Origin of the sequence: Methylobacterium sp. WL9 (assembly GCF_008040035.1) — a bacterium.
Lineage (GTDB): Bacteria > Pseudomonadota > Alphaproteobacteria > Rhizobiales > Beijerinckiaceae > Methylobacterium > Methylobacterium thuringiense.
On the sequence record NZ_VRVE01000014.1, the window covers coordinates 1 to 55647 of the forward strand.

The 55647-nt window shown below is 67.7% G+C and carries 59 protein-coding genes and 1 pseudogene (1 of these 60 only partly in view); 30 read left to right on the forward strand and 30 right to left on the reverse strand.

The window, feature by feature from the left end:
• Window positions 1-682, forward strand: a 682-nt coding sequence (locus tag FV217_RS07335; RefSeq protein ID WP_147816508.1) for a substrate binding domain-containing protein, incomplete at its 5' end; no start/stop codon positions are given.
• 33 nt (window positions 683-715) lie between these two features.
• On the opposite strand, the gene FV217_RS23345 is transcribed toward FV217_RS07335, so the two are convergent.
• On the reverse strand, window positions 716-892 hold the full coding sequence (locus FV217_RS23345) for a hypothetical protein (protein WP_246682731.1): 177 nt from the start codon (window positions 890-892) through the stop codon (window positions 716-718).
• 252 nt (window positions 893-1144) lie between these two features.
• Here FV217_RS23345 and FV217_RS07345 point away from each other — a divergent pair.
• Window positions 1145-1905, forward strand: a pseudogene (locus FV217_RS07345) (ATP-binding protein); the annotation flags it as partial.
• Between the two features lie 237 nt (window positions 1906-2142).
• On the opposite strand, the gene FV217_RS07350 reads toward FV217_RS07345, so the two are convergent.
• Together FV217_RS07350 and FV217_RS07355 are read right to left on the reverse strand one after the other, a co-directional pair.
• Entirely contained in the window at window positions 2143-3573 is a 1431-nt protein-coding gene (locus FV217_RS07350; protein ID WP_187272463.1) for a DUF1254 domain-containing protein, read from the reverse strand.
• A gap of 439 nt (window positions 3574-4012) precedes the next feature.
• Window positions 4013-4516, reverse strand: coding sequence for a Fur family transcriptional regulator (locus FV217_RS07355; protein ID WP_147816512.1), 504 nt, complete (start codon window positions 4514-4516; stop codon window positions 4013-4015).
• 250 nt (window positions 4517-4766) lie between these two features.
• On the opposite strand from FV217_RS07355, the gene FV217_RS22760 reads away from it, so the two are divergent.
• From FV217_RS22760 to FV217_RS07365, 3 genes are read left to right on the forward strand one after another with little or no spacing between them, the layout of a single operon-like run.
• Complete coding sequence (locus FV217_RS22760; protein WP_187272464.1) at window positions 4767-4913, forward strand: hypothetical protein; 147 nt, start codon at window positions 4767-4769, stop codon at window positions 4911-4913.
• The gene (locus FV217_RS07360) at window positions 4910-5746 is read left to right on the forward strand and encodes an ABC transporter ATP-binding protein (protein WP_147816514.1); all 837 of its coding nucleotides are present in this window, start codon (window positions 4910-4912) and stop codon (window positions 5744-5746) included. Before FV217_RS22760 ends, FV217_RS07360 begins: the two co-directional genes overlap by 4 nt.
• Window positions 5746-6624 (forward strand): metal ABC transporter permease, encoded by an 879-nt coding sequence (locus FV217_RS07365; protein ID WP_187272465.1) that lies wholly within the window; start codon window positions 5746-5748, stop codon window positions 6622-6624. Before FV217_RS07360 ends, FV217_RS07365 begins: the two co-directional genes overlap by 1 nt.
• A gap of 55 nt (window positions 6625-6679) precedes the next feature.
• Here the strand turns inward: FV217_RS07365 and FV217_RS07370 are convergent, their stop codons facing one another.
• Complete coding sequence (locus FV217_RS07370) at window positions 6680-7285, reverse strand: exopolysaccharide biosynthesis protein (RefSeq protein WP_147816516.1); 606 nt, start codon at window positions 7283-7285, stop codon at window positions 6680-6682.
• Window positions 7286-7606: 321 nt separating this feature from the next.
• On the opposite strand from FV217_RS07370, the gene bcsS reads away from it, so the two are divergent.
• On the forward strand, window positions 7607-8356 hold the full coding sequence (gene bcsS / locus FV217_RS07375) for a cellulose biosynthesis protein BcsS (RefSeq protein WP_238232388.1): 750 nt from the start codon (window positions 7607-7609) through the stop codon (window positions 8354-8356).
• Here bcsS and FV217_RS07380 read toward each other — a convergent pair.
• Entirely contained in the window at window positions 8265-9902 is a 1638-nt protein-coding gene (locus FV217_RS07380; RefSeq protein WP_147816518.1) for a cryptochrome/photolyase family protein, read from the reverse strand. The genes bcsS and FV217_RS07380 overlap by 92 nt on opposite strands.
• Window positions 9903-9907: 5 nt before the next feature.
• Window positions 9908-10642, reverse strand: coding sequence for an SDR family oxidoreductase (locus tag FV217_RS07385; protein ID WP_147816520.1), 735 nt, complete (start codon window positions 10640-10642; stop codon window positions 9908-9910).
• Window positions 10643-10771: 129 nt separating this feature from the next.
• Between FV217_RS07385 and FV217_RS07390 the strand changes: the two genes are divergently transcribed.
• Window positions 10772-11638: a formyltransferase family protein gene (locus tag FV217_RS07390; RefSeq protein WP_147816522.1), complete on the forward strand. Its 867-nt coding sequence runs from the start codon at window positions 10772-10774 to the stop codon at window positions 11636-11638.
• 3 nt (window positions 11639-11641) lie between these two features.
• Window positions 11642-11797, forward strand: coding sequence for a DUF2256 domain-containing protein (locus FV217_RS07395; protein WP_187272466.1), 156 nt, complete (start codon window positions 11642-11644; stop codon window positions 11795-11797).
• Window positions 11798-11925: 128 nt separating this feature from the next.
• On the opposite strand, the gene FV217_RS07400 is transcribed toward FV217_RS07395, so the two are convergent.
• From FV217_RS07400 to FV217_RS07410, 3 genes are read right to left on the reverse strand one after another with little or no spacing between them, the layout of a single operon-like run.
• Window positions 11926-12516: a nucleotidyltransferase family protein gene (locus FV217_RS07400; RefSeq protein ID WP_147816524.1), complete on the reverse strand. Its 591-nt coding sequence runs from the start codon at window positions 12514-12516 to the stop codon at window positions 11926-11928.
• Window positions 12509-13249 carry an XdhC family protein gene (locus FV217_RS07405; protein ID WP_147816526.1) on the reverse strand — a complete coding sequence of 247 codons (741 nt, stop codon included), beginning with the start codon at window positions 13247-13249 and terminating at the stop codon, window positions 12509-12511. Before FV217_RS07405 ends, FV217_RS07400 begins: the two co-directional genes overlap by 8 nt.
• A gap of 10 nt (window positions 13250-13259) precedes the next feature.
• Complete coding sequence (locus FV217_RS07410) at window positions 13260-13583, reverse strand: XdhC family protein (RefSeq protein WP_147816528.1); 324 nt, start codon at window positions 13581-13583, stop codon at window positions 13260-13262.
• 207 nt (window positions 13584-13790) lie between these two features.
• Here FV217_RS07410 and FV217_RS07415 point away from each other — a divergent pair, with 207 nt between their 5' ends.
• Window positions 13791-14918, forward strand: a complete 1128-nt coding sequence (locus FV217_RS07415) for a branched-chain amino acid ABC transporter substrate-binding protein (RefSeq protein ID WP_147816529.1) — start codon at window positions 13791-13793, stop codon at window positions 14916-14918.
• Between the two features lie 235 nt (window positions 14919-15153).
• Window positions 15154-15429 carry a translation initiation factor IF-1 gene (infA, locus tag FV217_RS07420; protein WP_147081632.1) on the forward strand — a complete coding sequence of 92 codons (276 nt, stop codon included), beginning with the start codon at window positions 15154-15156 and terminating at the stop codon, window positions 15427-15429.
• Window positions 15430-15712: 283 nt separating this feature from the next.
• Here infA and parC read toward each other — a convergent pair whose 3' ends face one another.
• The 14 genes from parC to FV217_RS07490 all read right to left on the reverse strand — a co-directional run bounded on the left by parC (window position 15713) and on the right by FV217_RS07490 (window position 28170).
• Entirely contained in the window at window positions 15713-17959 is a 2247-nt protein-coding gene (gene parC, locus FV217_RS07425) for a DNA topoisomerase IV subunit A (protein WP_147816531.1), read from the reverse strand.
• 44 nt (window positions 17960-18003) lie between these two features.
• Window positions 18004-18729 (reverse strand): DNA repair protein RecO, encoded by a 726-nt coding sequence (gene recO / locus FV217_RS07430; protein ID WP_147816533.1) that lies wholly within the window; start codon window positions 18727-18729, stop codon window positions 18004-18006.
• A 51-nt stretch (window positions 18730-18780) separates the two neighbouring features.
• Entirely contained in the window at window positions 18781-18927 is a 147-nt protein-coding gene (locus tag FV217_RS22765; protein ID WP_187272467.1) for a hypothetical protein, read from the reverse strand.
• Between the two features lie 154 nt (window positions 18928-19081).
• On the reverse strand, window positions 19082-20242 hold the full coding sequence (lpxB, locus tag FV217_RS07435) for a lipid-A-disaccharide synthase (protein ID WP_147816535.1): 1161 nt from the start codon (window positions 20240-20242) through the stop codon (window positions 19082-19084).
• The gene (gene lpxI, locus FV217_RS07440; RefSeq protein ID WP_147816537.1) at window positions 20239-21093 is read right to left on the reverse strand and encodes a UDP-2,3-diacylglucosamine diphosphatase LpxI; all 855 of its coding nucleotides are present in this window, start codon (window positions 21091-21093) and stop codon (window positions 20239-20241) included. The genes lpxB and lpxI overlap by 4 nt, the downstream gene beginning before the upstream one ends.
• A gap of 11 nt (window positions 21094-21104) precedes the next feature.
• The gene (gene lpxA / locus FV217_RS07445; RefSeq protein ID WP_147816539.1) at window positions 21105-21917 is read right to left on the reverse strand and encodes an acyl-ACP--UDP-N-acetylglucosamine O-acyltransferase; all 813 of its coding nucleotides are present in this window, start codon (window positions 21915-21917) and stop codon (window positions 21105-21107) included.
• Entirely contained in the window at window positions 21914-22384 is a 471-nt protein-coding gene (fabZ, locus tag FV217_RS07450; protein WP_147816541.1) for a 3-hydroxyacyl-ACP dehydratase FabZ, read from the reverse strand. The genes lpxA and fabZ overlap by 4 nt, the downstream gene beginning before the upstream one ends.
• A 157-nt stretch (window positions 22385-22541) precedes the next feature.
• Entirely contained in the window at window positions 22542-23771 is a 1230-nt protein-coding gene (gene glp / locus FV217_RS07455) for a gephyrin-like molybdotransferase Glp (protein WP_147816543.1), read from the reverse strand.
• The gene (gene moaC, locus FV217_RS07460; protein ID WP_147816545.1) at window positions 23768-24250 is read right to left on the reverse strand and encodes a cyclic pyranopterin monophosphate synthase MoaC; all 483 of its coding nucleotides are present in this window, start codon (window positions 24248-24250) and stop codon (window positions 23768-23770) included. Before moaC ends, glp begins: the two co-directional genes overlap by 4 nt.
• A complete protein-coding gene (gene trpC / locus FV217_RS07465; RefSeq protein ID WP_147816598.1) occupies window positions 24247-25092 on the reverse strand; it encodes an indole-3-glycerol phosphate synthase TrpC in 846 nt (281 codons plus the stop codon). The genes moaC and trpC overlap by 4 nt, the downstream gene beginning before the upstream one ends.
• A 108-nt stretch (window positions 25093-25200) precedes the next feature.
• The gene (trpD, locus tag FV217_RS07470) at window positions 25201-26214 is read right to left on the reverse strand and encodes an anthranilate phosphoribosyltransferase (RefSeq protein ID WP_147816599.1); all 1014 of its coding nucleotides are present in this window, start codon (window positions 26212-26214) and stop codon (window positions 25201-25203) included.
• Window positions 26215-26388: 174 nt separating this feature from the next.
• Window positions 26389-27003 (reverse strand): aminodeoxychorismate/anthranilate synthase component II, encoded by a 615-nt coding sequence (locus tag FV217_RS07480; RefSeq protein ID WP_147816600.1) that lies wholly within the window; start codon window positions 27001-27003, stop codon window positions 26389-26391.
• A gap of 89 nt (window positions 27004-27092) precedes the next feature.
• Window positions 27093-27353 (reverse strand): type II toxin-antitoxin system PemK/MazF family toxin, encoded by a 261-nt coding sequence (locus FV217_RS07485; protein WP_246682732.1) that lies wholly within the window; start codon window positions 27351-27353, stop codon window positions 27093-27095.
• A gap of 34 nt (window positions 27354-27387) precedes the next feature.
• Window positions 27388-28170: a VOC family protein gene (locus FV217_RS07490; protein ID WP_187272468.1), complete on the reverse strand. Its 783-nt coding sequence runs from the start codon at window positions 28168-28170 to the stop codon at window positions 27388-27390.
• Between the two features lie 130 nt (window positions 28171-28300).
• On the opposite strand from FV217_RS07490, the gene FV217_RS07495 reads away from it, so the two are divergent.
• Both FV217_RS07495 and FV217_RS07500 read left to right on the forward strand, forming a co-directional pair.
• The gene (locus FV217_RS07495; protein ID WP_147816549.1) at window positions 28301-28582 is read left to right on the forward strand and encodes a DUF1778 domain-containing protein; all 282 of its coding nucleotides are present in this window, start codon (window positions 28301-28303) and stop codon (window positions 28580-28582) included.
• Window positions 28579-29076, forward strand: coding sequence for a GNAT family N-acetyltransferase (locus tag FV217_RS07500; protein WP_147816551.1), 498 nt, complete (start codon window positions 28579-28581; stop codon window positions 29074-29076). Before FV217_RS07495 ends, FV217_RS07500 begins: the two co-directional genes overlap by 4 nt.
• A gap of 6 nt (window positions 29077-29082) precedes the next feature.
• Here FV217_RS07500 and trpE read toward each other — a convergent pair whose 3' ends face one another.
• Together trpE and FV217_RS07510 are read right to left on the reverse strand one after the other, a co-directional pair.
• On the reverse strand, window positions 29083-30606 hold the full coding sequence (gene trpE / locus FV217_RS07505) for an anthranilate synthase component I (protein ID WP_147816553.1): 1524 nt from the start codon (window positions 30604-30606) through the stop codon (window positions 29083-29085).
• Window positions 30606-32507: a peptidylprolyl isomerase gene (locus FV217_RS07510; protein ID WP_147816555.1), complete on the reverse strand. Its 1902-nt coding sequence runs from the start codon at window positions 32505-32507 to the stop codon at window positions 30606-30608. Before FV217_RS07510 ends, trpE begins: the two co-directional genes overlap by 1 nt.
• A 203-nt stretch (window positions 32508-32710) precedes the next feature.
• Here FV217_RS07510 and tpiA point away from each other — a divergent pair, with 203 nt between their 5' ends.
• From tpiA to FV217_RS07575, 13 genes are all read left to right on the forward strand, one after another.
• Window positions 32711-33475 (forward strand): triose-phosphate isomerase, encoded by a 765-nt coding sequence (gene tpiA, locus FV217_RS07515; RefSeq protein ID WP_147816557.1) that lies wholly within the window; start codon window positions 32711-32713, stop codon window positions 33473-33475.
• A 102-nt stretch (window positions 33476-33577) separates the two neighbouring features.
• Window positions 33578-34120, forward strand: coding sequence for a hypothetical protein (locus FV217_RS07520; protein ID WP_187272469.1), 543 nt, complete (start codon window positions 33578-33580; stop codon window positions 34118-34120).
• A 278-nt stretch (window positions 34121-34398) separates the two neighbouring features.
• Window positions 34399-34878 carry a preprotein translocase subunit SecG gene (gene secG / locus FV217_RS07525; RefSeq protein ID WP_147816561.1) on the forward strand — a complete coding sequence of 160 codons (480 nt, stop codon included), beginning with the start codon at window positions 34399-34401 and terminating at the stop codon, window positions 34876-34878.
• A 228-nt stretch (window positions 34879-35106) separates the two neighbouring features.
• Window positions 35107-36750, forward strand: a complete 1644-nt coding sequence (locus FV217_RS07530) for a CTP synthase (RefSeq protein ID WP_147816563.1) — start codon at window positions 35107-35109, stop codon at window positions 36748-36750.
• 115 nt (window positions 36751-36865) lie between these two features.
• Entirely contained in the window at window positions 36866-37264 is a 399-nt protein-coding gene (locus tag FV217_RS07535; RefSeq protein WP_147816565.1) for a DUF350 domain-containing protein, read from the forward strand.
• A 34-nt stretch (window positions 37265-37298) separates the two neighbouring features.
• Entirely contained in the window at window positions 37299-37934 is a 636-nt protein-coding gene (locus FV217_RS07540; RefSeq protein WP_147816567.1) for a DUF1190 domain-containing protein, read from the forward strand.
• Window positions 37934-39103 carry a glutathionylspermidine synthase family protein gene (locus FV217_RS07545; RefSeq protein ID WP_147816569.1) on the forward strand — a complete coding sequence of 390 codons (1170 nt, stop codon included), beginning with the start codon at window positions 37934-37936 and terminating at the stop codon, window positions 39101-39103. Before FV217_RS07540 ends, FV217_RS07545 begins: the two co-directional genes overlap by 1 nt.
• 61 nt (window positions 39104-39164) lie before the next feature.
• Window positions 39165-39617 (forward strand): DNA polymerase III subunit chi, encoded by a 453-nt coding sequence (locus FV217_RS07550; protein WP_147816571.1) that lies wholly within the window; start codon window positions 39165-39167, stop codon window positions 39615-39617.
• A 209-nt stretch (window positions 39618-39826) separates the two neighbouring features.
• Window positions 39827-41407, forward strand: coding sequence for a peptidase S10 (locus FV217_RS07555; protein WP_246682733.1), 1581 nt, complete (start codon window positions 39827-39829; stop codon window positions 41405-41407).
• A complete protein-coding gene (locus tag FV217_RS07560) occupies window positions 41404-41811 on the forward strand; it encodes a hypothetical protein (RefSeq protein ID WP_147816575.1) in 408 nt (135 codons plus the stop codon). The genes FV217_RS07555 and FV217_RS07560 overlap by 4 nt, the downstream gene beginning before the upstream one ends.
• Window positions 41812-41914: 103 nt before the next feature.
• Window positions 41915-42475: a DUF4142 domain-containing protein gene (locus FV217_RS07565; protein WP_147816577.1), complete on the forward strand. Its 561-nt coding sequence runs from the start codon at window positions 41915-41917 to the stop codon at window positions 42473-42475.
• Window positions 42476-42560: 85 nt separating this feature from the next.
• Window positions 42561-42845 carry a type II toxin-antitoxin system Phd/YefM family antitoxin gene (locus tag FV217_RS07570; RefSeq protein ID WP_147816579.1) on the forward strand — a complete coding sequence of 95 codons (285 nt, stop codon included), beginning with the start codon at window positions 42561-42563 and terminating at the stop codon, window positions 42843-42845.
• On the forward strand, window positions 42842-43282 hold the full coding sequence (locus FV217_RS07575; protein WP_147816581.1) for a type II toxin-antitoxin system VapC family toxin: 441 nt from the start codon (window positions 42842-42844) through the stop codon (window positions 43280-43282). Before FV217_RS07570 ends, FV217_RS07575 begins: the two co-directional genes overlap by 4 nt.
• A gap of 6 nt (window positions 43283-43288) precedes the next feature.
• On the opposite strand, the gene FV217_RS07580 is transcribed toward FV217_RS07575, so the two are convergent.
• From FV217_RS07580 to FV217_RS07595, 4 genes are all read right to left on the reverse strand, one after another.
• Window positions 43289-44491, reverse strand: a complete 1203-nt coding sequence (locus FV217_RS07580) for a pyridoxal phosphate-dependent aminotransferase (protein ID WP_147816583.1) — start codon at window positions 44489-44491, stop codon at window positions 43289-43291.
• A 541-nt stretch (window positions 44492-45032) separates the two neighbouring features.
• On the reverse strand, window positions 45033-46430 hold the full coding sequence (cysN, locus tag FV217_RS07585; protein WP_147816584.1) for a sulfate adenylyltransferase subunit CysN: 1398 nt from the start codon (window positions 46428-46430) through the stop codon (window positions 45033-45035).
• Window positions 46430-47380 (reverse strand): sulfate adenylyltransferase subunit CysD, encoded by a 951-nt coding sequence (gene cysD / locus FV217_RS07590; RefSeq protein ID WP_147816585.1) that lies wholly within the window; start codon window positions 47378-47380, stop codon window positions 46430-46432. The genes cysN and cysD overlap by 1 nt, the downstream gene beginning before the upstream one ends.
• The gene (locus FV217_RS07595; RefSeq protein WP_147816586.1) at window positions 47380-48189 is read right to left on the reverse strand and encodes a phosphoadenylyl-sulfate reductase; all 810 of its coding nucleotides are present in this window, start codon (window positions 48187-48189) and stop codon (window positions 47380-47382) included. The genes cysD and FV217_RS07595 overlap by 1 nt, the downstream gene beginning before the upstream one ends.
• A gap of 274 nt (window positions 48190-48463) precedes the next feature.
• Between FV217_RS07595 and FV217_RS07600 the strand changes: the two genes are divergently transcribed.
• From FV217_RS07600 to FV217_RS07620, 5 genes are all read left to right on the forward strand, one after another.
• Window positions 48464-48967, forward strand: coding sequence for an Lrp/AsnC family transcriptional regulator (locus tag FV217_RS07600; RefSeq protein ID WP_147816587.1), 504 nt, complete (start codon window positions 48464-48466; stop codon window positions 48965-48967).
• Between the two features lie 112 nt (window positions 48968-49079).
• On the forward strand, window positions 49080-50849 hold the full coding sequence (locus tag FV217_RS07605; RefSeq protein WP_147816588.1) for a flavodoxin domain-containing protein: 1770 nt from the start codon (window positions 49080-49082) through the stop codon (window positions 50847-50849).
• A gap of 182 nt (window positions 50850-51031) precedes the next feature.
• Window positions 51032-52867, forward strand: coding sequence for an NADPH-dependent assimilatory sulfite reductase hemoprotein subunit (locus tag FV217_RS07610; RefSeq protein WP_147816589.1), 1836 nt, complete (start codon window positions 51032-51034; stop codon window positions 52865-52867).
• 203 nt (window positions 52868-53070) lie between these two features.
• Entirely contained in the window at window positions 53071-53472 is a 402-nt protein-coding gene (locus FV217_RS07615) for a hypothetical protein (protein ID WP_147816590.1), read from the forward strand.
• A gap of 578 nt (window positions 53473-54050) precedes the next feature.
• Window positions 54051-54680, forward strand: coding sequence for a TetR/AcrR family transcriptional regulator (locus FV217_RS07620; RefSeq protein ID WP_147816591.1), 630 nt, complete (start codon window positions 54051-54053; stop codon window positions 54678-54680).
• 1 nt (window position 54681) lies between these two features.
• Here FV217_RS07620 and FV217_RS07625 read toward each other — a convergent pair whose 3' ends face one another.
• On the reverse strand, window positions 54682-55647 hold the 3' portion of the coding sequence (locus tag FV217_RS07625) for a Ppx/GppA phosphatase family protein (RefSeq protein ID WP_147816602.1). It continues 123 nt past the right edge of the window; the window shows 966 of its 1089 coding nt (coding positions 124-1089); its start codon lies beyond the right edge, outside the window; it ends in the stop codon at window positions 54682-54684.

Sequence of the window (55647 nt, forward strand, 5' to 3'; positions counted from 1 at the left end):
CGCGGAGGCCGAGGCCACCGCCTCGACGGCGGTGCCGCGCGGGCTGGTGCGGCTCGCGGCCCCGATGTCCTTCGGCCTGCTCCACGTGGCGCCGCTGCTGCCGGACCTCCTCGCCCGGCTTCCCGAAATCGCGATCGACCTGCATCTCAGCGACGCCCTGGTCGACCTCGTCGGCGGCGGCTTCGATATCGGCCTGCGCATCGCGGCGCTGGCCGATTCCTCGCTGCGCGCCCGGCGGCTCTGCGCGGTGAGCCGCTCGCTCGTGGCGACGCCGGCCTATCTCGACCGGCACGGGCGCCCGGAGCATCCGCGCGACCTCGCCGGCCAGTGCTGCCTCGGCTACGCCTACCTGCCCACGCCCGACCGCTGGCACTTCACCAGCCCCGACGGCACCGAGGCCGTGGTCGCACCGGCCGGGCCGCTGCGCGCCAACAACGCCGAGGCGCTGGCCCCTGCCCTGAGGGCCGGCCTCGGCCTCGCGGTGCAGCCCGATTTCATGATCTGGGACGACCTGCAGGCCGGCCGGCTCGAACGCGCGCTGCCGGACTGGTCCCTCCCCCCGATCGCCCTCCACCTCGTCACCCCGCCGGGCGAGCCGCGCCCGGCCCGCGTCACAGTGGTGATCGCGTTTCTGGCGGACGCGTTCTCCACGGCGCCGTGGTCGCGGCGGGCGGCGGCGTGACCGCCGCGCTGCTCACTCTCGCCAGGAAAACCGCTAAACGGGGCTATGCACGCCCGCGACCACCTCCGGGATATCGGTGACGGCGCCATCGATGTCGCCGTGGTCGTCACCGACCTGGACGGGGTGGTGACGGACTGGAACGCCACGGCGGAACGGATCTTCGGCGTGCGCCGCGAGGAGATCCTCGGCGAACATATCGAACGCCTGCACCGCCGAGGACCGGGCCGCCGACCGGACCGGCTACGAGATGCGTACGGCTCTCGCGGAGGGGCGGGCGAACGACGAGCGTTGGCACCTCCGGAAGGCCGGATTCCAGTTCTGGGCGTCGGGCGAGATGACGTCCCTGCGCGGCGAGGACGGAGCACCCGAGGGCTTCGTCAAGCTCGTTCGCGATTGCACCCACCAGCATGAGGCCGGCCTGCGCCTCCGGCGACCCAGGAGCGGTTCCAGACGCTGTTGGAGACGATCGAGACCGCGAACTCCCGGTTGGATCGGGCCGCCGCGATCAACACGACACCCCAGACGGCGAGTATCTCTCCCTCTGCGTGAGCGACACCGGCACGGGCATGCCGCCGGAGGTCGTCGCCCGCGTGTTCGAGCCCTTCTTCACGACGAAACCCACCGGCCAAGGCACGGGGCTGGGTTTGTGGATGATCCACGGCTTCGCGCAGCAAGCTGGCGGATAGGTGCGGGTCACCTCGGAGGTCGGCAACGGCACGACCGTGTGCCTGCACCTGCCGCGCCACCACGGCGAGGCCGACGGCGGCGACGTGGCGCTGACGCTCACGGAGGTCGCCCGCGCCGAGCAGGGCGAGACGGTGCTGATCGTCGACGACGAGCCCTCGGTGCGCATGCGCGTCACCGAGGTGCCGGAAGATCTCGGCTACACCGCCATCGAGGCGGCCGACAGCGTGGCGGGACTGAAGGTGATGCAATCGGACCTGCGCATCGACCTGCTGGTGACCGATGTCGGACTGCCGGGCGGCATGAACGGACGACAGATGGCGGAAGCCGCCGGCGTCGGCCGCCCCGGACTCAAGGTTCTGTTCATCACCGGCTACGCCGAGAACGCGATCCTCGGCCACGGGCACCTCGGGCCCGGCATGGAGGTGCTGACGAAGCCCTTCCCGATGGAGGCGCTCGTCTCCCGGATCAAGGATCTTATCACGTCAGGCTGGAGGGCTATCGTGATCCGGCTCTGCACACCGCGGCGCCGCTGGTGAATTTCGTTTCTGACGCATTGCCGTCGGAAACCGGCAGTGATCGCGCTTCTAGCGGACGCCCTGGTCGCGACGGCGTATTTTTCATGAACTCGGCGTGCAACGGATCTGACGATCAAGAGTCGGGCCAGACACCACGTGTACGTCCGTGTGCGGGTCGATGCGGCGATGATGCCAACCTCCGAATCACGCGATGTCGCGCTACATTGATGCAGAAAAGCGTCAGGCGGTTCGTGGATATCAGGTTTTGCGGACCATCGCCGGTGGCTTCCACGATCCCTTGAGCGCAGCATCCTTCGGCCAATAAAGTCGCATGACGACGTAGATGGGGCCATCCGGGGCAGGCAGCCAATTAGGTTCTTGGTCTTTGCCGGGCGAGTTCTTCTGAAGGTGGATCGTCAGAGACCCATCCGCATTTTTCGTCATGCCCGGCAGCATCGGAGAGTTGATAAGATAGCGGTTGATCGAGTTCTCGATGAGCAACTGTGTCTTGCCGTCGTACATGGTCACTGACCAAAACGCGTTCACAGGAGGCAGGTCGCCAGCCTGAAACGTCAACGTGTACTGGTTCGTGCTGGTGTCGGGCTTCCTACCGTCGCTGTCCGTCGCCAGTAGCGGATAGAGGGCCTCGACGGCGTCGTTCCCGTAGATGCCAGCGGCGGCGGCGGCGGCACGAAGCGCAAAATCCCCTCCGTAAGCCTCTCTGTCACCAAAGCCGTTTGTCGCAACGCGCCAGCCGTTCTCCTCGACGCCGAGGTTCCCGATCTTGGCCTTGATCGTCTCCAAGCCGTCCTTCATGCCCAGTCCGAACTCTGCCTTTCGTTCCGGTGGAAGGCTGGCCGCCTCGAAGGGCTTGCCCGCCCCGATGCCGATCCTCGCGAAGCGCTCGCGCATCGGTATCTCTACGGCGGCGGAGCCGACCGGTGGACAGAGCGTCAGGATGAAGTTGAGATAGGCGAAGGGATCCGCATGGGCCGAGGCCTTGTCGATCTTCGGCCAATCGATCGCCGGCGCGGCGGGGGGCGTCGGCTCGTTCAGGAAACGGGACAGGGTCATCGCCCGGTATCCGGCCTGGATCGCCTTCACGTTATCGATGTCCGCTGGGTCGAACATCTGCGTGCGGATAATGGCGAAGGAGAAGTCGGTCTCACTGGAGAACACGGCGCCGATGCCAGCGGGCTTCTCACCCTTCCAGGCGGGGCCGGTGACCATGTTGCAGGCCGCGCGATTGCCGGTGGTCCGGCTCCCCATGTACCCGTAGTTGAACGTGTACATGTCAACGAGTTGCACGGAAAAGTATCGTGCCGCTTCGATTTCGGGATTGCAGACGACGAGGGGCTCGCTTCGCAGATCCATCGCAACAAAGGAGTAAGGCGTGTCGCTGTTAGGTGTGACGATTGCCGTGTCCTGGGGGGTGTAGACCCGCGATGTGTTGTACAGTTGGTTCGGCGGGGCCTTGTATTGTGCTCCCGTCTTGTCGATGAAATATTCGTAGAACACCGCGTAATTCATGACCAGAGGGAAGCCATAGATGAAGGCTTCCTGTGCGATCTTGCTGGTTTCGATGGATGACACGGACTGCTGAGGGATGGCTAGAGTCGTCACCATTATGGCAGCCGCCATGCCCGTGACGCCCAACATGATCCGCGTGCGGTTCCAGGGACGTCTCATCGTTTCATCCTCGGTCAATGACGGCCTTGCGGACGCCTGTGATCAACAGATCACGAGTTAGAGCACGATAATGATCCATCTCCTAAGCGGATTTCGTTCATGGTTCGCACGTTTTAACAGCGCGTCATTCAGTTTTTGCGAGCGAGCAGCATTTGTGGATATTTGAGCGAGCGACCACTCATATCTGTGCATCTACGCCGCATCCGCTTCACGGGCGTTCCGTCCGAAACCGGATGGGCAAGTTCCCACCCAATTCGATCTTAGGTCGCCGCCCACCAAGTAGCCGGGAAGCAGACCTTCCCAGGGCCTGCTCAGGTTCGTAACCGGCTGTCAGCGGCCGGATCCAAAAACCAGATCTCCGCCACTCGGTCGCGAGCGACTGCTACAAACTGAGAGTAGTGAGACTACAGAACGTCTGCCCGCAAAACGATCGCAGCGCTCAATGTCCCGGCGGCCCACCCCGCTCCCGGCACGCCCCGCACTCCCCCTCGACTTCGATGATCCGGCTCGTCGGCGTGAAGCCGGCTTCGGCCACCGCGTGGTGGAGCTGGCTCTCGATGGCCGGAGAGGTCATCTCGTCGATGCCGCCGCAGCTGCGGCAGATCAGGAAGAGCAGGCCGTCGCGTTCGCCGTGGTCGTGGCCGCAGGAGACGAAGGCGTTGCGGCTGGCGATGCGGTGGACGAGGCCGTGCTCCGTGAGGAAATCGAGGGCGCGGTAGACCGAGACGGCAGCGACGCGCTTGCCCGATCCGCTCAGACGCTCGGCGATGTCGTAGGCGCCCATGGGCTTGGCCTGGCCCGCGACGGCGCCGAGCACATCGCGGCGCAGGCGCGTGAACTGGAGGTCGCGCTCGCGGCAGAGCCGCTCGGCGCGGTCGAGCACGCTCTCGTGGTCGGCATGCCCGCAGGGGGCGCCGGATGGCTCGGCGGCGTGGTCGTGCATCGTGGCGATCCTTCGCCTCCCTAAAGCGCTGTCCGACGCAATGGATGCCGGTCCATCGAAAGAAACGGCGTCCCGGCCGACACCCGCGCGCGTCCGGTCCAACGGGCTGCCGATTGAAAGCCGGCACTGTTACAGTGTATCAGCCGCCCCTGAGAGTAGGCGCTCGGCCGTTTTTCGGCAACGACGACCCCGGTCGCCACGACGCCGCTCCCACCGATTCCCTTTGAGACGGCCCTCGACCGGGATGCCCATGACCCGCCGTCCCGACAGCGTTTCCTCCGAGACCGTTCGCGATGCGGCCGGCTCGCTGTTCCGCGCCGGGATCGCCGTGCGGCTCGTCGCGGCGCTCGCGCTCTCGGCCGTGCTCTGGGCCGCGATCCTCTGGGCGAGCGCATGAGCGGCGGCATCCGCATCCGCGGCCTGACGCTCGGCTACGACCGGCACCCGGCGATCCACCATCTCGACGGCACCATCGCGCCCGGCGACCTGCTCGCGCTGGTGGGGCCGAACGGAGCCGGCAAGTCGACGCTGCTGAAGGGGCTCGTCGGCGAAGTGCGGGTACTCGAAGGGCGGATCGAGCGCGGGGCCGCGGCCGGCGCCATCGCCTACCTGCCGCAGGCCGCCGAGATCGACCGCGACTTCCCGCTCTCCGTGCTCGATCTCGTGGCCATGGGCCTGTGGCGGCGGCTCGGCGCCTGGCGCAGTCTTTTTCGGGGACGCGCCGAATGCGAGGCCGCGCTTGCGGCGGTTGGCCTCTCTGGCTTCGAGGACCGGCCGATCGGGACGCTCTCGGGCGGGCAGTTCCAGCGGGCGCTGTTCGCGCGGCTGATCGTGCAGGACGCGCCGGTGATCCTGCTCGACGAGCCATTCACGGGGATCGACGCCCGCACCGTCGGCGACCTGCTCGCGCTGATCCGCGGCTGGCACGGCCAGGGTCGGACCGTCGTCGCGGCACTTCACGATCTCGGGCAGGTCCGCGCGCATTTCTCGAAGACGCTGCTGCTTGCCCGCGAACCGATCGCCTGGGGTCCGACGGCGGTCGTTCTGACCCCGCCGAACCTCGAGCGAGCGCGCCACCTGTCAGAAGCCTGGGACGAGACCGCAGCGATCTGCCGGCGCGACCATGACGATCATGGCCACCACGATCACGCTGCCCATGCCGGCCATGGCGATCATCATGGCCATGATCATCCGGGGCATCACGGCGTGAAACGCGAGGCCGCGGAGTGATGGACGCCCTGATCAGTGGCCTCGTCGGCCCCTACGAATTCGGGTTCATGCGCCGGGCCCTGGTCGGCTGCCTCGCGCTGTCGCTCTCGGCGCCGCCCCTCGGCGTCTTCCTGATGCTGCGCCGCATGAGCCTGATGAGCGAAGCTATGAGCCACGCCATCCTGCCGGGCGCCGCCGCCGGCTTCCTCGTCGCCGGATTGTCGCTGCCCGCCATGACCTTGGGCGGCCTCGTAGCCGGCCTCGCGGTGGCGCTTCTGGCCGGATTCGTGACCCGCTCGACCATGCTCAAGGAGGATGCGAGCCTCGCCGCCTTCTACCTGATCGCGCTGGCCGGCGGGGTCTTCCTGGTGTCGCTCAGGGGCTCGCAGGTCGACCTCCTGCACATCCTGTTCGGCAGCGTGCTGGCGCTGGACGACCCAGCCCTCTGGCTGATGGGCGGCGTCTCGACAGTGACGCTTCTCGCCCTCGCCGTGCTGTATCGCCCCCTGGTGATGGAGTGCGTCGACCCGCTCTATCTCCGCACCGTCAGCCGCGCCGGAGGGCCGGTCCACTACGCCTTCCTCGCCCTCGTGGTGATGAACCTCGTCGGCGGGTTCCAGGCGTTGGGCACGCTGCTCGCGGTCGGCTTGATGCTGCTCCCGGCGATCACCGCCCGCTTCTGGGCGAGCGACCTGTCGGGGCTGATTCCGGTGTCGATGCTGGTCTCGGTGATCGCGAGCGCGATCGGTCTCACGGTCTCATACAACGCCGAGATCCGGCTTCCGACCGGACCTGCGATCGTGCTGGCGGCGGGCGCGCTCTATATCCTGTCGATGCTGGTCGGGCCGCGCGGCGGGTTGCTGCAGCGCCTCGTCCGCCGACGGCATCTCGAAGCCTGATCAGAACAGCCGGCTCTTCGCCCAAGCGCTTGAGAAGCATCGCGGAATTCCGCGCTCAGTTCATCAGATGTGCAAGTCCGGGGATGTAGCCCGACGCCCAGGCGAGCGCGCTCATGATGCTGGCGAACAAGGTGTAGACGAAGCCGATCGAGATCCCGACGCCGATCCCGCCGAAGACCAGCCCGATCAGCACCACAATCCCGTCCCGCTCCACCAGCCCGAGGCCGATCAGCGAGATTGCGAGCCCGAGCGGGATCTGCCCGAAGAACGGCGGCGCAACGATCAGCGCCAGCGACAACGCCAGCAGCGTCACGCCCATGCCCCGCATGCCGAGCGCGGAATCGAACACGCTCATGCGTGGCTGCGACCAGCGTTCCAGCCGCTGCAGCAGGGGCACCGCCCGCGTTACCGCTTTCTCGACGGTCGCGCGCGCGATCGAGGCATTGAGGATTTTTTTCGGAAGCCAGGGGGCTGCCATGCCGGCCGTGATCTGCACTGCGACGAGCAGTAGCAGCAGCCCACAGACCAGTGGGATCGGCGGCGGCATCGGCAGGCAATTGGGTAGGCCGAGCAGAACCACGAGCAGCGCGAAGGCACGGTCCTGCAGCACGGCAACGATGTCGCCGACCGAGAGCCGTTCCCCCTCCTGGCTCGCGAGCACGGTGAGGACGTCAGAAGTTCGTGCGCCGGAGGACAAAAGGGCTCGGCCCTGAGCTTTGCGTTTCCGGCGGGGCTCTAGCCTACCCCGGCGATTCCGCCAAGCGAGCGGGGTCGAACCGAGCCTGGCCAAGGAGTCCGCCTGTGCGGGCGGTCTCCAGGTTGCAAAAACTTACAAATTCTCAATTTCAAGTTTTCTTCAAGCCAGAATGTGCCATTAATGCAGCTGAATTTCAATCAATACTGACATTCACAGCTTTATACGGGTGCTAGTCTGTTTTTCACATCGCGATCGATTATCGTCCTTGCCGGGAGCGATGCGCACGTGTGGAACGACCCTATCCGTCGAACGCGGGGAAGACGAGGCTATGTCGCCGTACTCGGCGGCCTGAGCCTGTTTTCCTTTGCGGCGCCGAGTGCTGCCAAGGACGAGGCCGTCAACGCCGTCCTGTTCGGCAGCATGGATACCGGGACCTCACTCTTCACCAGCGGTGGCTTCAAGGCTGCGCCCGATCGGGTCGACCGCGAGGGTTTTGCGGTGCTGGCCGTCGTCGGCGCGGGTGCGCGGCGAGAGCAGGCACCGGCTGCAGTCAACGGGACACTTCCGACGCTGGTACGCATCACGGGTCTCGCAGCGCTGCTCGGCGGCTATCAGTTCTTCTTCGATTGGGGCGTGCTCGGCCTCTTCGCCGGGCCGGAGGGATCGGTGGAAACCCTGGTGGGGAACGGGAGCTTCGGTGCCATCGAGACGCGGTTCGGTGCACGGCTCCAAGGCGAGGTCTGGGCCCGGCCGAGCGAGAATACGCTCACCACGGTCACGCTCGTCATGGGCTCGGCACGCTGGGATGCCTATGGCCGCGTCTCTGCCGGTTATCGTGTCCTCGGCGCCTATCTCGGACCGGAAGCCGCCGCCTACGCCGACCGCACCGGCTATGGACGGTTCAGCCTCGGCCTGCACGCCACTGATTTCGGCTTCGGCGACTTCAAGTTTCGCGTGTCGGGCGGCTACTCTTACGAGCGCGAGACGGAGCGGATGGGCCCTTACCTGTCGGTGGCGGGTTGGGTGCCGCTCTGACCGTTTCGGCACTGTCGGGAGCAGACCGCAGCGAAGCCAGGAACCGGTCGGCATCCGCAGTCACCTCGGCGCGGCGCTCTTCGCTCATGCGGCCCAGCGTCCGGTACGGCATCGCCATGCGCGGATTCTTGTCGAGGCGATCGGCATTGCGGATCAGGAAATCCCAGTAGAGGTAATTGAACGGACAGGCCTTTTCGCCGGTCTTCGCCTTCACGTCGTAAGCGCAGGAGCCGCAATAATCCGACATCCGGTCGATATAGGCGCCGGAGGCCGCATAGGGCTTCGAGCCCATCACGCCGCCATCGGCCCACAGCACCATGCCGTGGACGTTGGGCAGCTCGACCCATTCGTAGGCGTCGGCGTAGACGATCAGGTACCATTCCTCGACCTGCCGCGGTTCGATCCCGGCGAGTAGCGCGAAGTTGCCGAGCACCATCAGGCGCTGGATGTGGTGGGCGTAGGCGTGGTCGCGCGTCTCCGAGATGCACTGGTGCAGGCAATTCATCTCCGTCTCGGCCGACCAGTAGAACCAGGGGAGGTCGCGCCCGGCCCCGAGGGCGTTGGTCTCGGCGTAGCCCGGCATCCGGGTCCAGTAGAGGCCGCGCACGTATTCCCGCCAGCCGAGGATCTGGCGAATGAAGCCTTCGACGGCGTTTAGCGGCGCCTTGCCATCGCGAAACGCGCGCTCGGCTGCCCGGCAGACCTCTTCGGCCGTGAGCAGGCCCGCATTGAGCGGAGGCGAGATCAGCGCGTGATAGAGAAACGGTGCACCCTGGCGCATCGCATCCTGGTAATCGCCGAAGGTGGGCATGCAAGCGGTGATGAAGTGCTTCAGCGCCGCCAGCGCGTCCTTGCGCGTGACCGGCCACCTGAAACCGTCGAGTGTGCCGAAATGATCGCCGAATTCCCTGGCGACCAGAGCCATACACTCCTGGGTGACCGCATCCGGCGGGAAGCCGGTGCGATCGGGCGCCGCGAGATCCCTCGGCAGGCGCTTGCGGTTCTCGGAATCGAAGTTCCACTGCCCACCCTCGGGCTCTTTGCCGTCCATCAGCCAGCCCGTGCGGCGGCGCATCTCGCGGTAGAAGGTCTCCATCCGCAGCGCCTTGCGATCCCCGGCCCAGGCCTCGAAGGCGGTGCGCGAGCACAGGAAGCGGTTGTCCTCGCGGATCTCGACGGACGGCGACAGATCCTCGCGCCAGTTCTGCATCATCTCCCAGACGCGCCACTCGCCGGGCTCGGTCACGACGACTTTTTCGGAGTTGTGCCGTCCGATCGCGCGTTCCAGTTCACCGGTGAACGAGCCGGTGTTGTCGCCGTCGTCAAGGCGCACGTAATCGACCGTAATCCCCTCGGCTTCGAGCTCGGCCGCAAAATGGCGCATGGCCGAAAACACGAAAACGATCTTCTGCTGGTGGTGGCGAGCGTAAGTCGCCTCCTCCCGCACCTCGACCATGAGGACGACATCAGTGTCCGGATCGAGATCGGTCAGCGAGGCGATGCGCCGATGCAGTTGGTCGCCCAGCACGAAGCGCAGCGTCTTCACCCGGCTCAGCCCTTGGTGCGAAGCTGCGAGCGGCCGCCGTCGACGCCGATGATCTGCCCGGTCATGTAGGCAGCCTCCGCGCTCACGAGGAAGCTCGCCAGCGCCGCGACGTCCTCCGCCGTTCCGAGGCGCTGCAGGGCGTGCATCGCGGCGATGCCGGAGGCGAGCGTCTCGTTGCGGGTGATGCCTTCGGCTAGCGGGGTGCGCGTCAGAGACGGGGCGACCACGTTGATGCGGATTTTAGGGGCGAGTTCGGCTGCGAGGGAGAGGGCCAGCCCCTCGACCGCACCCTTGGCCATCGCCACCGAGGCGTGGTGGGCGAAACCCTGCGCGACGGCAACGGTGGAGAACAGCACGACGCCCGCGCCGGCTTCGCCCGCGCCGGCCTTGAGCGCCCGAGCCGCGGACTGGACCGCGAGAAAGGCCCCGAGCGCATTGATGCGGAAATCGTCGATCGCCGTTTCGGCCGTGACCTTCGGCAGCGGCGCAAGGTTGATGGTGCCCACCGCGTAGACGAGACCGCCGAGCCGATCGCCGGCCTCTTCGGCCACGCGCGCGAACAGGTTCGGGTCGGTGACATTGCCGGCGGTGAAACCGGTCTCGCCAAGTTCCGCGACCGCTGCTTCGAGTCGTCCGGCATCACGAGCCACCAGATGGAGCGGGTAGCCGCGTGTCCGAAGCATGCGGGCCGTGGCGAGGCCGATACCGCCGGTTCCGCCGTAGATGACGACCCGTTCCATCGCTACTGCTCCATGCGAGACTCGAACGTGCGTCCCTGCCGACTAGCTATGGCGGAGCGTTTCGCGGGGGAGTTGCCCGCCCGGGATATCCCAGCGCGTAACGTCGCAGCCGGCACGACAGGAACCAGGATGAAGTTCGCGTTTGCCGGTATCGACTTCCTCGGGAGCGTATTCGACGGGCTGGTCGAGGCCGGCTGGGAGCCGATCAAGCTGTTCACCCGGCCCTGCGACGGCATCTACGACTTCAACGACACCGTGGTGGCCCAGGCGCGCGCACGAAGGATTCCGATCCAGCTCTCGCGGCTCAAGCCGGAGGACATCATCGCGCTGCATCAGGCCCATGGCCGCGATTGGGCGCTGGTGGTGGCCGGCTACCCCTGGCGGGTGACCGGCTGGCAGGGCCGCCTGCGCCACGCCATCAACTTCCACCCCTCGCCCCTGCCGACGGGACGCGGGCCTTATCCGCTCTTCAAGGCCATCTACGATTCCTACGAGAGCTGGGGCGTCACCGCCCACGTGCTGGCCGAGGACGGGTTCGACACCGGCGACATCCTCGCCCAGGACATCTTTTCCGTCGATCCCCGCGAAACGCACGAGACCTTGTTGAGCAAGTGCCGCATGGCCGCCCAGCGGCTAGCCTCGGGGCCGATCGCGAAGGACATCGCCGGCCGCTGGCGCAGCCCCGAGCCGCAGGGCGACGGCTCCTACTGGCCGCGGGTGACGGATGCCGACCGCACCCTCGACTTCCGCCAGGACGTCGCGGACGTGCTCCGCCGCATCCGGGCCTTCGGCGCGATCGAGGCCATCGCCCGGCTCGGCGACGCCCGCGTCTACGTCGCTTCGGCGGAGGGCTGGACCGAACCGCACCGCCATACGCCCGGCGCGATCGTCCACCGCTACCGCCGCCACACGGTCATCGCCGCCCGCGACGGCTACGTGCAGCTCGACCGCTGGAGCCCGATCCCCCTGTCAGAGGCCGGCAAGGTCGGGCGCTGAACCATGGCCCGGATGCGAAGCAAGGCCGACCTGCCCCAGAAGATCTGCGCCCAATGCGGGCGACCTTTCGCGTGGCGAAAGAAGTGGGAGCGGGTCTGGGACGAAGTTCGCTATTGTTCGGATCGCTGCCGGTCGGATGCGAAACGCGCAAGAGGCTGAGCTACGACGATCGTTCAGACAACAGCCCCGTCGTTGCGAGCGCAGCGAAGCAATCCAGGGCCAACGCTCCAACGTCGCGGGTGTGGCGCTGGATTTCTTCGCTGCGCTCGCAATGACGGCAGAACGGTTTATCTTCCCGCGAGAGCCGCAGGCGTATCGACGTCGAAAGCGACGGCCTCGTCCATTGCCACCTCGATCACGTCGTCGCGACCGGCCAGCAATGGACCGGCACCGCGATCACCGGAGAGGTTCCTAAGCGCTTCCGCGAGCTTCCCGAGGTCAAGCAGGACCGGATTTCCGCGTCGACCGTCGCTGACGGGAACGACGGCGCTCGGACGTTGCCGGACGTCACGATAGGCTGCGATGAGCCCATCGAGATGATCCGCCGTGATCCGCGGCATGTCGGCGAGCAGGATCAAGGCCGCCTCGACCGCGTCCGGCATCGCAGCGAGGCCGGCACGAAGCGAAGTCGAAAGCCCCTCCGCATGGTGCGGGTTCTCGACAAACCGCAGGTCGAGCCCTTCGAGCGCTGCGCCGACCGCACTGGAATGCGCGCCCAGCACGACGACGATCGGGTGGGCCGAGGACGCCAGGGCCGCCTTCGCCACGTGTCGGACCAAGGGCTCGCCGTCGAGCAGCGCGAGCAGCTTCGGCTCCGGGCCGAACCGCGTACCACGCCCGGCCGCGAGGATCACCGCGCCGACGCGCGGGTCAGGCATCGATGTCGTGGCGCATGCAGTCGGCCGGCTTGCCGGCGGTGCGGCCCTTGATGCGGTCGCGGCGGAGCGTCGCCACCACCTCGGCGAGGATCGAGACGGCGATCTCGGCCGGCGTGATGGCACCGATGTCGAGGCCGATCGGGCCGTGGATCCGCGCAGTCGCCTCGGGGCTGAGGCCTGCGTCGCCCAGGCGCTCGAGCCGCCTTGCGTGCGACTTCCGCGAGCCCAGCGCCCCCACATAGAAGCAATCCGCCTTCAGCGCCGCGATCAGCGACGGGTCGTCGATCTTGGGGTCGTGGGTCAGCGCCGCCAGCGCCGTGTAGCGGTCGAGCGTGCCGATCTGCGCGAAGGCGTCGTCCGGCCATTCCGCCAGCAAGGTGACGTCCGGGAACCGCTCCGGCGTGGCGAAGGCGGTGCGCGGGTCGATCACCGTCACGTCGAGTTCGAGCGCCGCCGCCATTGGACAGAGTGCTTGGGAAATGTGGACCGCGCCGATCACCAGCAGGCGTACCGGCGGGACCTGTACGGTGAGAAACAGCGAACGACCCTCGACCTCGACGAGGCCGCTCTTGCCGCTCAGCAGACGCTCGCGAAACGTCTCGGCCAGCGGATCCGTGGCGAACTCCGCCTCGCGCACGAGGCGCTGGCTGCCGTCGGCGGTGTCGGTCACGAGGATCGCCGGCCGGCGGGCCTCGCGTTCGGCATTGAGGGCGGCGAGACTATCGAGCTTCATCGCGAAAAACTCAGTCGATCCGCTCGACGAAGACGCGGATGCGTCCGCCACAGGAAAGCCCGGCCCGCCAGGCCGTCTCGTCGGCGACGCCGAATTCGAGGACGCGGGCACGGCCGTCCGCGATTACGTCGAGGCTCTCGGCGATGACGTCGCCCTCGACGCAACCACCCGAGACCGAGCCCAGAAAGTTGCCGTCGCTCTCGATCACGAGGTGGCTGCCGACCGGGCGTGGAGCCGAGCCCCAGGTCTCGATCACCGTGGCGAGGGCGACGCCGCGCCCGGCACGCCGCCAGGTCTCGGCCTCGCGCAGAATGGTCTGGTCGGTCGCGAGCATCGTTGTGGGATTCTCTCCGTCGGGCGCCGGTCCGCGATGAAGCGACGCCTCTCGATGAGGTAGGCGGCCGTCGCCGTTTCGCAATGCGGTATCGAACGATGCTTCCGGCCTCGGCGGGCAGGCGCTATCACGATGGCAAGACAAACGGCGCGCCAGAACAAACAGCGCGCCAAGACAGACGGCGCGGGCTGGGAGGCAGGGCGGATCATGAGACGGCCTCTTGCGCTCGCGTCCCTGGCCCTTCTGCTGTCGATGGGCATCGCGCAGGCAGCACCCCCACCCCTGAGGATCGGTCTTGCGGCGCCGCTGACCGGGCCGGATGCCGGCTTCGGCCAGGGCATGCAGGCAGGAGCCGAGCAGGCCATCGCCGACATCAACCGGGGCGGCGGCGTCAACGGGCAGAAACTGCAACTGGTCGTCCAGGACGACGCCGGCGATCCGAAGCAGGGCGCGGTGGTCGCGAAGACGTTCGCCGCGGACGGCGTGATGCTCGTCATCGGCCACTTGAACTCCGGGGTCAGCGCAGTTGCGCTGCCGATCTACGAGGAGGCCGGCATCATCGCGGTCACGCCGGGTGCGACCTGGGCACCGCTCACCGCGCGCGGCGCCTGGAACCTGTTTCGCCTCTGCGGCAGCGACGCACAGCAGGGGCAGGTCGCCGGAGACTGGCTGGCGGAGCGCTATCCCGGCAAGCCCGTCGCCATCATCAATGACAAGTCGAGCTTCGGTCGCGGCCTCGCCGACGAGGTCGCCCGCGTGCTGAAGACGCGCGGGGGCCGCGAGGCGCTGTTCGAGGGCATCTCCCGGGGCGACAGGGAGTTCTCGGGGCTCGTCGCACGGATGAAGGGGGCGAAGGTCGACGCGGTCTATTTTGGCGGCGCCTCCACCGAGGCGGCGTTTCTCGTGCGGGCTTTGAGGGATGCGGGCTTCAACGGCCGTTTCGTCGGCAGCGACGGCATCCTCGACAAGGATTTCGAGAAGCTGGCCGGTTCCGGCGCCGAGGGCACCGTGATGACGCTGGCGCCGGAGCCGCGAAAGCTCCCCGAGAGCAAGGACCGCAAGGCCACCCCACTTCGCTCGCCGGAGGCCGAGATGTTCGCGGCGCGCACCTACGCGGCCGTCGAGGTGCTGAAGGGCGGCATCGAAGCGGCGAAATCGACGGAGGCGCGCCGCGTCGCCGACAGCCTCCATTCCGGCAAGCCTCTGCGCACGCTGATCGGCGAGGTTGCCTTCGACGCCAAGGGTGATCTCGCGAAGCCGCCCTATGGTCTCGTCGTCTGGCGCAGGACGCCGGACGGCCGCATCGACTATGCCGGCAACGCGGTTTCGCCCTGAGACGCCGGCCCGATGCGCATCGGCGGCGCGGTTTCACGGCTTCCCGGTCGATAAGTCGCTGCGCATCCCCTGTGCATGGTTGCGCACGGGATGCGCGAATATTAGATCAGCAGCACGCTCGACCCGGTTGCGCCTCCACGGATCGGACCCGCACGGTACAGCGTTTTGCTTGGCAATGATCGACTTGAGGTAGCCGACGCGCCCCGTGATGGCGTTCCGGCCGGAGACAGGGTGCATGGCGAAAGAAGAATTGATGCAGTTCGACGGTCTCGTGATCGAGATCCTCCCGGACGCGCGGTACCGCGTACAGCTCGACCAGGGACACGAGATCGTGGCCTACACGGCGGGCAAGATGAAGAAGAACCGCATCAAGACCTTGGCCGGCGACCGCGTCACCGTCGAGATGTCACCCTACGATCTTGAGAAGGGTCGCCTCGTGTTCCGTCACAAGGACGAGCGCGCCTCCGGTCCGCGTCCGCCCCAGCGCGGCCAGCAGTTCCGCCGCCGCTGATCGACGCCCTTCGTTTCGGCCCTCATGGCCGAAAGTTAGAATTGACGAACGGCGGACACCGCTGATGATCGCGCCCACGCGGCGGCCTCCCCCGGATCCATCCGGGGCCGAGCCAAGAACCGCGATGGGAGGGCGCCTTCGCGACACGCTTCGCCGGCCGGCTCGCGGCTTTCCTCGTCGCCCTTCACGTCTCGACCGCACCGGGCCTCACGGCGCCGGTCGGTGACGCGCGTCTGCTCGCTGCGGTGGGGGTATTCGGGCTGCCGGATTGGGCAGCCCCCTCCTACTTCCCGAACCGCTCGAACCGCGGAAAGCTTCGCGTCATCAGCGTGCCGACCTCGGCACGGTGGCCGAGCCACTTCTCCAGCACCTGGGCGTTGGCGAGCCGTGTCGCACCGGTGGCATCGCGCCATGGCAGACCCTCGCTGAGCGAGAAGACGCAGCCGTCGCTGAGGACGCTCTGGCGGCAACGTTGCATGCGGACGCCCTTGCCGCGGACGAATTCGGCGAGTTCACTGATCGGGAACACCAGCATCAGCCTCTCGGTGTTGCAGACCGCGACGTGATCGCCCTCAGCCTGCACCAGGAAGGCAGCCTTGGCGTCGTCGTCGAGGCCCAAAATACCCTTGCCCTTGCGGGTATTGGCGATGAGCGCATCGGCCGGCGCGACGAAGCCGCGGCCGTCGCTGCCGGCGATGAGCAGCCGGCTCTCGGGCTTGTAGGGCAAGGCCGCGACGATCTCGGTGCCGTCGTCGAGGTCGACCATCAGCCGGATCGGATCGCCGAAGCCGCGACCGCCCGGCAGCTTCGAGGCCTCCAGGGTGAAAACCTTGCCGTTCGACGTGAGCACGAGGACTTTCGACGTCGTCTCGGCCTGGAACGAGACCTTGAGGCTGTCGTCGCCCTTGAACGCGACGCTCGACAGGTCGGCGACGTGGCCCTTGAGCGCCCGGATCCAACCCTTCTGCGAGACGATCACCGTCACCGGCTCGCGCTCGACCATCACTTGGTTGAAGTCGATGCCGGCAGTGTCCGGCGGATTCTCGAGCGTCGTGCGCCTCTTGCCGAGCTTGGTCTCCGGCCCGAACGCCTTCTTCACCGCACGGATCTGCTTGGTGATGTCGCTCCACTGGAGCTTCTCGGAGCCGAGCAGTTCCTCGATTCCCTCCTTCTCCTTGGTCAGGCCCTCGAATTCGCGTTTCAGCTCCATCTCTTCGAGCTTGCGCAACGAGCGCAGCCGCGTGTCGAGGATGGCGTTGGCCTGGAGTTCGGTGAGTTCGAAGCGCTTCTGCAGCGCCGGCCGCGGCTCGTCCTCCTCGCGGATGATGCGGATGACCTCGTCGAGGTCGAGATAGACGATGAGCAGGCCACCGAGGATCTCGAGGCGCCGCTCGATCTGCGCGAGGCGGTGGCGCGAGCGCCGCTGCAGCACGACGCGGCGGTGGTCGACCCATTCGCGCAGGCATTCGGCCAGCCCGATCACGCGGGGCACGAGGCCGCCGACGAGGACGTTGAGGTTCAGCGGAATGCGCGCTTCGAGCTCGGTGATCCGAAATAGCGATTCCATCAGCAGGACCGGGTCGACGCTGCGCGAGCGCGGCTCCAGCACGACGCGGACGTCCTCCGCAGACTCATCGCGGACGTCGGCGAGCAGCGGCAGCTTCTTCTCCTGAAGAAGCTCGGCCATCTTCTCGATGAGCCGCGACTTCGGGATGCCGTAGGGGATCTCGGTGACGACGATGTTCCAGGTGCCGCGGCCGAGGTCCTCCTTCGCCCAGCGCGCGCGGACACGGAATCCGCCGCGGCCGGTGCGGTAGGCCTCGCGGATCGATTCCGCGCTGTCGATCAGGATGCCGCCGGTGGGGAAATCCGGCCCCTGCACGAAGGTGCAGAGCTGCTCAGAGGAGGCCTCACGGTTCTGGATCAGATAGAGCGCGGCGTCGCAGAGTTCGGCCGCATTGTGCGGCGGGATCGACGTCGCCATGCCGACGGCGATGCCTTGGCTACCGTTGGCCAGGAGGTTCGGGAAGGCCGCCGGAAGGACGACCGGCTCGTCCTTCTCGCCGTTGTAGGAGGGGCGAAAATCGACGGTGTCCTCGTCGATCCCGTCGAGGAGCAGGCGGGCGACCTCGGTCAGCCGGGCTTCGGTGTAACGGTAGGCGGCCGGCCCATCGCCATCGATGTTTCCGAAATTGCCCTGCCCGTCGACCAGCGGATAGCGCTGGGCGAAGTCCTGGCTCAGCCGCACCAGTGCATCGTAGATCGCCTGGTCGCCGTGCGGATGGAAATCGCCCATCACGTCGCCGACGATCTTTGCGCATTTCTTGAACGCGGTGTTCGGATCGAGTCTGAGCAGCCGCATGCCGTAGAGGATGCGGCGGTGGACCGGCTTCAGCCCGTCGCGGGCATCGGGCAGCGCCCGGTGCATGATCGTGGAGAGCGCATAGGCGTAGTAGCGGTCCTCCAGCGCCGATTTCAGCTCGACGCTCTGGATGCCGTCATCGCTCGGCGGCTCGAAAGCCTCGCCCATCACTTAACCCCAATCGACGCTTCGTTTGGAACATAACACGAACATCAGGCCGTTGGCTCAGTGCCGGCGGCAATGAATCGCGCACGCTCCTCCGGGGACTGCAACCCGCGCGGTTCCCAGATGTGCTGGTTCAGGAAGTAGCCGGTCAAGCCGAACCCGTCCGCGACGTCCCGCTCGTCCGGTACGCCAGAGCGGTCGCGCAGGAAAGCCGGCAGCTTCAGAAGCCGGTCGCGATAGGGCTCGCCGGCCGAGGCGCTGACGGCCCGCCCGCTCTTCGGCGACACGTAGACGAGTTGGTCGTTGCCGCCCGACGCCGCGCAGGCGCTGAGGTCGAGGCCGAAGCCGAGTTCGGCCAGTAGCGCGAGTTCGAATCGGACCATCAGCGCCGGCGCGATGCCATGGTCGCCGAGATGCTCCACAAGCACCTGCGCCGCATCGTAGAGCCCGACATGCGGGTCGCGCTCGGGCAGGAGCCGCAGCAGCGCCGCCAGATGGCCGATGCCGTAGAGCGCGAGCGCCGACCCCATCAGTCGCGAGGCGACCAGGCGCGTCGGCTCGACGGTGTAGGCACCGAGAGACTCGTCGAGCCGCGCCCGCCACGTGGCGTGGAGCGTGTTGCCGGGCTGAAGCATCGGCTGCTTGCGGCGCGAGCGTCCGCCATGCACGAGGCCGAGATGGCGCCCGTGCCCCGCCGTCATCAGTTCGAGGATGACGCCCGTCTCGCCGTGCTTGCGCAGGCCGAGCACGAGACCGTCGTCGGTCCATTGCATGGGCCAGAGGCTTAGGGCCGTCTGCGACAAAAGCCGAGGGGAAGGTTCGCCTCAAACCATGCTGCGTTTGAGCGCGATCACGGTGCGGGCACCTGCGCCATGCTCCGCGTCCGGATTACGCAGCTCACGGATGCCGGGCGCGCGCCCGACCATTACGAACGCCACCAGCGTCAACACCAGACAAACCTTGTACCGCATGGCCCTGTTTCGCTCGTTCCAAGCGCCGCGGTATAGGCTTGGCCATACGGGCTGAACTTGCGTTGGCGCACACGGGCCGAAGGATCGGGACGACCCTTCGCGGCATGATGATCGAAACGTGAAGACCGGGTGCCGGGGTTCGCGTCCGGCGGCATCAAACGGCGCGGCGCGCACCGAGCACGATACGCGCGGCGGCGCGGCTCGGCTCGTCTCCTCCGGGAAGGCTCATGCGGTCGTCGATTCGGGCCAGGGCATCGAGTTGCTTCACGCGCTCCGCCCCGCCCGTCACCAATGGCGACAGCGTGTCCGCGAGGCGCTGCGGCGTACACTCGGCCTGAACGAACTCCGGCATGGCATTTTCGGCGAGAATGAGGTTCGGCAGCACGATGGTCGGCACCTGGATCAGCCGGCGGGCGATCACCTCCTCGGCCCGCGAGACCTTGTAGCCGACGACCATTGGCACGCCAGCGAGCGCCAGTTCGAGCGTTACCGTGCCCGAGGCGGCGAGCGCGGCGCGCGCGCGCCGGAACGCCGCGTGCTTGGCCGCCTCACCGTGAACGATTCGCACCGGCACGTCCCAGGCCAGCACGAGGCGTTCGATCAGGGCGCGATGGCGGGTCACCGCCGGCAGCGCCACGTCGATCCGTCCGATTCGCGCAGCGACGCGCGCGAGGGCCTGCCCGAACACCGGCATCAGCCGCTCGATCTCGGAGCGGCGGGAACCCGGCAGGACGATGATCAACGGTGGATCGGCAGCGCGGGCACGCTGCTCCTCGAGATTCGGGCGGAGCGCATCGAGCCGTTCGATTAGGGGATGGCCGACATAGGTGCAGGCCGGGCCGCCGAGACGCTCGTGCGCTGCCGGCTCGAACGGCAGCAGCGCCAGCACGTGGTCGATGAAGGGGCGCATGCCCTTGGCCCGCCAAGGCCGCCAGGCCCAGACGCTCGGCGAGACGTAGTCGACGATCGGCAGGTCCGGCAGGCGCTTGCGGACACGTGTCGCGACGGCGTGGGTGAAGCCCGGGCTGTCGATGATGACGAGCACGTCGGGCCGGCTCGCGACCACCGCGTCCACCGTCTCGCGGATGCGGCGCAACAGCGAGCGCAGACGATAGAGCACGGGCAGGTAGCCCATCACCGCCACGTCATCGATCGAAAAGAGCGAGGTCAGCCCCTCGGCGATCATCGCCTCGCCGCCGACGCCCTGAAGAGTGAGCGTGTCCGGCGACAGGTCGCGTAGCGCCCGCATCAGCTTGGCACCGAGCTGATCGCCCGAATCCTCGCCCGCAACGAGCCAGATTTTCCGGTGCATCAGGGCGCCACGTCGAGCCCGACGAGAAACAGGCCGAGGCGGTCGGCCTCGGCGACGGTCTTCGCCTCGTCGATGACCAGGGTGTGACCGGCGCCGATGGCGAGCCCGGCGCAGCCGGCATCGGCGGCGTTGCGGACGGTACGCGGACCGATCGCCGGCAGGTCGATGCGCAGGTCCTGGCCCCGCTTCGGCAGCTTGACGAGCACGGTGCCATCGGGAGCCGAACCACGCCCGAACGGCTTACGGCCGATGGCGCGCGCCCGCTTCAGCATGCGATCGGTGCCCTCGGGGCCTTCGACGGCGATGACGCGCTGGGCCACCACCACCGCCGCCTGTCCGACGTCGTACGGTGCGAGCGCGTTCAGCATCCGCTCACCGGTACCGATCGAGACCTGCGCCGCCGCATCGGGCGCGTATTGCCCCAGTTGCCCTTCCCTGCCGAGCAGATCCGGCGCGACCTCGTTGACGCCGACGACGCGATGTCCGTCTGCTTCCAGCAGGCCGATCACGCCACGCAGCAACCGGTCGTCACCGCCCGTGATCTGCCGAAGGAGATCGCGGTTGCGAAGAGCATGCGACGCGTTGAGGAGGGCGGCGGGGCTCGGCCGTGAGACGCCCCCGGCCGGCAAGACGCCGGACGGCATCCATTCGTTCAGGATCCGCAAGAGGCCGGGGATGTCCAGAAGATCGATGGTGGCCGAGGCCCGGGCCCGCATCGACCGCTCGGTGAAGCCGCGCAGGGCAAGGACACGAAACGGCCGGCCGGACCGCTCCAGCGAATCCGCAACGAGTTCCGGCAGGCGGCCGGCACCGGCCACCAGCGCGAGCGAACCCGGTTCTACGCGCGCGTTCATCGCCGTGGCCTTCAGATCGCCTGCGCCGTGCCGCGCGGCGTACAGATCGAGCGCTTGCTGCCCTCACGGATGAAGGCGAGAATCTCCTGGACGGCGGGATGCGAGTCGAACTCGGCAGCCGCGTCCTCGACCCTCTCCATCAGCGTCCCTTCCGGCGCGAACAGCTGCCGGTAGGCGCGGCGCAGCGCGTGGATGTCGTCCCGCGAAAAGCCGCGGCGCTGCAGGCCGATGATGTTGAGGCCGGATAGGTAGGCCCGGTTGCCGAGCACCATGCCGTAGGGAATGCAGTCGTTCTCCAGCGCCGCACAGCCGCCGACGAAGCCGTGGTTGCCGATCCGCGCGAACTGGATCACGCCGGCGCCGCCGCCGAGGATGGCGTAGTTGCCCACCGTGCAATGGCCGGCGAGCATGACGTTGTTGGAAAAGATGACGTTGTCGCCGACCCGGCAATCGTGGCCGACATGGCTGTTGGCGAGGAAGGCGCAGGCATTGCCCACCGTCGTCTCCATGCCGCCGCCGGCCGTGCCGGGATTCATGGTGACGCCCTCGCGGATCATGCAATCGGCACCGATCGACAGGGTCGAGGCCTCGCCGCGATACTTCAGGTCCTGCGGCGCATGGCCGAGCGAGGCGAAGGGATAGATCTTGGTGCGCGAGCCGATCGTGGTGTGACCGGCAACCACGACGTGGCTGAGGAGCTCGCAGCCCTCACCAAGCACCACTTGCGGGCCGACATGGCAGAACGGGCCGATCGTCACCCCGTCGCCGATCTGCGCGCCGTCCTCGACGACGGAACTCGGGTGGATCGTGGCGGCGGCGCTCATTCCGCCACCAGCATGGCGCCGATCTCGGCCTGCGCGACCAGGAAGCCGTCGACGCGGGCCTCCCCGCGGAACCACCACATCGTCCGCTTCCGGGTGATCTTCTTCATGTGGAACCTCACCTGATCGCCAGGGACGACGGGCTTGCGGAACTTGCACTTGTCGATGGTCATGAAGAAGACCTGCTTCGACTTCACGTCGTCCGTCTTGGCGATGTGCCGGCAGCAGATGGCACCGGCCGTCTGTGCCATGGCCTCGATTAGCAGGACGCCGGGGAAGATCGGCTGGCCCGGGAAGTGTCCGGTGAATTGCGGCTCGTTGACGGTGACGTTCTTGATGCCGATGCAGCTGTCGTCGCCGTCGATCTCGATGATCTTGTCGATCATCAGGAACGGGTATCGGTGAGGCAGGTACTGCATCACCTTCTGGATGTCGGCCGAACCGAGTTCTTTTGCCGTCGCCTCGGTCATCGACACTCCATCCCGCTCGCACGCTTCCGCAGGCGGTCTCGACGCCGCCCCTGCTGCCCTGTTGTCTCAGGAAGCGGCCCTGTTGGGGAGAAAATCGGGCGGATGCAAGACCTTCGGTCGGATTGGGCTGTATCGGGCAGTGCCGAACGGGGTGTCGTCAGACGATCCGCCGATCCAACCGAATGACGCGGCAAGGGTCGCCTTGCCTGGCCGCCGGCGCATACGGCTCACGGATCAGCAACGCCTCCGAGCGCCCGAGCACCGCCAGCATGGACGAGTCCTGCCGGGTCTCGGCGGTGGCGATGGGCAGCCGGTCGGGTACGGTGTCGAGCCGGGCGCGCATGTAGTCTTCGCGCTTGTCGTTCTCCGGCATGTCGCGGCCGAGCGTCGCCGGCTCGCTGCGGTCGGCGCCGGCCTGGGGATCGCCGAGCAAGGCCCGGATCGCCGGCACCACAAATAGGAGGCCGCAGACGATCGAAGATACCGGGTTGCCGGGCAAGCCGATGGCGAGCATCGGGCCGAGTCGGCCGTGCATCAGCGGCTTGCCGGGGCGCAAAGCCACGCGCCAGAAGCCGAGCTCCATCCCCGCCTCAGAGAGCGCCTGCTGCACGAGGTCGTGGTCGCCGACCGAGGCTCCGCCGAGGGTGACGAGGAGGTCGGCGCCTGCCTCCCGTGCCCGGCCGACGGCAGATTTCAGGGCGCCGAGATCGTCGGCGGCGATGCCGAGATCGATCGCGTCGGCGCCGGCCTCGCGTGCAAGTGCCTCTACCGCCAGGGAATTCGAGGCGACGATCTGGTCCCAGGCGGCAGGCTCGCCGGGGCGGACGAGTTCGTCGCCGGTGGCGAGGATGGCGATGCGGGGGCGGCGGCGGACGCTGAGGCTGGCATGCCCCGCGGCCGCGGCGAGGGCGAGACGGCGGGCGTCGAGGGTCTCGCCCGCCTGCATCAGGACATCGCCCTCCCGGAAGTCGAGGCCAGCGGGGCGGATGAACTTCCGCGCGGTCACGCTCTCGCGCGCCGTGACGAATTCCCCTTCGGCGTCAGCATCTTCCTGGATCAGGATCGCGTCGGCGCCCTCAGGAACGGGGGCGCCGGTGAAGATCCGCACGGCCTCGCCGGGCCCGATCGAGCCCGAAAATCCATGCCCGGCCGCGCTCGTCCCGACGAGCCGGAGGGTCGCCGGAACGGTGGCGACATCGGCCGCGCGGACGGCGTAACCGTCCATGGCGGAGGCCGGAAACGGCGGCTGGGTCCTGCTGGCGTGGATGGTCGTGGCAAGCACCCTGCCATGTGCCAGGCCGAGCGCCACGGTCTCCGCCTCTGTCGGCCCCGGCACGCTCGCGAGAATGCGCGCCAGCGCCTCGGCGACGGAAATCAGCCCGCTCATCGCGGCTCGCTCCGCCACGAGCCGGACTTGCCACCGTCCTTTTCCAGAAGCCGGATGCCCTCGATCCGCATACCGCGGTCGGCGGCCTTCACCATGTCGTAGATCGTCAGGCAGGCGAGGGAGACGGCGGTCAGCGCCTCCATCTCGACGCCGGTCTGGCCTGTGACGCGAACCTCCGCCGTGACCCTAAGGCCCGGCAGAGCGTCGTCCGGCTCGCAATCGACCTTCACCTTGGTGAGCAGCAGCGGATGGCAGAGCGGGATTAGTTCGTGCGTGCGCTTCGCCGCCATGATGCCGGCGAGCCGGGCGGTACCGATGACGTCGCCCTTCTTGGCGTCGCCCTCGCGGATCAGGCGCAGCGTCTCGGGCAGCATCACCACGACGCCCTCGGCCCGCGCGGTGCGCGCGGTCGCGGCCTTGTCGGAGACGTCGACCATGTTGGCGGCGCCGGCCGCGTCGAGATGGGTGAGCGTGCTCATGCGTGCTTGCCGAAGAGGAGCGCGTGGGTGGCGGCGGTGACGTCGGCCTGCCGCATCAGGCTCTCGCCGACGAGGATCGTGTCCAGCCCCGCCTCGCGCAGGCGTTTCACGTCCTCGTGCCCGTCGATGCCGCTCTCGGCGACGGCGATGCGGTCGCCGGGAATGCCGGGTTTTAGGCGGATCGCCGTCTCGAACGAGACCTCGAAGGTCTTGAGGTTGCGGTTGTTGACGCCCACCAGCCGCGTGCCGAGCGGCAGCGCCCGCGCCAGTTCCTCAGCATCGTGGACTTCCACCAGCACGTCCATGCCGAGATCGTGGGCCGTCTCGGTGATAGCGCGGGCCTCGTCGTCGTCGAGGCAGGCCATGATCACGAGCACGCAGTCGGCGCCCCAGGCCCGCGCCTCGAAGACTTGGTAGGGCTCGAACAGAAAGTCCTTGCGCAGCACCGGCAGGCCGCAGGCCGCGCGCGCCGCGATCAGGTATTCGGGCGCCCCCTGGAACGAGGGCGTGTCGGTGAGCACCGAGAGGCAGGTCGCGCCGCCGGCCTCGTAGGCCCCCGCGAGGGTGGCTGGGTCGAAATCGGCGCGGATCAGACCCTTTGACGGCGAGGCCTTCTTGATCTCGGCGATCAGGGCCGGCCGGCCTTGCGCGATGTGGGCGGCGATGGCGTCGGCGAAGCCGCGCGGCGGATCGGCCTTGGCGACCTGCTTCTCCAGCTTCGCCAGCGGCACGCGCAGCTTCGCCTCGGCGATCTCGCGGCGCTTGTAGGCCTCGATCCGCGCGAGCACGGAGGCCCGCTCGGCCGCCGGCCCGGTCGTCACGTCGGCCACGATGTCGTCCATCGTCCTGTCCTCGACGGTCACCGGCACGGTGTCAGGCGGCTCCTGACGGTGGCGGGTGAGGAATACTTCGGTGCGACCCCGACACAGCGCGGGGTACGCCGCCCTCTATCACGCGTTCGAAACCGCGACGAGGCTGGCCAGCGTCGCCCGCGCCGCGCCCGTGTCGATCGCGTCCTGAGCCCGCGCCACGCCCTCGGCGAGGGTTCCGGCCTGGCCGGCGACGAGCAATCCCGCGGCGGCGTTGATCACGCCGATGTCGCGGTAGGCGTTGCGCGCGCCCTCCAGCACCTGGACGAGGGCGCGGGCGTTGTGATCGGGATCGCCGCCGCGCAGGTCGTCGAGGGTCGAGAGAATGAGGCCGCATTCCCGCGGGTCGACGCTGAAGGAGGAGATGCGGCCGTCCTCCAGAGAGACCACGCCGGTAGGGCCGGTGACGGTGATCTCGTCGAGCCCGTCCGAGCCGTGCACGGTCCAGACCCGCTTGGAGCCGAGCTCGGCCAGCACACGCGTCAGCGGCTCGGCCCAGGCCGGCATCGAGACGCCGAAGACCTGCGCGGTGACGCCGGCCGGGTTCGAGAGCGGCCCGAGCATGTTGAAGATGGTGCGGAACGGCAGTTCGCTGCGCACCGGCGCGACATGGCGCATGGCGGCGTGATGCGTCTGCGCGAACAGGAAGCAGAGCCCGGATTCCGCGAGGCAGCGCGACAGCCCCTCCGGCGGCAGGCCGAGCTTCACCCCGAGCGCCGCGAGCACGTCGGCCGCGCCGGAGCGCGAGGTCGCGGCCCGGTTGCCGTGCTTGGCCACCGGCACGCCGCAGGCGGCGGTGACGATCGCGGCGAGGGTCGAGACGTTGTAGCTGCCCGAATGGTCGCCGCCGGTGCCGACGATGTCGATGGCGTCGGCCGGCGCCTCCACCGGGATCATCCGCGCGCGCATCGCTTCGACGGCGCCGACGATCTCTTCGGTGCTTTCGCCCTTCACCCGCAGGGCGGCGAGGAAGGCCCCGGCCTGGACCGGCGTCACCTCGCCCGAGAGCAGGTCGTCGAAGGCGGCGCGGGCTTTTTCGCGCGTGAGAGACTCGCCGGCGGCGACCGTCGCGAGGTGGGGCTTGAAGGTGTCCATGGCCACGGAATCATCCGCTGGAAACCCCTCTCCCCTCCGCGGGAGAGGGTGGCCTTCGCGTCAGCGAAGGTCGGGAGAGGGGAGCGCCGTATCCGGAAAACCCGAGCCGACCCCTCTCCCGCCTGCTCCGCAGCCACCCTCCCCCCGCAGAGGGGGGAGGGAGAAGGAGACGCCTCAATGCACGCCGACCTGCGCCTTGTCACGCCCCGCCCGCCACGCCGCGGCGATGTCGAGGAAGTTGCTCACGATCCGCGCGCCATGATGCGAGAGAATGCTCTCCGGATGGAACTGCACACCGTGCACGGGGAGCGTCGCGTGCTGGATGCCCATGATCAGCCCGTCCGCCTCGGCGGTGACGACGAGCGCGTCGGGGCAGCTGGCGCGATCGACCACGAGGGAGTGGTAGCGCGTCGCCTCGAAGGCATCGTTCAAGCCGCGAAAGATCCCCCCGGCGCGGTGAGTGATGGTCGAGACCTTTCCGTGCATGGGAGCCGGCGCCCGCACCACGTCGCCGCCATAGGCCTGCCCGATCGATTGCAGCCCGAGGCAGACCCCGAAGATCGGGATCTCGCCCCCGAGGTCCCGCACCACGTCGAGGCAGATCCCGGCCTCGTTCGGCGTGCAAGGGCCGGGCGAGAGCACGATGGCATCGGGCGCCCGCGCGCGGATGTCCTCGATCGTGATCTCGTCGTTGCGCACCACGTCGATGCCGCCGCAGAGCGGGCCGATCAGGTGGACGAGATTCCAGGTGAAGGAATCGTAGTTGTCGATGACGAGGACGTTGGACATCTTGGGCGGCCGCGCGATCACGGAGAGCGGATAGCGGCTTTCGCCGCTCCACGGGTCGAGGTCAATCGCCCCGTCCGCGAGCAGAATCGTCACGGATCGATCAGGCTCGCGATCCGCGCGCCCAGTTCGTCGATGGTCGCGGCATCGGCGTTGCCCACGAAGCTGGCCGATCCGTCGGCGATGCGTGCCCGCAAGTCGAAGCTCCGGACCTGCGTGCAGATCGCGATGCCGGTCACGCCATCGCCGCGCACGGAGACGGCGAGGCCGGAGTCGCGGGCGCCTTGCGCCACCGTCGAGACGACGACGGCGATCGCGACGCCATGGACGTTCACGGCCTCGGGCGTCAGCACGATCCAATGTAGCACAATCCGGTAGGCGGCACCATCAAGGCCGCCGCCCCACCAACGCGAAGTTCGCTCCCTGCGGATCGGACGCCTGGACGATCCACATCCCGCCCGGCACCTCCATCGGGCCGTTGATCACCGCGCCGCCCGCCTGGCGCAGGCGCTCGGTGGCCGCGTCGATCTCGTCGACGTTGACGTAGTAGAGCCAGCTCGGCGCGGGCGGGCCGGGCAGGCTCATCATGCCGCCGGTCGCGGTGCCGTCCGCGGGCGCGTCCCGGGTGTGGAAGAGCTGGTAGGTGCCCATCGGCCCGAGATCGATCGTCTCGCCCGCCTTCCAGCCGAACAGCGCCTCGTAGAAGCCGAGGGCCGGCCGCCAGTCGTGGGCGTAGAGCTCGTGCCAGCCGAAATGCCCCGGCGTCCCCGCCGCGGGTGCAGGCAGCGGCGTGCCGTCGCCGCGAAACAGGACGAATGTCGCACCCTGCGGATCGGCGGCCACCGCGAAGCGGCCGACCTCGGGGATATCGCCGGGCGGGCGATGGATTGTGCCTCCCAGCCGCATGGTCTGCTCGGAATTGGCGTCGACGTCGGAGACGGCCACGTAGCCGATCCATCCGGGATGTCCGCCACGCGCGCGGACCTCGTCGGGGATCGCCATGATTCCGCCGACCCGGTGCTCGCCGACGCAGGCGAGTCTATAGGGCATCACCGGATTGCCGGAATCCAAGAAACTCCAGCCGGCGACCTTTCCGTAGAAGGCTTCCGCGGCCTTCGGATCGGTCGTCATCAGCTCGTACCAGACGAAGCTGCCTTCGGTGGTGGTCATCGGAGCCTCCGGTCAGGGCGTTGCGCGAGTCGCAGCGGTTTATACTGCACCATCGCCGGTTCAGGCCGTATGGGACAGCCGTAATGACAACGTCATTACGGACTGATACGCAGAAGGTACAGGAGTCGAAATGGCCGCCACCGCACCCAAGCGCGAGACCCTCAATCTGCGTATCAAACCAGAAGTCCGCGACCTGATCGACCGGGCAGCGCAGGCCGGCGGCAAGAACCGCACGGACTTCATCGTCGATGCGGCGCGGCAAGCCGCAGAGGATGCGCTGCTCGACCGTACGGCAATATCAGTCGATCCGGATGCCTACGCCGCGTTCCTGGCCCGGCTCGATGCGCCGGCACAGCCGAACGAACGGCTTGTGCGAACCATGCGGACGCCGGCACCCTGGGACGATGCGTGACCCTCGCAGCGCCCGAACCGCTTGCCGACGATCACCTGATCGACATCTTCGCGTCAGGTATTCCAACGCTCGACAACTGGCTCAAGCAGCGGGCGCGCCGAAATCAGGCAACAGGTGCGTCTCGAACCTTCGTCATCTGCAATGATCGAACGGTGATCGGCTACTACGCGCTCGCCTCCGGCAGCGTCGAAGCGGCATCCGCACCCGGCCGTTTTCGGCGCAACATGCCTGAGCCGATACCGGTAGTGATCCTCGGGCGACTCGCGGTCGATCGGACCTGCCAGGGACGAGGCCTCGGGAAGGCACTGTTCCGTGACGGCGCACAACGCGTGCTGCACGCAGCCGACACTATCGGCATCCGCGGCATCCTCGTGCACGCAATATCCGAGGATGCGAGGGCGTTCTATCTTGCCCTGGGCTTCGACCCGTCGCCGCTCGATCCGCTGACGCTGATGGTCTCGCTCGCCGATCTGCGCGCCGGCCTCGGCGCCTGACGAAGCCTACTGCCCCCGCCGCGCCCGGCTCGCAAAGGACACCGCATCCTCGGCGGCCCTGAACAACGCCTTCGCCTTGTTCACGCATTCCTGCTGCTCGGAGGCCGGATCGGAATCGTAGACGATGCCGGCGCCGGCCTGCACGTGCATGCGGCCGTCCTTCACGATGGCCGTGCGCAGCACGATGCAGGTGTCCATCTCGCCGCGCGCGCCGAAATAGCCGATGCAGCCGCCATAGGGCCCGCGCTTCTCGCGCTCGAGTTCGTCGATGATCTCCATGGCGCGCACCTTCGGCGCGCCGGAAACCGTGCCGGCGGGAAAGCCGGCGGCGAGCGCCGAGAGCGTGTCGTGGGCCGGGTCCAGATCGCCCTCAACGTTCGAGACGATGTGCATGACTTGGCTGTAGAATTCGAGGAAGAACGAGCCGGTGACGCGCACCGTACCGATCCGCGAGACGCGGCCGACGTCGTTACGGCCGAGATCGAGCAGCATCAGGTGCTCGGAGCGTTCCTTCGGGTCGGCCAGCAACTCGTCGGCGAGCGCCTTGTCCTCGGCCGGCGTCGCGCCGCGGGGGCGCGTGCCGGCGATCGGGCGGATCGTGACCTTGTCGTCGCGGACCCGCACGAGGATTTCGGGGGACGAACAGACGACCTGAAAGTCGCAGAAGTCGAGGTAGCAGAGGAACGGCGCCGGGTTGGTGCGGCGCAGCGAACGGTAGAGCGCGAAGGCCGGCAGCGTGAACGGCGCCTCGAAGCGCTGCGACAGCACCACCTGGAAGATGTCGCCGGCGACGATGTACTCCTTCGCCCGCGCGACCAGCCCGAGAAAGTCGTCGGGCGTGGTGTTGGAGACCGGCGTCGGCAGGGCGAGGCCGGCGGCGTCGGCCCGTGCCTCGATCGGCAACGGGGATTCCAGGGCCGCGGCGGCGCGGTCGATCCGCTCCAGGGCCGCCTCGTAGGCCGCCCTGGCCGAGACGCCGTCCGCCGGGCGCACGGGTGTGACGACGGTGAGCGCGTCGGCCACCGCATCGAACACCACCATGACCCGAGGGCGGATCATCACCGCGTCGGGGACGCCGAGGGGGTCCGGGTTCGGCGCGGCCAGTCGCTCCATGGCGCGCACCATGTCGTAGCCGAGATAGCCGAACAGGCCGGCGGCCATCGGCGGCAATGTCTGCGCGTCGTCCTCGCCGATGGCACTCTCCGCGATCAGGGCGCGCAGGCTGTCGAGCGGCGGACGGTCGTCGGCGACGAAGGTTTCGAGGGCGGCATCGCGGGCGATCTCCGGCCGGCCGTCGCGGCAGCGCCACACGAGGTCGGGGTCGAGGCCGATCATCGAGTAGCGCCCGCGCACCGCGCCGCCCTCGACGGATTCGAGGAGGAAGCCCGGGCCCGGCGTACCGCCCTTCAGCTTGAGGAAGGCCGCGACCGGCGTTTCCAGGTCGGCCACCAGCGTCAGGCTGACGAGGCTGCCGCGGCCCGCCGCGTAGGCGCGTGCGAAGCCTTCGAAGCGGTCGGTCTCGGCCTGCATCAATACTCGCCGCCCAGCGCGCGCTTGAAGGCCGCCTGGTTGACGCTGACGCCGGCGTTCTTCTGGACGTCGGCGATGTATTCGCCGAGCACGTCGTCGGAGAGCGCCGTGCGGAAGTTCTTCTCGACGGTCTTGTCGGTCTGCGCGCCCACCACGTAAGCCGGCATCTCGGCCTTGGTGACCTTGTAGACCGCGCGGCCATCGCCCGAGGGGGCCGAGCCGGCCTTGTCGACGGCAGTGGCGAAGATGCGCTCGATCACATCGTTGGCGAGGTCGTCCTTGGGCTGGTTGCGGGCGAGGTCGGCGACGGTCTTCGCCGGGATGCCGGCCGCCTCGGCCACGGCCTCCACGGTCTCGCCCTTATCGAGCTTTTCCACCAGCTCCTTCGACTTCGCGGTGAGGCGCTTGGCCGTCTCGGCCTCCTTCCAGCCCTTCAGGGCTTCGTCACGGACCGCGTCGAGGGGCTTGTCGTGAGCCGCGTCGATCTTGGCGACGTCGTACCAGACGTAGCCGCCGGACTTGGTGCGCAACGCCTCGCTGTCGCCGCCGATCTCGGAGCGGAAGGCGGCGGCGAGCGTCGTGTCGGGATCCGGGATGCCCTCGACCTTCGCGCCCGCCGGGTCGTTGCCCTTGGCGTCCACCGCCGGCACCGCGACGAGCGTCAGCCCGCGCTCCTTGGCGATGTCGGCGAGCGACTTGCCGCTGGCGCGGGCGTCCTCGATCGCGTCGTGGGCCGGCTCGAGACCGTCGCGGGCGCGCTGGAGCGCGATGGTCTTGCGGATCTCGTCCTTGACCTCGTCGAACGGCTTCTGCGAGCCGGGATCGATCGCGGTGACGCGCAGCAGCACGGTGCCGAAGCGGCCCTTCACCGGTTGGCTGATCTTGTCCTTCTCGAGCGCGAAGGCGGCGTCGGCCACGGCCGGATCGAACAGCTCGGCCTTGGTCAGGGTGCCCAGCGTCAGGTTCTTGGGATCCATGCCGCGGGCGGTGGCGGTGACCTCGAAGGGCACCTCGCCACTCTCGATCTGCTTGGCGGCGATCTCGGCGGTCGCTTGATCGGGGAACGTGATCTGCTGGATCGTGCGGCGTTCCGGCGCGCCGTACTTCGCGGCGTTGGCCACGTAGATCTTGCGGGCCTCGTCGTCGGTGATCGCGTCGGGCTTGGCCATCGTCTCCGGGTCGAGGACGAGCAGGTTCAGGCTCCGCGTCTCGGGCGCGCGAAAACCGCCCTTGTTGTTGTCGTAATAGGCCTTGAGCTCGTCGTCGCCCGGCGCCGGGATCTCGCCGGCGGCGGCCGGCGTCAGCATCAGCACGGAAGCCGTGCGGCGCTCGGTCGAGTAGCGATGCACCGCCTCGCGCATCGCCTGCGGCACAGCCAACTCGGCGGTGACGGCCTCGGCGAGCTGGAGGCGGGCGGCGACTGAGCGCTGCTCGCGCACGAACATCTGCTCGTTCAGGCCAGCCCGCTGCAGGGTCTGGAAGAACAACGTCCGGTCGAACTTGCCGTCGGCGCCCTTGAAGGCCTGCTCGTCGCGGATGGCGCGCAGCACGGCTTCATCGGAAATCGCGAGGCCGAGATCGCTGGTCTTCTGGTCGAGGGCGGCCTCCGTGATCAGCTGGCTCAGCACCTGCCGCTCGAGGCCCATGGCGCGGGCCTGTTCCGGCGTCAGCACGCGCTTGAGCTGCTGCTGATAGCGCTGGAGCTGGTTCTGGTAGGCCGAGCGCACGGCCTCCGCCGAGATCGGCGTCTTGCCCACCGTGGCAACCGTCTGGCTGCTACCCCCGCGAAAGAACTCCTCCACGCCGAAGATCGCGACGCCCGCGATCAGGAAGAAGAACAGGATCGACAGCACGATCTTGCCGAGCCAGTGCTGGCTGGCGTTGCGGATGCTCTGGAGCATGGTGTCGTCCGGATCTGCGCTTCTGCGCCCGATTTCCTCGGAAAAAGGGCTTTGAAATTCGGGGCTCGCGATAGACCATCCGCAGCCCCGCGCAAAGGGCGGACGCCACCGCGAGGCGGGCCGGCAGGCGGTTTGCGCGCCCAAGCTTGCTCTGGTAGTCCGCCGGGACCACGAAAAGCGGCTTTGCAGGAGACGGACCAACGATGGCGAGCGAGGGACGACGTCCACTGGTTGCCGGCAACTGGAAGATGAACGGCCTGCGCTCCTCGATCGCGACGGTCGAGCAGGTGCTGGAGGGTCTGACCCCCAAGCTCACCGACAAGATCGACGTCCTGATCTGCCCGCCCGCGACTCTGATCGCCTCCTGCGTCGCCGCGGTGACCGGCTCGGCCATCGCCATCGGCGGCCAGAACCTGCATGCCCGGGCGAACGGGGCCTTCACCGGGTCGATCTCGGCCGAGATGCTGGCCGATCTCGGCGCCCGCTACGTCATCCTCGGGCATTCCGAGCGGCGCGCCTACCACCACGAGACCGATAACGGCGTCCACGCCAAGGCGCTGGGCGCGCGCCGGGCCGGCCTTTGCGGCATCATCTGCGTCGGCGAGACCGAGGACGAGCGCGAGGAGGGCCGCACCCTCGACATCGTGCGCGCGCAGCTCGGGCTCGGCGTGCCGAAGGGCGCGACGGCCGAGGACACCGTGCTGGCCTACGAGCCGGTCTGGGCGATCGGCACCGGCAAGACGCCCTCGACCGCCGACATCGCCGAGGTCCACGCCTCGCTGCGCGACATGCTCGGCACCATGGTCGGCAAGGCCGAGGCGGACAAGATCCGCATCCTCTACGGCGGCTCGGTGAAGGCGAAGAACGCCCGCGAACTCATGGCCGTCGAGAACGTAGACGGCGCCCTCGTCGGTGGCGCCAGCCTCGTCGCCGAGGACTTCTTGGGAATCTGCGCCGCCTATTCCTGAGCGGGACGGCGCATCCGTCCGGGTGCGAACTCAGTAACCAAGACCGGGACACTGCATCGGCGCAGGAATCTGCGCCGGGCAAGCGGAACCATGAGCTTGACCGTGAGTTTTCCGGTCATGATCCACTTGAAATCAACCCTCGCGATCTCTGCGATCATGCTCACCGGGTTGGTGGCGGCTTCGCCCTTCCCCTATGCGAGCGATCATCAGCCGAGACAGCCGCGCCGCACGGCCTCGGTGCAGATCGCGCCGGCCGTCGAGGCCGCCGCGACCCCGGCCGCGGTGACGGCCTGGGCCGACCCGCCTGCGAAATCGCAGGCTCCCGTCGAGGCGCCGGTCGTGCTCGCAGTCGCAGATACGGCAGCGCCAGTGACTCAGGACAGCGCGGCTCCCGCCGCTGTCGTCGCTACGCCGCCCGTACGCCACGTCTCGCTGCAGGCCTCTGCACAGAAGGCCGAGCAGGCACGCCGTCGCAAAATCGCCCGCGCCGCCGCTGCTCGCGAGCGTGAGACGGCGACGAAGCAGTCCCTTTCGACGGCCTCCGGCGAGACCCAGGTCGCTTCCCGGGCGACGCCCTCGGCTTCGCAGAAGATCGATCCGATCGGCGATATCCTCCGTGGATTGGGCATCGGCAAGGAAGGCTGAGGAACGGATCCATACGCGCACTGCTGTCCGTCGTTCACATTCCGTCATTTCGAGCGCAGCGAAGCAATGACGTGGACGCGCTGATCGCTATCGGTCCCGCAATGACTGTAAAACGGACGGTGAAACGCCTGTCCTGTTCGCCGGCCCTGGCGCAGGTTGGCGCTGGTCCCCAACTGGTGTAGGAGCCGGCCTCACCGAACGGAGCACGCCTCCGGGCGGTTCGTCGGCTTTGCCGATCGCCTGATTGCGTCCGTGATCGCGGACTTGCCGGAACCCCGATGCAGACCGTCCTGATCGTCGTCCACCTCTTCATCGTCCTGGCGCTCATCGTCACGGTGCTGCTGCAGCGCTCCGAGGGCGGCCTCGGCCTCGGCGGCGGAGGCAGCAGTGGCGGCGGCGTCTCGGGCTTCATGACCGGACGCGGACAGGCCAACGCGCTGACGCGGGCCACCGCGATCCTCGCCGCCCTGTTCTTCGCCACCAGCATCTCGCTGGCGATCGTGGCGCATCACACGGCCGCGCCGCGCTCGATCCTCGACGACGGGACGGCCCAGCCGGGCCAGACCGAGAAGCAGCCGGCCAACGCCGACAACTTGCTCGACACTCTGCGCCAGCAGGGCGGCAAGCCGGCCGACGGCACCCCCGCACCGCAGAGCCCGGCACCTGCCGCGCAAGTTCCTCCTGCGCCGGCAGCCCCGGTCGAGACTGCGCCGGCCGCTCCGGCACCGGCGACGCCCGAGGCGCCTCAGTCGCGCTGAGGTCGGTACGGCGCGGCCAAGGTCGCGCGGCGGACCTTCGGGTTGCGAAAGAGAATTGCGGCCGGCGCATAGGCCGGCCGATCCGGGCCCGAGGCCCGCACGGAATCCTCAACGTCGTCAGCGGCATGGCCCCGTAACGCGTGCCCGATGGGCATCGCGGCGGGTCGACCTTTGCGGTTTGGCGAATCGTGAAACCCCGTTTATGAGCCGAGGCCCATGACGCAATACATGACGCCTGGGATTACGACGCGGTACGTCTTCATCACCGGCGGCGTCGTGTCGTCGCTCGGGAAGGGGCTCGCCTCGGCCGCGCTGGCGGCCCTGCTCCAGGCCCGTGGCTACCGCGTCCGCCTGCGGAAGCTCGACCCCTATCTCAACGTCGATCCGGGCACGATGAGCCCGACGCAGCACGGCGAGGTCTTCGTCACCGACGACGGCGCCGAGACCGATCTCGACCTCGGCCATTACGAGCGCTTCACCGGCCTGCCGGCGAGCCGCGCCGACAACATCACCACCGGCAAGATCTACCAGGACATCATCACCAAGGAGCGCCGCGGCGACTACCTCGGCGCGACGATCCAGGTGATCCCGCACGTCACCAACGCCATCAAGGCGTTCGTGCTCGACGGCAACGAGGGCTACGACTTCGTTCTCGTCGAGATCGGCGGCACGGTGGGCGACATCGAGGGCCTGCCCTTCTTCGAGGCGATCCGCCAGCTCGGCCAGGAGCAGCCGCGCGGGACCTGCCTGTTCATCCACCTGACGCTGCTGCCGTTCATCCCGTCGGCCGGCGAGCTCAAGACCAAGCCGACGCAGCACTCGGTGAAGGAGCTGCGCTCGATCGGCATCCAGCCCGACATCCTGCTCTGCCGCTGCGACCGGCCGATCCCGAACGAGGAGCGGCGTAAGCTAGCGCTGTTCTGCAACGTGCGCGAGACGGCGGTGATCGACGCCCTCGACGTGCCCTCGATCTACGACGTGCCGCTGTCCTACCGGGGCGCCGGTCTCGACCGCGAGGTGCTGGAACATTTCGGCCTCGACGCCGAGTGCGAGCCGAGCCTGGACCGCTGGCGCACCATCTCCCACCGGGTCAGCAACCCCGAGGGCGAGGTCACCATCGCCATCGTCGGCAAGTACACGGGGCTCAAGGACGCCTACAAGTCGCTCACCGAGGCGCTCACCCACGGCGGCATCGCCAACAACGTGCGCGTCCACCTCGAATGGATCGAGGCCGAGGTGTTCGAGCGCGAGGACCCCGCGCCCTTCCTCGAAGGCCTGCACGGCATCCTGGTGCCCGGCGGCTTCGGCCAACGCGGCGCCGAGGGCAAGATCCGCGCGGCCCGCTACGCCCGCGAGCGAAAGATCCCGTATTTCGGCATCTGCTTCGGCATGCAGATGGCTGTGATCGAGGCTGCCCGGTCGCTGGCAGGCATCACCGAGGCCAACTCCACCGAATTCGGCACCACCACCGAGCCGGTGGTCGGCCTGCTCACCGAGTGGATGAAGGGGGACGCGTTGGAGAAGCGTGCGGCCGAGGGCGACCTCGGCGGCACCATGCGGCTCGGCGCCTACAAGGCGACGCTGGCGCCGGACACGCGCATCGCCAAGATCTACGGCGACACCAACATTTCGGAGCGCCACCGCCACCGCTACGAGGTCAACATGGCCTATCGCGAGCGGCTGGAGGCCAAGGGCCTGCGCTTCTCCGGCCTCTCGCCGGACGGGCTGCTACCCGAGACGGTGGAGCACGAGGGTCATCCCTGGTTCGTCGGCGTGCAGTTCCATCCGGAGCTGAAGTCGCGGCCGTTCGAGCCGCACCCGCTCTTCTCCAGCTTCGTCGCCGCGGCCGTCGAGCAGAGCCGACTGGTTTGATACCGACGGCCGCTGCAGCCGGCCGTCGGCAAGCGCGAATGCGCGCCGCCGCCGATGCGGCGGATCCAATTGGCCATTCATGGCCAATTGGACAAACAAAACTGGAGGCAGCTCGATGCACGTGATCTCCGGGCTGCCCGCCTTCCTCGCCTATTTCGCCGCCGCGCTCGTCCTCGTCGCGCTCTACCTCGCGGTCTACCTGACCGCGACGGCGCATCGGGAGGTGGCGCTGATCCGCGCCGGCAACGTCGCCGCCGCGCTCAGCCTCGGTGGCAGCCTCGTCGGCTACGCCCTGCCGCTCTCGGTAGCGATCCGCAACGCGCAATCGATCCTCGACTGCCTCGTCTGGGGCCTCGTCGCCCTCGTGGTCCAGATCCTGATCTACTGGCTGATGCGAATCGTCCTGCCGGACCTGTCCCGCCGGATCGAGGACAACGAAACCGCCGCCGCGATCCTGCTCGGCTCCGCCTCCCTCGCGGGCGGGATCGTGAACGCCGCCGCGATGTCGTATTGATCTTGCCGTCGGTCACGGTTCGGGCGGTATCCGGATGACGCAGCAACGGACGAGACCTCCGGTCGTCGATGCGGCGACGCCGCCGGTGAAGCGCTCGCGCACCGTGTCCCTGGTGTTGCTCGCGGGCGCGGGCGTCATGGCCTATGGCCTCGCCCACCTCGATCCGTCGCAGGACGAGGAGGACGTCCGGGTCTATCCAGCCCCCTCCGACTGCATCAATGCGCGCCTTCGCGACGCGCCGGACTGCCAGAGCGCGTACGAGACCGCCCGCGCGCTCTACCCGACGGCCGCGCCGCGCTATGCCTCGAGCGGTGAATGCGAGGCCCATCACGGCCCCGGCCATTGCGTGACCGGCGAGAGCATCACCGAGGACGCGCGTGGACAATTCCTGCCGCTCATGGCCGGCTACGTGATCGGCGCCGCGGCCGCCCAGAACCTGGCACCCCAGCCAGTCTACGACCATGCCCCACAGGACGAGGCGCATGCGGGGGTGCATGGCGGGGGCGGCTACTGCACCGGATCGGGCGCCCGCATCTGGACGACCGGCGGCGGCCGGTCCTCGGCGGCGCGGGTGTCGTCGGCGGCCTTGCGCGGATCGTCGTTCGGCGGGTTCGGCGGCACGGGGCGGTCGTTCTCCTTGTCGTCGCGCGGTTTCTTCGGCGGCGGCTGATGCGCCGGATTGCGACGGGCGAACGCGTGGACTGGCGCGAGACCGCGCGAAAAAACGGCTTCGTGTTCCACACCCTCGACGACGCGCCCTATTGGGACGAGAGCCACGCCTACGCCTTCACGCTCCGTGAGATCGAGGAGGACATCGAGGGGCCGAGCGGCGAACTCCATGCCCTCTGCCTGGATTTCACGGCCCGCGCCGTCGAGGACGAGCGGATCCTGGCCGCCTTGCGTCTCCCGGAGGGCGCCTGGGACGCCGTCCGCGACAGCTGGCGGCGGGGCGATCCGAGCCTCTACGGCCGGCTCGACCTCTCCTACGGGGGCACCGGCCCGGCCAAGCTCCTCGAATACAACGCCGACACGCCGACCGCCCTCTACGAAACGGGCGTGTTTCAGTGGCTCTGGCTGGAAGAGCTGCTGCGCGACGGCCAGTTGCCGGCCGGCAGCGACCAGTTCAACGCCGTCCACGAACGGCTGATCGCCCGCTTTCGCGACCTGCCGCCAGCCGGCCTCACCGCCTTCGCCGCCGAGGCCGACGCGCCGGAGGATCGCGGGACGGTGGAGTATCTGCGCGATTGCGCGATCCAGGCCGGCCACGCCACGCGCTTCCTCGACCTCTCCGAGATCGGGCTGGCGGCCGACGGCCGCTTCTGCGCACCGGACGGGGCGGCGATCGACCGGCTGTTCAAGCTCTATCCCTGGGAATGGGCCTTTGAGGATGCCTTCGCTGGCGCCGTGGCGACGAGCCCGACGCGCTTCCTGGAGCCGCCCTGGAAGGCGGTGCTCTCGAACAAGGGGCTGCTGCCCCATCTCTGGGCGCAGGAGCCCGGCCACCCCAACCTGCTGCCGGCCTATTTCGAGGACGATCCGCAGGCAGCCGGCCTCGGCGATTCCTACGTGCGAAAACCCGTCTTTTCGCGGGAGGGCTCGAACATCGCGATCGTTCGCGAAGGCACCGTGCTGGCGCAGGAGCCGGGGCCCTATGGCGGCGAAGGCTGGATTCGGCAGGCGCTCGCCGAACTGCCCCTGTTCGACGATCGCCGCCGCCCGGTAATCGGTTCCTGGATCGTCGGCGACGCGCCGGCCGGCCTCTGCATCCGCGAGGGCCGCGGTGCCATCACCGGAAACGACGCGCTGTTCGTGCCCCACTACATCGAACCCGCGGCCTGAGGCCGCGAGGCCGGATCATGCCGCTGCGGAACGCGCCGTTCCGCGCTATGATGGGGCCATCGTGACAGAGATCCTGTTCTATCACCTGCAGCGCCAGCCCCTCGAAAAGGTGCTGCCGAGCCTCGTCGAGAAATCGCTGGAGCGGGGCTGGCAGGCCGCGATCCAGGTGATGAGCGAGGAGCGGATGTCGGCCCTCGACGACGGCCTCTGGACCTATTCCGACGACAGCTTCCTGCCCCACGGCACCGAGCGCGACCCCGATGCCGCGTCGCAGCCGGTGGTGCTGACCTTGCGCGAGACCAACCCCAACGCCGCCGCGATCCGCTTCCTCGTCGAGGGCGCGGCCCTACCGCCGGATGCGAACGCCTACGCCCGCATCTGCATCCTGTTCGACGGCACCGATTCCGATGCCCTCGCCCACGCCCGCGAGCAGTGGAAGGGCGCCAAGGAGCAGGGCCACACCCTCGCCTACTGGCAGCAGGACGAGAATGGCCGGTGGAGCAAGAAGGCTTGACGTTTTTTGCGGGTCCGCCCGCAGCACAGACAGATCGGGACGACCGGATGACGAATGTGCCCACCGGCAGACGCTGGCGCCTTCCCTCCCCCTTGTGGGGAGGGATCGAGGGTGGGGATGGCTCCGCTTGTTTCGGTAGCGGCAGGCGGAACCAACCCCACCTCCAACTCCTCCCAACAAGGGGGAGGAGAGGCGCGCGTTCGACAGTGGTGGCGGCTCTGATAGCCCTCACGCCCCTCCCCTCCATCGCCCAATCGTCGCCGCACGGCCCACCAGAGGCCGCCCGCAAGGCCCCGGAGCGCGGGAGCGAGACCCGCGAAGGCCGCAAGCTGCCGGCGGATTCCGTCACCGAGCACAGCCTCGCCCTGCCCGGCGGCCGCACGATCGACTTCACCGCCACCGCCGGCAGCCTCGGCCTCGTCGACGAATCCGGAAAGCTCCAGGCCGAGATCGCCTTCATCGCCTACGTGAAGAAGGGTGATGCCAAGGACGTCGCGAGCCGGCCGGTGAGCTTCGCCATCAATGGCGGCCCGGGCGCGGCGTCGGCCTATCTCAACATCGGCGCGCTCGGCCCGTGGCGCCTGCCGACCGACGGAACGAGCATCAGCCCGTCGCAAAAGATCGCGCTGCAACCGAACGCCGAGACTTGGCTGGACTTCACCGATCTCGTCTTCATCGACCCCGTCGGCACCGGCTACAGCCGCGCCGCCGACGGCGACGGCAAGAGCTACTGGAACGTCGATGGCGACGCCTCGGTGCTCGCCTCGTCGATCGCCCGCTACCTGCGCCAGAACGACCGCATGGCCTCGCCGAAATTCTACGTCGGCGAGAGCTACGGCGGCTTTCGCGGTCCGCTGATCGCAAGCAAGCTGCAGGAGGAGATCGGCGTCGGGCTCTCGGGCCTCGTGCTGCTGTCGCCTGTGCTCGACTTCGCCTGGCTGCAATCGGCCCGCACCACGCCCTGGGGCTTCGTCACCCGCCTGCCCTCGCTGGCCGCGGCGGCGCTCGAGCGCTCGGGTGCGGTGCCGACGCGGAGCCTGATGGCGGAGGCCGAGCGCTACGCTGCGGGCGATTATCTTACCGACCTCCTGAAGGGCCCCGGCGATACAGAGGCCGTCGCGCGTCTCTCCGGCCGGGTGTCGGCCCTGACCGGCCTCGATCCCGAGACGACGCGGCGCCAGGCCGGGCGCCCGACGACCAACAGCTATCAGCGCGAGATCGGCCGCGATCTCGGCCGCGTGTCGTCGGCCTACGACACCTCCGTCACCGGTTGGGACCCGGACCCGACCGCACCGCATTCGGGCTTCGAGGATCCCGTGCTTACGGCCCTGCAGGCCCCGCTGACGAGCGCGATGGTCGAGCTCTACGGGAAGACGTTGAACTGGCGCGTGACCAACATGCGCTACGAGCTTCTCAACGGAGCCGTGAACCGCGGCTGGTCCTGGGGTTCGGGCCGCAGCGCTCCCGAAGTGATGGGCGCGCTCAAGGGCATCCTGTCTCTCGACGGGTCGCTGCGGGTGCTGGTGGCGCACGGCTACACCGACCTCGTCACGCCGTACTTCACCTCGAAGCTTCTGATCGACCAGATGCCGGCCTATGGCGGTGGTGAGCGCCTGAAGCTCGCCGTTTATCCGGGCGGCCACATGTTCTATGCGAGGGCGGATTCGCGGGCCGCCTTCCATGCCGACGCGGCCGACCTGTTCGCGCGCGCCCTCCAGGCCCGGTCCGACGGCGCCGCGCGGACACCGGGCACCGCGCGCGACGGCACACAGGAGCGCCCGACCCCTTGATCCGCCCCAAGCACCTCCTAATCCTGCTCGCCGCGACGAGCCTCGGCCTGCTCGGGGCCTGCACGAGCACCGAGGATCGCGCGTCGGCACGCCAGCCGCCGCAAGCCAGCGCCGCGCCGCAGGCTGCCCTTGCTCCGCCGACCGCGCCTTCTGCGCCGGCCTTCAGCGGCCCGGTCCTCGATGGCGGCGGCACCTGCACCGGCGCCGTGCCGACGGCTGCGAGCGCCATCGCGCCCGGTATCGGCGAATGCGAACTCGTCCGCCTCAAGGGCCGGCCGCCCACCGACGTCCTCGTCGGCGAGGGCCGCTCGGGCCGCGAGGTTCAGGTGCTCTACAACGAGCCGGGCGCGAAGGAATTGTACTTCTTCGTCAACAACAAGCTCGACCGGATCGTGAAGTCGTAGGCGACCCGGATCGTCTGTGTGGCATCGGCGCGTCCGGCGAATTTCTCAGGAACGGTATCGGGCTCCCTCGGTTTCCCGGGCATACAACCGAGGAGATATCGTCATGAAAAAACGCGCCCTCGCAGCCGCCTGCCTGTTGCTCGCGACTCCCGTTCTCGCCGAGACCGGCAACAAGACGGTCGGCGAGCAGACCAAATCCGTCGGCGAGCAGACCGGCGTGAATTCCCTGATCGGCGCCAGCCCGACGACCCAGGATTTCGTCACGGCCGTCGCGATCAGCGACATGTTCGAGAAGCAGTCGAGCCAGCTCGCCGAGGAGCGTGCGGACGACAAGACCAAGACCTTCGCCAAGCAGATGGTTGCGGATCATTCGAAGACGACGGACGAGCTCAAGGCGCTGGTCACCGGCGGCAAGATCAAGGCCGAACTCCCCACCGCCCTCGACAGCACGCACCAGAGCAAGATCGACAAGCTCAAGGGCCTGAAGGGTGACGACTTCACCAAGCAGTTCCAGTCCGATCAGGTCAGCGCGCACAAGACCGCCGTCGACCTGTTCAAGCGCTATGCGGAGGGCGGCGAGAACGCCGATCTGAAGGCCTGGGCCGCCAAGACGCAGCCCCACTTGGAGGAGCATCTCAAGTTGGCGCAGGACCTGCAGAGATAGGGACGGATCGGCGGGAACCGGACGACCGGATTTCCGCCGAAACCGACCGCTTGCTACCTCATCATGCTTTGATATTCTGGTCAGCATGACCAGAATATCGAGATTTGCGGGCGAGCGGCGACGCTGGCGGCTACAGGACGCAAAAGCCCGTTTCAGCGAACTGGTGCGAACCGCTCGGAGTGAGGGCCCCCAACACGTCACGGTGCACGGCCGCGACCAAGTAGTCGTCATCTCCGCAGAAGAATTTCAGCGCTTGAACGGTGATCGAAGCGGCCAAAGTCTGGTCGCTGCAGTTCAGGCATCTCCCTACCGCGAGGTCGAGATCGAACCCGAGCGCAATGCCATGCCCATACGCCACGTTGTGCTATGACGGGCTGGTTGTTGGATACGAACATCCTATCGGAATTACGCCGGCCACGCCCGGAGAAGAAAGTCGTAGCCTTCGTATCGGCTCAGCCTCTGGAGTCGCTTCACGTCAGTAAGGTCACGTTCGCCGAAATTCGCTTTGGGATCGAGCAGCTTTCTGACGCGGGACGCCGAGCCGAACTCAACGCGTGGCTGATGCACGAGGTCAGGCCGACATTTGGGCAGCGAGTGCTTGCGGTTAGCGAAGACGCGATGCTGACGTGGCGGCTTCTGGTCGAGGATGGCCGCAAGGCGAGGCATACGTTCTCTCAGCCGGATCTCATCATTGCCGCGACAGCACTTCGGCACGGCCTGACTGTGGTGACACGCGATACCGAAGACTATCGACGGGCGCGCGTGCTGCTGTTCAACCCATGGGTCGATCGTTGGCCAACGAGCTAAAGCCACTTACCGCAAGGATCCGCAAAAGCGCTGGATCCGCGTGCAGGCCTCTTCCAGCACGGCGTTCGAGGTCGCGTAGGAGATCCGCAGGTTCGGGCCGAGGCCGAAGGCCGAGCCGTGGACCGCGGCGACACCTTCCGCCTGCAGAAGCTCGGTGACGAAGTCCTGGTCGGTCTCGATCACCGTGCCGTTCTCGGTACGCTTGCCGATCAGTTCGGCACAGGACGGGTAGACGTAGAAGGCGCCTTCCGGCGTCGGACAGGTCAGGCCGCGGGCCTGGTTCAGCATCGACACGACGAGGTCGCGCCGGCCCTGGAAGGCGTCCCGGAAACGGGCGAGATGGTCCTGCGGTCCGTCGAGGGCCGCGACGGCGGCCCATTGCGAGATCGAGCAGGCGCCCGAGGTCTGCTGGCCCTGGACGAAGTCCATCGCCTTGATGATCGGTTCGGGACCGGCGGCGTAGCCGATGCGCCAGCCGGTCATGGCGTAGGCCTTCGAGACCCCGTTCATCGTCAGCGTGCGGCCATAGAGGCCGGGCTCGACCTGGGCCGGCGTGACGAAGTCGAAATCGCCGTACGTCAGGTGCTCGTAGATGTCGTCGGTGAGGACGTGCACCTGCGGGTGGCGCAGCAGGACGTCGGTGATCGCCTTCATCTCGTCGCGCGCATAGGCGGCGCCGGACGGGTTCGAAGGCGAGTTCAGGATGATCCACTTGGTCTTCGGCGTCAGCACGCGCTCGAGCGCCTCGGCCTGCAACTTGAAGCCGTGCGCCATGTCGGTCTCGACGAAGACCGGGGTACCGCCGCAGAGCACGACCATCTCCGGGTAGGAGACCCAGTACGGCCGCGGGATCACGACCTCGTCGCCGGGATTCAGCGTGGCGAGCAGTGCGTTGTAGATGATGTGCTTGCCGCCGGTGCCGACGATGGTCTGCGAGATCTTGTAGTCGAGCCCGTTCTCGCGCTTGAACTTCTTGACGATGGCCTCGCGCAGCGCCGGGATGCCGGACACGGGCGTGTAGCGCGTCTCGTTGCGGGCGATCGCCTCGACCGCCGCCTGCTTGATATGGTCGGGCGTATCGAAATCGGGCTCGCCCACCGAGAGGCTGATGACATCGACGCCCGAGGCTTTCAGCTCACGAGCCTTCTGAGTCATCAAGATGGTTGCTGACGGCTTCACGCGCGACAGGGCATCGGCCAGGAGGGCCATGGGGAGGGCTCCGGTGGATCGGGCCCGTCGCCCGGGCCTCTCAGCGGCGCGGACCGTAGTCGCGGGCGACCGAGCCAGCAAGGCGAGAGCTTGGGGAACCAGCGCTCCGAGGTGCCTGTCGCGTGTCGGATGCCGGCGTCTGGACGAGGCGGCACGCGCGATCGGCGCATGACGGGAGCTGCTGTCGGCCACGCTTTGCGCCACCGACGCGACCGCACGGAGCGCAAATCCGCCGGCTTGGCCAGCGTCACCCGGATTGCGAAAGCCAGCCCAAGGCCCAGGGCCCGACATTCGAAGGACCGAGGTCGTCCGATGATCGGTTGGTGTCGCCGCCAAGGCGACCCATATCGACCGGATCATCCGGGCACTGGAACGCGAGCCTTCAAACGGAATCAGCCGAAACTTCGGTGTCCAAACGATCGCCCGCTCGTGGGACAGCATGGGACAGGCGGGACGCCCGTCCCATGATTCCGGTTTAACGGTACGCGTCCCCTATCACGCGAGACGCGTCGATTCGGCGCGGTCTCGATCGGACCCAGGCTCAGATGCCTCCGAATACCCAGCGCAGCCGCGAGAGGAAACCGCCCGATGCGGGCGCACCCTTGCGTTTCGTCTCGTCGCCCCTTGGCTCGACAGCGATCGACGCCTTCACGAGACCGAGCGCCGCCGTGTCGGTGGTTTCGCGATCGATAAGGATGAGCGAGCCGGTGTCGCGGTTGTCGGCATAGGGATCGACGGCAACCTCGCGATCGAGATTCAGCGTCACCTCGCCGATGTCGTTGATACCGAGCTTGTCGGCCGCCACGGTCTGCCCCGTCTCCAGATCGATCCGGCTACGAACCGCCTTGACCACGGCGTTGGTGGTGACGGTGCCGATCTTGGCCCAGAGACTCGCGCCCGGGATCAGGTCGGTCTCGGAAGCCCAGAACAGGCGGACGTCGAGCGTGTCAGTGACGGTCAGCGGCGCGTCGGCGGTAGCGATCACCGCGCCACGCGAGGCGTCGACCTCGTCGGCAAGCACGATCGTCACTGACTGGCCCTCGCTGGCACGCGGCAAGTCGCCGTCGGCCGTGTAGATCCGCGCGATGGTCGAGGTCTTGCCGGATGGCGAGACTACGACCTTGTCGCCCGGCGCGGCCGAGCCCGAGGCGATGAGGCCCGAGAAGCCGCGGAACTCGGAATTGGGCCGATTGACCCACTGCACCGGAAGGCGAAACGGCGCGGCGCGTTCCTCGGATTTGACCGGCACTTCTTCGAGGTAACGCAGCAACGGTCCCCCGGTGTACCAGGTCGCCGCCGTGCCCGGCAGGACGACGTTGTCGCCGTTCTTGGCCGAGAGTGGAATCGGGCGGATCTCGTTGAAACCTAGGGGGGCGGCGAACTCGCGAAAGCCGGCGACGATGCGGTCGAAGGTGTCCTGCGACCAGCCGGACAGGTCCATCTTGTTCACTGCCAGCGCCACCCGCTTGATGCCTAGCAGCGAGACTAGGATGGCATGGCGCCGGGTCTGGCGCGTGAGGCCCTGACGGGCGTCCACCAAAATCACGGCCACGTCGGCCGTCGAGGCGCCAGTCGCCATGTTGCGGGTATACTGCTCGTGGCCAGGCGTGTCTGCGACGATGAACGAGCGGCTTTCCGTCGAGAAGAAGCGGTAGGCCACGTCGATCGTGATGCCCTGCTCGCGCTCGGCCTGCAGGCCGTCGACGAGGAGGGCGAGGTCGATCTCCTGGCCCTGCGTGCCGTGCTTCCGCGAATCGCGCTGCAACGCCGTGACCTGGTCGTCGAAGATCTGCTTGGTGTCGTGAAGCAGGCGGCCGATCAGGGTCGACTTACCATCGTCGACGGAGCCGCAGGCGATGAAGCGCAGGACTTCCTTGTTCTGGTGCGTATGCAGGAAGGCTTCGTAGCCGAAGGCCTCGGGGGACTGATGGATGGTCATCAGAAATAGCCCTCCTGCTTCTTACGCTCCATGGCACCGGAGCCGTCCTTGTCGATGACGCGGCCCTGACGTTCCGAGGTGCGGGCGGCCAGCGTCTCGCCGACGATCTCGGGCAACGTCGTTGCCGGGCTCTCGACGGCACCGGTCAACGGGTAGCAGCCCAGCGTGCGGAACCGGACGAGCCGGTTCTGCACGGTCTCGCCGGGCTCCAGCGGTAGGCGGTCGTCGTCCACCATGATGAGCTGGCCGTCGCGCTCCACCACGGGGCGCTCGGCCGCGAAATAGAGAGGCACGATCGGTATCTTTTCCTGCTCGATGTAAAGCCAGATATCGAGCTCGGTCCAGTTCGAGAGCGGAAACACGCGGAAGCTCTCGCCGCGCCGCTTCTTGTAATTGTACAGGTGCCAGGGTTCGGCGCGCTGGCGCTTCGGATCCCAGCGGTGCTGCGCATTGCGCAGCGAGACGATGCGCTCCTTGGCGCGGCTGGCCTCCTCGTCGCGGCGGGCGCCGCCGAAGGCCGCGTCGAACTTGTACTTGTCCAATGCCTGCCGCAGGGCCTGCGTCTTCATCACGTCGGTATGGACTTCCGAGCCGTGGCTAAACGGGCCGATGCCCTTGGCGATCCCGTCCTGATTGGTATGAACGATTAGCTCGAGCCCAAGCTCCTTCACCCGCCGATCGCGAAAGGCGATCATCTCCCTGAACTTCCAGGTCGTATCGACGTGGAGCAGCGGGAACGGCAGCTTGCCCGGCGCAAACGCCTTCAGCGCCAGATGCAGCAGCACCGACGAATCCTTGCCGATCGAATAGAGCATCACCGGAAGCTCGGTCTCGGCGACCGTCTCGCGGAAGATATGGATGCTCTCGGCTTCGAGACGCTGCAAATGCGTCAAGCGCGCCCGCGAGGGCGTGGCCAGACCCGACGGTTTTTCGGCAATGGCGCCGCTCATCAAACCAATTCCCTTCTGTTGTCCCGTGAGGATGCGGCGCGTGCCGGCTCCTCGAACGCCGCCGGCTCCTCGCCCGGCTCGACATCGGCCTCGGGCGCGTGGAGGTGCAGCCCGCACTCCTTCTTGGATTCCTGTTCCCACCACCAGCGCCCGGCCCGCTCATCCTCGCCGATCTTCACGGCGCGGGTGCAGGGCGCACAGCCGATCGAGGGAAAACCGCGATCGTGGAGCGCGTTGTAAGGAATGAACTGGTCCTTGACGAAGGCGTCGACCTGCGCCCGGGTCCAATCCGCCAGCGGATTGACCTTGATCAAGCCGCGATCGTCGTCGGCCTCGGCGAGCGGCGTGTCGGCGCGGTTTGCCGACTGCCCGGCGCGCAAGCCGGTGAACCAGCCTGCGGCTTGGTCCAGCGCCCGGCCAAGCGGCTCGACCTTGCGGAAGCCGCAGCAGGCCTGCCGCGCCGCGACGGAATGGCGAAAGCCATTGATCCCCTCGGCCGCGACAAAGGCCTCCTCGGACTTCCGCTCGGGTGCGTAGGACCGGATGCGGATGCCGTAGGCCGACTCGGTTTCCGCCCAGACATCGTATGTTTCGGGAAAGAGGCGGCCGGTATCGAGGGTTACGATCTCGGTGCGTCCCTTGGCCATCGCGATCGCGTGGGTGACCACCTGATCCTCGATGCCGAGGCTCGTCGTGAAGACGAGGCGGCCGGAGAGTTCTGATTCCACGAGGCGGATGCGGGCGATGAGATCGAGCCCCGCCATCCGTGCGGCGAGCCTCTCGGCCTGCTGTGCGAGAGCGACGGTCATATCGGTGTGTCCGTAGATGTCTTTTTGCCGCTTGAGCTTGACCCGGTTGTCTACGACCTGACATGTTCGCTATACAGAACGCTGTCAAGGCGCCAGTGGTGCGGATCTGCCGTCTGGCAGCGCAGCATTTCGTGAGCGGGAAACCGGAAAAGCGACGATTCGTTGCCTTTCTGCGGAAGATCCTTCTCAGGCCGGGTGCCGCAGCACACGTCGGGGCCGGCAGTGCCGACACCAACCAAGGCCCATGCCGGGCGCCAATTATCGAGAGGCCCTCTTGGACGCCATCGACCTGAAGATCCTCGCCCTCCTGCAGAAGGATGCGACCCTCTCGATCGCCGCCATCGGCGAGCAGGTCGGGCTGTCGCAGACCCCCTGCTGGAAGCGCATCCAGCGCCTGGAAGCCGACGGCGTCATCGACCGGCGCGTGGCCGTGCTCGATCCCGTGAAGCTCGGTCTCGGGCTCACCGTCTTTGTCTCTATCGAGACGTCCGACCATTCCAAGGAATGGCTGGAGCGTTTCGCGTCGGACATCGCGGCGATGCCGGAGGTGCTGGAGTTCTACCGGATGGCCGGCGACGTCGACTACATGCTGCGCGTCGTGGTGGCCGACATGCGGGCCTACGACCTGTTCTACAAGAACCTGATCGCCACGCTGCCTCTGAAGAACGTGACCTCGCGCTTCGCCATGGAGAAGGTGAAATCGACCACGGCCCTGCCCCTGCCGGCACCGCCTCCCCGCGGCCGCATCGCTCCGCAGCTTGCGGTTGTCGGAGAATAATCTTCTTTTTTGCGACGCGACGGCAGGTCACACTTTCTCCGTCTCGGTCGTCCTGTAAAAAGAACAACTCTTCGTTGACAGCGGCCCGTCCGCGAACGACATGGCATGCACGATGGCACGCAACGCTCTTCTCCCTCGCACGGCCCCCTTCGGTGATACCGAGCGGGCGAGTCTCGACGCCGTCCTCGGCGCGGCGACACCGATCCAGCGCGCTTGGCTCGCTGGGTTCCTCGCCGGCCTCGACGCGGCCGGCGGACAGCCTGTGGCGCAGCCCGTGGCACCGCCCAAGGCCTCCGAGCCGCTGACGATCATCTTCGCGTCGGAGTCCGGGAATTGCGAGGCGCTGGCCGGCAACGTCGCCAAGCTCGCGAAGAAGCAGGGCTTCAAGCCGAAGGTGATCGACTTCGCCGACCTCGACATCGCGACCCTACAGAGCGCCGGCAAGCTCGTCGCCATCGCCGCGACCTGGGGCGAAGGCGAGCCGCCGGCCCGCGCGGTCGAGACCTACAATGCGCTCATGGGTGACGGAGCACCGCGGCTCGACGGCGTCGAGTTCGGCGTCCTGGCGCTCGGCGACACTTCCTATGCGGAGTTCTGCTCCATCGGGAAGAACCTCGATGCGCGTTTCGAGGCGCTCGGCGGCAAGCGGGCCTACGACCGCGCCGACCTCGACCTCGACTTCGACAAGCCGGCCGCCGACTGGATCAAGGGCGCGCTGAAGGCGCTGGCCCCGGCGGAGGTCGCCTCCGACAACGTCGTCGCCATCGATTTCGCCCGCAGCACTTCGCAGGACGAGGACGAGGAGCCGAGCCGCGATCCCGTCGTGGTCGAGGTGATCGAGCACGTGAACCTGAACTCCTCCCGCTCCAAGAAGGAGACGATCCACCTCGCGCTGGAATTCGCGGATGGCGCACCGGCCTACGAGCCGGGCGATTCCCTCGAGATCTACCCCGAGAACGACCCGCAGCTCGTCGAGGAGATCCTGAGCGCCACCGGGCTCACCGGCGACGAGGCCCTGCGCAAGGCGCTGCTCTCCGAGCGCGACATCACCACGCTCTCGGCCGCCACCGTGGAGCGCTTCGCCAAGGCCACGGGCCACACGGATGCCCAAAAATTCATCGAGAGCGGCGAGGTGAAGGCGTGGCTCGAAGGCCGGCACCTGATCGACCTGATCGAGGCCTATCCGGCCGCGCTCACCGCCGAGCATCTCAACACCATCACCCGGCCCCTGCCGCCGCGCGCCTATTCCATAGCCTCATCGCGAAAGGAAGTCGGCGACGAGGTGCATCTGGTCATCGCCGCGGTGCGCTACACGACGCATGACAGGGCACGCACCGGTGTAGCCTCGACGCATGTCGCCGACCGCATCAGCAACGGCGCCAAGCTGCGCGTGCGGCTGAAGCCGAACAAGCATTTCCGCCTGCCGAGCGACCCGGCCACCGACATCATCATGGTCGGCCCCGGCACCGGCGTCGCGCCGTTCCGCGCCTTCGTGCAGGAGCGCCGCGCCACCGAGGCGCCCGGCCGCTCGTGGCTGTTCTACGGCGACCAGCACTTCACGCACGACTTCCTCTACCAGCTCGAATGGCAGGAAGCCCTCGAAGACCGCTCGCTGAGCAGGATCGACGTCGCCTTCTCCCGCGACCAGCCCGAGAAGATCTACGTCCAAGACCGGATCGACCAGCACGGCCAGGAGCTGGTCGAATGGCTAGACGGCGGCGCCGCGTTCTACGTCTGCGGCGATGCCAAGAACATGGCCAAGGACGTCCGCGCCGCGGTGGTCCGCGTCTTCTCCAAGCATAAGGGCCTGAGCGACGCCGACGCGGAAGCTCATGTCGCAGGGCTCGAGCGGGCCCGACGCTACCAGCAGGACGTTTACTGACAAAACGGACGGATGGGACGATCGTCCCGCCTGTCCCAGGCCGTCCCACGCTCCGGTCGGAGCTTGGCGGCGGTTTCCGCGAAGCCGGACGGTGTTTTCGAGGACGCCGCCTCGCGCGGCCATCTCGGAATGAGATGGTCCGGCAGCGGCAGCCGATCAACACGTGACCGACAGAGATCACCATGGACGATCACAAGCCGATCGATACCGCTGACGGCCCGGCCGTCGAGACACCCGGTTCGGGCGCACGCCGCTACGAGACGCCGCCGACCGGCCGTCCGATCGACGACCCGCAGGCCGCCAAGGAGGCCGGGCTCGCCCATAACGAGCATCTCAAGATCGGCAGCCGCTTCCTGCGCGGGGGCCTCGCCGACGGGCTCCTGAAACACGCCACCGGCGCGATCTCGGACGATGACGGACAGCTCGTGAAATTCCACGGGATGTACATGCAGGACGACAGGGATCTCCGGCCCGAGCGGACGAAGAAGAAGCTCGACAAGGCCTACAGCTTCATGATCCGCCTGCGCATCGCGGGCGGCGTCGTGACGCCGAAGCAGTGGCTGATCCTCGACGACATCGCCACGACCTACGCCAACGGCACCCTGCGGGCGACGACGCGCCAGACCTTCCAGTATCACGGCGTGATCAAGTCGAACCTCAAGCGGACCATGGCCGCGATCGACTCGTCCCTGCTCGACACCATCGCCGCCTGCGGCGACGTCAACCGCAACGTCATGACTGCGACGAACCCGGCGCAGTCCGGCGCGCACAAGACCGCTTACGATCTCGGCAAGGAGATCTCGGACAGCCTCCTGCCGAAGACCAACGCCTGGCGCGAGATCTGGCTCGACGGCGAGAAGGTCGTCGGCGGCGAGGAGGAGTTCGAACCGGTCTACGGCAAGACCTACCTGCCGCGGAAATTCAAGATCATCATCGCCGTGCCGCCCTCGAACGAGGTCGACGTGTTCGCGCACGATCTCGGCTTCATCGCGATCCTCGACAAGGCAAACAAGGTCACGGGCTGGAACGTCACCGTCGGCGGCGGCATGGGCATGACCCACGGCGAGACCGACACCTTCCCGCGCACCGCCGACGTGATGGGCTTCTGTCAGCCGGAGGATGCCCTGAAGGTCGCGGAGGCGGTGATGACCGTCCAGCGCGACTGGGGCAACCGCAAGAGCCGCAAGAACGCGCGCCTGAAGTACACGATCGAGCGCTACGGCCTCGACGCCTTCCGGGCCGAGGTCGAGAACCGCATCGACAAGAAACTCGAAGCCCCGAAGCCGTATAGATTCGACGGCAACGGCGACCGCTACGGCTGGACCGAGGGCGACGACGGCCGCCACCACCTGACGCTCTACGTGCCGTCGGGCCGGGTGAAGGACATCGACGGCGGCCCGCAGTTCCTCGCAGGCCTGCGCCGGATCGCCCAGGTGCACGAGGGCGACTTCCGCCTCACCGGCAACCAGAACGTCATCATCGCCAACGTCCCATCGGAGAAGCGCGCGGAGATCGAGGCGCTGGTCGACGAATACGGCCTGACCAAGGGCGCGGGCGCGCTGCGCCGCAACTCCATGGCCTGCGTCTCGCTGCCGACCTGCGGCCTCGCGCTCGCCGAAAGCGAGCGCTACCTGCCGAGCCTCATCGACGAACTCGAGGAGAGCCTGGAGCGCAACGGCCTCAAGGACGACGAGATCACCATCCGCATGACCGGCTGCCCCAACGGCTGCGCCCGGCCCTACATCGCCGAGATCGGCCTCGTCGGTCGCGGCCCCGAGCGCTACCACCTTTATCTCGGCGCCGCCTTCGACGGCTCGCGACTCGGCAAGCTCTATGCAGAAGACGTGGACGCCTCGGCGATCAAGACCACGCTCGATCCGCTTTTTGCGGATTACGCCAAGGGCCGGCAAAACGGCGAACGTTTCGGAGACTTCCTGATCCGCTCCGGCCACGTCGCCAAGACGACGAATGGGCCCGATTTCCACGAGCGGATCGGCGCGTTGAAGCCGGCGGCCTGACCGGATCGATTACCGACTAGGGAGATCGCGACAAATCCATCGCGATCTCCCCGAAATTAATCCGCCACCGTATCGAGAATTTCGAGAACGACGCCCATAAACCTTAACAAGACATTACATATTGAAATCGCAATCTTCGACTGTCGCCGGATGACGATGCCGTTATAACGATTTGGTAAGCATCTTCGTCTTGCGAGGCGGAAATGGATCAAACAGTCGATCTTATTAAATCAAAAGAACTCAATCACAATTTATTTACAGTCGAAGAAGTCCAGCGCATGATTGCGCAGACTCGCGATTATCCGGTCGATGGCCAAAAACCGATCAACATTCAGATCAATGTCGGCGGTGACAACGCCCGCGGGCGCAGTCGCAAGGACGAGACGGGCTTCGCCATCGCCCGCTCGAAACTGTTCTGGATCGTCGTGGCGCTGTCGGTCTCCGCGGCCATTTCCTATGCGCGAACGCGTGTCATCTGCCAGTCCTTCAAGGACAGCGGACGGTTCTTCTACGGCATGGGTGTGGACCGCTGCATCGGCGTGCTGATCAAGCAGCCTTTCGAGAAGGTGGCCGACCAGCTCGAGGCGCTCAATCGGAGCTATTAGAGCGCTTTCCGACCAGGTGGATACCGGTTGGTCGAAAGAAAGCGCGGCAAAACAAAGTCTTAGAGACGCCGAGCCGATGCAATCGGATCGGATACGGCTCTAGAGTACTTTCCGACCAGGTGGATACCGGTCGTAGCCGATAGGCCGTGCGGCAGCCGCCCCAGTCGCGGACGCGGGACACATCGATCTGGCGCCATCACGACCTGAACGCCGATCTCGCGGCGATACGCCTGGACCGTCAAGGGTCGGGTCGAACGTGATGCAGTACGCGCGCGCGTCGCGTCGAGGAAGCCAGCACTCATCGCCGCCGGGTTCTGCACAGTGGTGGTAGCGCCTGCATCTGCGAGCGAATGCCCGTGAACCCCATCTGCATGCGGCCGCCATCGGACGTAGTGTTGCGATCGAGCCGCCGATATCGCCGATCGCGGCGGGTACGTGGCCTCGATCGTCATCTCTTGCGCCACGCCCGCAAACCAGTACGAGGCCGGACATGCGGCCCGATGGGACCGGATCGGGGTCATTGCGTTGACAAGGGGTCGTTTTTTGACGCGACCGGTCTCGGTCTCTAAGCTCGACCGATGACTATCGCCGCCGATCCGATCCACCCACTCGCCGAGGAGAGCGCACCGACGACCCGCTGCCGTATCATCGCGACGGCGGAACAGTCGTTCCGCGAGATCGGCTATCAGAAGACCACTGTCGCCGACATCGCCAAGACGCTCAAGATGAGCCCCGCCAACGTCTACCGGTTCTTCGACTCGAAGAAGGCGATCAACGAGGCCGTCGTCGGCCGCCTGACCCGCGAGGTCGAGGTGCTGATCCTGGCGATCGCCGAGGCGCCCGGCCTCAGCGCCGCCGACCGCCTCTCGGAGATGATCACCGCGCTTCACCGCGACTGCCTCGAGCGCTGCGAAGCGTTCCCGCGCATGCACGAGATGGTCGAGGCGGCAATGAGGGAGAGCTGGGCGGTTTGCCGGCACCACGTCGACAGCATCGTCGCCGTCTTCGAACGGATCATCAGTGAGGGCGTGAGACGCGGCGAGTTCGCGGTCGCGGATACGGGCCTCGCCGCCGCCTGCGTCCACGCGGCGATCGTGCGCTACTGCCATCCGGTACTGGTCAGCCAGTGCCCCGAGGCTCCGGTGCCGCCGCTCGACGCGATGATCGCGTTTCTGCTCAGAGGGCTGACGCCGGCTCGCCGACCGTAGACTAGCGGTAACGGCCCCGGCGCCAGACGCCGTCCTCGCGCATCATGTTCATCAGCAGGCCCTCGCGCAGGCCGCGGTCGGCGATGCGCAGGCGCTCGGAGGGAAACACCCGGCGGATCGCCTCCAGGATCGCGCAGCCGGCCAGCACGAGGTCGGCCCGGTCGCGGCCGATGCAGGGGTTGTCCGCACGCTGGTCGAGCCGCGTGTCGAGCAGGTCCTCGATCGCCTCGGTGACCTCGAAATCGGCCATCCAGAGCCCATCGACCCGCCGCCGCTCGTAGCGCGGCAGGCGCAGATGCATCGCGGCGAGCGTCGTGACGGTGCCCGAGGTGCCGAGCAGGTGGAAATACGGCGCGGTCGCCGCGGCCGCCGCCCGGATCGCGAAGGGCGCGAGCAGGTCGCCGACCTCCTCGACCATGCCCTCGAACATCATCCGCGTGACCTCGGAGCCGCCATGCTTCTCGGCGAGCGTCACCACGCCGACGGGGAGCGAATCCCAGGCGCGGATGCGCAGGGTCGGATCGGTGGAGGGATTGGTCGCGGCACCGTCGAGCCAGGCGATCTCGGTGGACCCGCCGCCGATATCGAAGATCACCACCGATTCCGCGCTCGGGTCGGCCAGCGCCGCGCATCCCGTCACCGCGAGATAGGCCTCGGTCTGCCGGTCGACGATCTCGAGATCGAGGCCGACCTCCCGGCGCACCTGGTCCACGAATTCGGCGCCGTTCACGGCGAGCCGGCAGGCCTCGGTGGCGATGACCTTCGAGCGGACGACGCCGCGGGCCTCCATCTTCACCCGGCAGATGCGCAAAGCCTCGACCGTCCGGTCGATGGCGACCGGGCTCAGCCGGTCGGAGGAACTCAGGCCCTCGCCGAGACGTACGATGCGCGAGAAGGCGTCGATGACCCGGAAGCCGTGCGAGGCCGGCTCGGCGACCAGCAGCCGGCAATTGTTGGTGCCGAGATC

Bases quoted from the DNA above. Each gene is read 5' to 3' on its own strand.
- FV217_RS07350 (WP_187272463.1), bottom strand. From the start codon at position 3,573: ATGAGACGTCCCTGGAACCGCACGCGGATCATGTTGGGCGTCACGGGC.
- FV217_RS07355 (WP_147816512.1), bottom strand. From the start codon at position 4,516: ATGCACGACCACGCCGCCGAGCCATCCGGCGCCCCCTGCGGGCATGCC.
- FV217_RS22760 (WP_187272464.1), top strand. From the start codon at position 4,767: ATGACCCGCCGTCCCGACAGCGTTTCCTCCGAGACCGTTCGCGATGCG.
- FV217_RS07360 (WP_147816514.1), top strand. From the start codon at position 4,910: ATGAGCGGCGGCATCCGCATCCGCGGCCTGACGCTCGGCTACGACCGG.
- FV217_RS07365 (WP_187272465.1), top strand. From the start codon at position 5,746: ATGGACGCCCTGATCAGTGGCCTCGTCGGCCCCTACGAATTCGGGTTC.
- FV217_RS07385 (WP_147816520.1), bottom strand. From the start codon at position 10,642: ATGGAACGGGTCGTCATCTACGGCGGAACCGGCGGTATCGGCCTCGCC.
- FV217_RS07390 (WP_147816522.1), top strand. From the start codon at position 10,772: ATGAAGTTCGCGTTTGCCGGTATCGACTTCCTCGGGAGCGTATTCGAC.
- FV217_RS07395 (WP_187272466.1), top strand. From the start codon at position 11,642: ATGGCCCGGATGCGAAGCAAGGCCGACCTGCCCCAGAAGATCTGCGCC.
- FV217_RS07400 (WP_147816524.1), bottom strand. From the start codon at position 12,516: ATGCCTGACCCGCGCGTCGGCGCGGTGATCCTCGCGGCCGGGCGTGGT.
- FV217_RS07405 (WP_147816526.1), bottom strand. From the start codon at position 13,249: ATGAAGCTCGATAGTCTCGCCGCCCTCAATGCCGAACGCGAGGCCCGC.
- FV217_RS07410 (WP_147816528.1), bottom strand. From the start codon at position 13,583: ATGCTCGCGACCGACCAGACCATTCTGCGCGAGGCCGAGACCTGGCGG.
- FV217_RS07415 (WP_147816529.1), top strand. From the start codon at position 13,791: ATGAGACGGCCTCTTGCGCTCGCGTCCCTGGCCCTTCTGCTGTCGATG.
- infA (WP_147081632.1), top strand. From the start codon at position 15,154: ATGGCGAAAGAAGAATTGATGCAGTTCGACGGTCTCGTGATCGAGATC.
- parC (WP_147816531.1), bottom strand. From the start codon at position 17,959: ATGGGCGAGGCTTTCGAGCCGCCGAGCGATGACGGCATCCAGAGCGTC.
- recO (WP_147816533.1), bottom strand. From the start codon at position 18,729: ATGCAATGGACCGACGACGGTCTCGTGCTCGGCCTGCGCAAGCACGGC.
- FV217_RS22765 (WP_187272467.1), bottom strand. From the start codon at position 18,927: ATGCGGTACAAGGTTTGTCTGGTGTTGACGCTGGTGGCGTTCGTAATG.
- lpxI (WP_147816537.1), bottom strand. From the start codon at position 21,093: ATGAACGCGCGCGTAGAACCGGGTTCGCTCGCGCTGGTGGCCGGTGCC.
- lpxA (WP_147816539.1), bottom strand. From the start codon at position 21,917: ATGAGCGCCGCCGCCACGATCCACCCGAGTTCCGTCGTCGAGGACGGC.
- fabZ (WP_147816541.1), bottom strand. From the start codon at position 22,384: ATGACCGAGGCGACGGCAAAAGAACTCGGTTCGGCCGACATCCAGAAG.
- glp (WP_147816543.1), bottom strand. From the start codon at position 23,771: ATGAGCGGGCTGATTTCCGTCGCCGAGGCGCTGGCGCGCATTCTCGCG.
- moaC (WP_147816545.1), bottom strand. From the start codon at position 24,250: ATGAGCACGCTCACCCATCTCGACGCGGCCGGCGCCGCCAACATGGTC.
- trpC (WP_147816598.1), bottom strand. From the start codon at position 25,092: ATGGACGACATCGTGGCCGACGTGACGACCGGGCCGGCGGCCGAGCGG.
- trpD (WP_147816599.1), bottom strand. From the start codon at position 26,214: ATGGACACCTTCAAGCCCCACCTCGCGACGGTCGCCGCCGGCGAGTCT.
- FV217_RS07480 (WP_147816600.1), bottom strand. From the start codon at position 27,003: ATGTCCAACGTCCTCGTCATCGACAACTACGATTCCTTCACCTGGAAT.
- FV217_RS07490 (WP_187272468.1), bottom strand. From the start codon at position 28,170: ATGACCACCACCGAAGGCAGCTTCGTCTGGTACGAGCTGATGACGACC.
- FV217_RS07495 (WP_147816549.1), top strand. From the start codon at position 28,301: ATGGCCGCCACCGCACCCAAGCGCGAGACCCTCAATCTGCGTATCAAA.
- trpE (WP_147816553.1), bottom strand. From the start codon at position 30,606: ATGCAGGCCGAGACCGACCGCTTCGAAGGCTTCGCACGCGCCTACGCG.
- FV217_RS07510 (WP_147816555.1), bottom strand. From the start codon at position 32,507: ATGCTCCAGAGCATCCGCAACGCCAGCCAGCACTGGCTCGGCAAGATC.
- tpiA (WP_147816557.1), top strand. From the start codon at position 32,711: ATGGCGAGCGAGGGACGACGTCCACTGGTTGCCGGCAACTGGAAGATG.
- secG (WP_147816561.1), top strand. From the start codon at position 34,399: ATGCAGACCGTCCTGATCGTCGTCCACCTCTTCATCGTCCTGGCGCTC.
- FV217_RS07530 (WP_147816563.1), top strand. From the start codon at position 35,107: ATGACGCCTGGGATTACGACGCGGTACGTCTTCATCACCGGCGGCGTC.
- FV217_RS07535 (WP_147816565.1), top strand. From the start codon at position 36,866: ATGCACGTGATCTCCGGGCTGCCCGCCTTCCTCGCCTATTTCGCCGCC.
- FV217_RS07540 (WP_147816567.1), top strand. From the start codon at position 37,299: ATGACGCAGCAACGGACGAGACCTCCGGTCGTCGATGCGGCGACGCCG.
- FV217_RS07545 (WP_147816569.1), top strand. From the start codon at position 37,934: ATGCGCCGGATTGCGACGGGCGAACGCGTGGACTGGCGCGAGACCGCG.
- FV217_RS07565 (WP_147816577.1), top strand. From the start codon at position 41,915: ATGAAAAAACGCGCCCTCGCAGCCGCCTGCCTGTTGCTCGCGACTCCC.
- FV217_RS07570 (WP_147816579.1), top strand. From the start codon at position 42,561: ATGACCAGAATATCGAGATTTGCGGGCGAGCGGCGACGCTGGCGGCTA.
- FV217_RS07575 (WP_147816581.1), top strand. From the start codon at position 42,842: ATGACGGGCTGGTTGTTGGATACGAACATCCTATCGGAATTACGCCGG.
- FV217_RS07580 (WP_147816583.1), bottom strand. From the start codon at position 44,491: ATGGCCCTCCTGGCCGATGCCCTGTCGCGCGTGAAGCCGTCAGCAACC.
- cysN (WP_147816584.1), bottom strand. From the start codon at position 46,430: ATGACCATCCATCAGTCCCCCGAGGCCTTCGGCTACGAAGCCTTCCTG.
- cysD (WP_147816585.1), bottom strand. From the start codon at position 47,380: ATGAGCGGCGCCATTGCCGAAAAACCGTCGGGTCTGGCCACGCCCTCG.
- FV217_RS07595 (WP_147816586.1), bottom strand. From the start codon at position 48,189: ATGACCGTCGCTCTCGCACAGCAGGCCGAGAGGCTCGCCGCACGGATG.
- FV217_RS07605 (WP_147816588.1), top strand. From the start codon at position 49,080: ATGGCACGCAACGCTCTTCTCCCTCGCACGGCCCCCTTCGGTGATACC.
- FV217_RS07610 (WP_147816589.1), top strand. From the start codon at position 51,032: ATGGACGATCACAAGCCGATCGATACCGCTGACGGCCCGGCCGTCGAG.
- FV217_RS07615 (WP_147816590.1), top strand. From the start codon at position 53,071: ATGGATCAAACAGTCGATCTTATTAAATCAAAAGAACTCAATCACAAT.
- FV217_RS07620 (WP_147816591.1), top strand. From the start codon at position 54,051: ATGACTATCGCCGCCGATCCGATCCACCCACTCGCCGAGGAGAGCGCA.